The 56,963-nt window shown below is 69.8% G+C and carries 55 protein-coding genes and 1 tRNA gene (2 of these 56 cut by a window edge); 33 read left to right on the forward strand and 23 right to left on the reverse strand.

Translation table 11 applies throughout. The features are described 5' to 3' along the window. The 5 genes in view from rbfA to R8F63_03565 are tightly spaced (at most 14 nt apart) and all read left to right on the forward strand, a layout consistent with a single transcriptional unit that may run on beyond the window. On the forward strand, window positions 1–160 hold the final stretch of the coding sequence (gene rbfA, locus R8F63_03545; GenBank protein MDW3217665.1) for a 30S ribosome-binding factor RbfA. 272 nt of this gene lie to the left of the window's left edge; 160 of the gene's 432 nt are visible here — the last part of the coding sequence; the start codon falls outside the window, past its left edge; it ends in the stop codon at window positions 158–160. Next, a complete protein-coding gene (truB, locus tag R8F63_03550) occupies window positions 144–1,025 on the forward strand; it encodes a tRNA pseudouridine(55) synthase TruB (GenBank protein ID MDW3217666.1) in 882 nt (293 codons plus the stop codon). Before rbfA ends, truB begins: the two co-directional genes overlap by 17 nt. 9 nt (window positions 1,026–1,034) lie before the next feature. After that, entirely contained in the window at window positions 1,035–1,991 is a 957-nt protein-coding gene (locus R8F63_03555; GenBank protein MDW3217667.1) for a bifunctional riboflavin kinase/FAD synthetase, read from the forward strand. 14 nt (window positions 1,992–2,005) lie between these two features. Next, window positions 2,006–2,602: a riboflavin synthase gene (locus R8F63_03560; GenBank protein MDW3217668.1), complete on the forward strand. Its 597-nt coding sequence runs from the start codon at window positions 2,006–2,008 to the stop codon at window positions 2,600–2,602. Between the two features lie 13 nt (window positions 2,603–2,615). Beyond that, window positions 2,616–3,839 carry a bifunctional 3,4-dihydroxy-2-butanone-4-phosphate synthase/GTP cyclohydrolase II gene (locus tag R8F63_03565; protein MDW3217669.1) on the forward strand — a complete coding sequence of 408 codons (1,224 nt, stop codon included), beginning with the start codon at window positions 2,616–2,618 and terminating at the stop codon, window positions 3,837–3,839. 6 nt (window positions 3,840–3,845) lie between these two features. Here R8F63_03565 and R8F63_03570 read toward each other — a convergent pair whose 3' ends face one another. Both R8F63_03570 and R8F63_03575 read right to left on the reverse strand, forming a co-directional pair. Beyond that, window positions 3,846–5,027 carry a metallophosphoesterase gene (locus tag R8F63_03570; GenBank protein MDW3217670.1) on the reverse strand — a complete coding sequence of 394 codons (1,182 nt, stop codon included), beginning with the start codon at window positions 5,025–5,027 and terminating at the stop codon, window positions 3,846–3,848. 46 nt (window positions 5,028–5,073) lie between these two features. After that, the gene (locus R8F63_03575) at window positions 5,074–7,563 is read right to left on the reverse strand and encodes a M1 family metallopeptidase (protein MDW3217671.1); all 2,490 of its coding nucleotides are present in this window, start codon (window positions 7,561–7,563) and stop codon (window positions 5,074–5,076) included. A 102-nt stretch (window positions 7,564–7,665) separates the two neighbouring features. Between R8F63_03575 and R8F63_03580 the strand changes: the two genes are divergently transcribed. The 5 genes from R8F63_03580 to R8F63_03600 all read left to right on the forward strand — a co-directional run bounded on the left by R8F63_03580 (window position 7,666) and on the right by R8F63_03600 (window position 11,602). Then, complete coding sequence (locus tag R8F63_03580) at window positions 7,666–7,812, forward strand: hypothetical protein (GenBank protein MDW3217672.1); 147 nt, start codon at window positions 7,666–7,668, stop codon at window positions 7,810–7,812. Window positions 7,813–7,903: 91 nt separating this feature from the next. After that, a complete protein-coding gene (locus tag R8F63_03585; protein MDW3217673.1) occupies window positions 7,904–8,878 on the forward strand; it encodes an adenosine kinase in 975 nt (324 codons plus the stop codon). An 87-nt stretch (window positions 8,879–8,965) separates the two neighbouring features. Next, a complete protein-coding gene (locus tag R8F63_03590; GenBank protein MDW3217674.1) occupies window positions 8,966–9,619 on the forward strand; it encodes a TetR/AcrR family transcriptional regulator in 654 nt (217 codons plus the stop codon). Then, window positions 9,619–10,743: a ferritin-like domain-containing protein gene (locus tag R8F63_03595; protein ID MDW3217675.1), complete on the forward strand. Its 1,125-nt coding sequence runs from the start codon at window positions 9,619–9,621 to the stop codon at window positions 10,741–10,743. Before R8F63_03590 ends, R8F63_03595 begins: the two co-directional genes overlap by 1 nt. A 10-nt stretch (window positions 10,744–10,753) precedes the next feature. Continuing rightward, window positions 10,754–11,602 carry a crotonase/enoyl-CoA hydratase family protein gene (locus R8F63_03600; GenBank protein ID MDW3217676.1) on the forward strand — a complete coding sequence of 283 codons (849 nt, stop codon included), beginning with the start codon at window positions 10,754–10,756 and terminating at the stop codon, window positions 11,600–11,602. A gap of 5 nt (window positions 11,603–11,607) precedes the next feature. Here the strand turns inward: R8F63_03600 and R8F63_03605 are convergent, their stop codons facing one another. The 15 genes from R8F63_03605 to R8F63_03675 all read right to left on the reverse strand — a co-directional run bounded on the left by R8F63_03605 (window position 11,608) and on the right by R8F63_03675 (window position 28,008). After that, window positions 11,608–12,204 (reverse strand): hypothetical protein, encoded by a 597-nt coding sequence (locus R8F63_03605; GenBank protein MDW3217677.1) that lies wholly within the window; start codon window positions 12,202–12,204, stop codon window positions 11,608–11,610. Window positions 12,205–12,213: 9 nt separating this feature from the next. Next, complete coding sequence (locus tag R8F63_03610) at window positions 12,214–13,137, reverse strand: NAD(P)-dependent oxidoreductase (protein ID MDW3217678.1); 924 nt, start codon at window positions 13,135–13,137, stop codon at window positions 12,214–12,216. Beyond that, complete coding sequence (gene upp, locus R8F63_03615; GenBank protein MDW3217679.1) at window positions 13,137–13,769, reverse strand: uracil phosphoribosyltransferase; 633 nt, start codon at window positions 13,767–13,769, stop codon at window positions 13,137–13,139. The genes R8F63_03610 and upp overlap by 1 nt, the downstream gene beginning before the upstream one ends. A gap of 37 nt (window positions 13,770–13,806) precedes the next feature. Further along, window positions 13,807–16,764 (reverse strand): insulinase family protein, encoded by a 2,958-nt coding sequence (locus R8F63_03620; GenBank protein MDW3217680.1) that lies wholly within the window; start codon window positions 16,762–16,764, stop codon window positions 13,807–13,809. A 32-nt stretch (window positions 16,765–16,796) separates the two neighbouring features. Further along, window positions 16,797–17,918, reverse strand: coding sequence for an adenosine deaminase (locus tag R8F63_03625; protein ID MDW3217681.1), 1,122 nt, complete (start codon window positions 17,916–17,918; stop codon window positions 16,797–16,799). An 18-nt stretch (window positions 17,919–17,936) separates the two neighbouring features. Continuing rightward, entirely contained in the window at window positions 17,937–18,524 is a 588-nt protein-coding gene (locus R8F63_03630) for a GNAT family N-acetyltransferase (GenBank protein MDW3217682.1), read from the reverse strand. Then, window positions 18,521–19,360, reverse strand: a complete 840-nt coding sequence (locus tag R8F63_03635) for a phytanoyl-CoA dioxygenase family protein (protein MDW3217683.1) — start codon at window positions 19,358–19,360, stop codon at window positions 18,521–18,523. Before R8F63_03635 ends, R8F63_03630 begins: the two co-directional genes overlap by 4 nt. A gap of 1 nt (window position 19,361) precedes the next feature. Beyond that, the gene (locus R8F63_03640) at window positions 19,362–20,621 is read right to left on the reverse strand and encodes an ABC transporter permease (protein ID MDW3217684.1); all 1,260 of its coding nucleotides are present in this window, start codon (window positions 20,619–20,621) and stop codon (window positions 19,362–19,364) included. Then, window positions 20,618–21,766, reverse strand: coding sequence for an ABC transporter permease (locus R8F63_03645; GenBank protein MDW3217685.1), 1,149 nt, complete (start codon window positions 21,764–21,766; stop codon window positions 20,618–20,620). The genes R8F63_03640 and R8F63_03645 overlap by 4 nt, the downstream gene beginning before the upstream one ends. After that, window positions 21,763–23,274, reverse strand: a complete 1,512-nt coding sequence (locus R8F63_03650; protein MDW3217686.1) for an ABC transporter ATP-binding protein — start codon at window positions 23,272–23,274, stop codon at window positions 21,763–21,765. Before R8F63_03650 ends, R8F63_03645 begins: the two co-directional genes overlap by 4 nt. Before the next feature lie 87 nt (window positions 23,275–23,361). Continuing rightward, a complete protein-coding gene (locus R8F63_03655) occupies window positions 23,362–24,423 on the reverse strand; it encodes a BMP family ABC transporter substrate-binding protein (GenBank protein ID MDW3217687.1) in 1,062 nt (353 codons plus the stop codon). Window positions 24,424–24,574: 151 nt separating this feature from the next. Continuing rightward, window positions 24,575–25,528, reverse strand: coding sequence for a queuosine salvage family protein (locus tag R8F63_03660; protein MDW3217688.1), 954 nt, complete (start codon window positions 25,526–25,528; stop codon window positions 24,575–24,577). Continuing rightward, window positions 25,525–25,857 carry an antibiotic biosynthesis monooxygenase gene (locus R8F63_03665; protein ID MDW3217689.1) on the reverse strand — a complete coding sequence of 111 codons (333 nt, stop codon included), beginning with the start codon at window positions 25,855–25,857 and terminating at the stop codon, window positions 25,525–25,527. Before R8F63_03665 ends, R8F63_03660 begins: the two co-directional genes overlap by 4 nt. Window positions 25,858–25,873: 16 nt before the next feature. Beyond that, entirely contained in the window at window positions 25,874–27,334 is a 1,461-nt protein-coding gene (locus R8F63_03670) for a CoA-binding protein (protein MDW3217690.1), read from the reverse strand. Then, window positions 27,331–28,008 carry an acetate--CoA ligase family protein gene (locus R8F63_03675; protein ID MDW3217691.1) on the reverse strand — a complete coding sequence of 226 codons (678 nt, stop codon included), beginning with the start codon at window positions 28,006–28,008 and terminating at the stop codon, window positions 27,331–27,333. Before R8F63_03675 ends, R8F63_03670 begins: the two co-directional genes overlap by 4 nt. 80 nt (window positions 28,009–28,088) lie before the next feature. On the opposite strand from R8F63_03675, the gene R8F63_03680 reads away from it, so the two are divergent. Together R8F63_03680 and R8F63_03685 are read left to right on the forward strand one after the other, a co-directional pair. Next, on the forward strand, window positions 28,089–29,330 hold the full coding sequence (locus R8F63_03680; protein MDW3217692.1) for a hypothetical protein: 1,242 nt from the start codon (window positions 28,089–28,091) through the stop codon (window positions 29,328–29,330). 9 nt (window positions 29,331–29,339) lie between these two features. Next, complete coding sequence (locus tag R8F63_03685) at window positions 29,340–30,119, forward strand: enoyl-CoA hydratase/isomerase family protein (GenBank protein MDW3217693.1); 780 nt, start codon at window positions 29,340–29,342, stop codon at window positions 30,117–30,119. Window positions 30,120–30,123: 4 nt separating this feature from the next. On the opposite strand, the gene R8F63_03690 is transcribed toward R8F63_03685, so the two are convergent. Beyond that, the gene (locus tag R8F63_03690) at window positions 30,124–30,480 is read right to left on the reverse strand and encodes a DUF393 domain-containing protein (GenBank protein MDW3217694.1); all 357 of its coding nucleotides are present in this window, start codon (window positions 30,478–30,480) and stop codon (window positions 30,124–30,126) included. 46 nt (window positions 30,481–30,526) lie between these two features. Between R8F63_03690 and R8F63_03695 the strand changes: the two genes are divergently transcribed. Further along, the gene (locus R8F63_03695; protein ID MDW3217695.1) at window positions 30,527–32,239 is read left to right on the forward strand and encodes an amidohydrolase family protein; all 1,713 of its coding nucleotides are present in this window, start codon (window positions 30,527–30,529) and stop codon (window positions 32,237–32,239) included. Between the two features lie 15 nt (window positions 32,240–32,254). Here R8F63_03695 and R8F63_03700 read toward each other — a convergent pair whose 3' ends face one another. From R8F63_03700 to R8F63_03710, 3 genes are all read right to left on the reverse strand, one after another. Beyond that, window positions 32,255–33,727, reverse strand: coding sequence for an amidohydrolase family protein (locus R8F63_03700; GenBank protein ID MDW3217696.1), 1,473 nt, complete (start codon window positions 33,725–33,727; stop codon window positions 32,255–32,257). Window positions 33,728–33,910: 183 nt separating this feature from the next. After that, a complete protein-coding gene (locus tag R8F63_03705) occupies window positions 33,911–34,924 on the reverse strand; it encodes a PHP domain-containing protein (GenBank protein ID MDW3217697.1) in 1,014 nt (337 codons plus the stop codon). Window positions 34,925–34,974: 50 nt separating this feature from the next. Then, window positions 34,975–35,346, reverse strand: a complete 372-nt coding sequence (locus tag R8F63_03710; GenBank protein ID MDW3217698.1) for a hypothetical protein — start codon at window positions 35,344–35,346, stop codon at window positions 34,975–34,977. Window positions 35,347–35,388: 42 nt separating this feature from the next. Here R8F63_03710 and ychF point away from each other — a divergent pair, with 42 nt between their 5' ends. The 11 genes from ychF (at window position 35,389) to rsmA (ending at window position 47,756) form a co-directional block, all read left to right on the forward strand. Beyond that, window positions 35,389–36,462, forward strand: a complete 1,074-nt coding sequence (gene ychF / locus R8F63_03715) for a redox-regulated ATPase YchF (protein ID MDW3217699.1) — start codon at window positions 35,389–35,391, stop codon at window positions 36,460–36,462. A 181-nt stretch (window positions 36,463–36,643) separates the two neighbouring features. Beyond that, window positions 36,644–37,573, forward strand: coding sequence for an acyl-ACP desaturase (locus tag R8F63_03720; protein MDW3217700.1), 930 nt, complete (start codon window positions 36,644–36,646; stop codon window positions 37,571–37,573). Between the two features lie 33 nt (window positions 37,574–37,606). Beyond that, window positions 37,607–37,936: a DUF192 domain-containing protein gene (locus tag R8F63_03725; GenBank protein ID MDW3217701.1), complete on the forward strand. Its 330-nt coding sequence runs from the start codon at window positions 37,607–37,609 to the stop codon at window positions 37,934–37,936. Continuing rightward, a complete protein-coding gene (gene rsmI / locus R8F63_03730; GenBank protein MDW3217702.1) occupies window positions 37,933–38,781 on the forward strand; it encodes a 16S rRNA (cytidine(1402)-2'-O)-methyltransferase in 849 nt (282 codons plus the stop codon). Before R8F63_03725 ends, rsmI begins: the two co-directional genes overlap by 4 nt. Before the next feature lie 67 nt (window positions 38,782–38,848). Continuing rightward, a complete protein-coding gene (locus R8F63_03735; GenBank protein MDW3217703.1) occupies window positions 38,849–41,248 on the forward strand; it encodes an ATP-binding cassette domain-containing protein in 2,400 nt (799 codons plus the stop codon). Window positions 41,249–41,287: 39 nt separating this feature from the next. Next, on the forward strand, window positions 41,288–42,229 hold the full coding sequence (locus tag R8F63_03740; GenBank protein ID MDW3217704.1) for an adenylate/guanylate cyclase domain-containing protein: 942 nt from the start codon (window positions 41,288–41,290) through the stop codon (window positions 42,227–42,229). Between the two features lie 69 nt (window positions 42,230–42,298). Continuing rightward, complete coding sequence (locus R8F63_03745; protein ID MDW3217705.1) at window positions 42,299–43,645, forward strand: DNA recombination protein RmuC; 1,347 nt, start codon at window positions 42,299–42,301, stop codon at window positions 43,643–43,645. 57 nt (window positions 43,646–43,702) lie between these two features. Continuing rightward, window positions 43,703–45,355, forward strand: a complete 1,653-nt coding sequence (metG, locus tag R8F63_03750; GenBank protein MDW3217706.1) for a methionine--tRNA ligase — start codon at window positions 43,703–43,705, stop codon at window positions 45,353–45,355. 3 nt (window positions 45,356–45,358) lie between these two features. Then, on the forward strand, window positions 45,359–46,111 hold the full coding sequence (locus R8F63_03755) for a TatD family hydrolase (protein ID MDW3217707.1): 753 nt from the start codon (window positions 45,359–45,361) through the stop codon (window positions 46,109–46,111). 150 nt (window positions 46,112–46,261) lie between these two features. Next, entirely contained in the window at window positions 46,262–46,936 is a 675-nt protein-coding gene (locus tag R8F63_03760) for a transglycosylase family protein (GenBank protein MDW3217708.1), read from the forward strand. 4 nt (window positions 46,937–46,940) lie between these two features. After that, entirely contained in the window at window positions 46,941–47,756 is an 816-nt protein-coding gene (gene rsmA / locus R8F63_03765; protein MDW3217709.1) for a 16S rRNA (adenine(1518)-N(6)/adenine(1519)-N(6))-dimethyltransferase RsmA, read from the forward strand. Window positions 47,757–47,785: 29 nt separating this feature from the next. Here the strand turns inward: rsmA and R8F63_03770 are convergent, their stop codons facing one another. Continuing rightward, window positions 47,786–48,739 carry an MBL fold metallo-hydrolase gene (locus R8F63_03770; GenBank protein MDW3217710.1) on the reverse strand — a complete coding sequence of 318 codons (954 nt, stop codon included), beginning with the start codon at window positions 48,737–48,739 and terminating at the stop codon, window positions 47,786–47,788. Between the two features lie 22 nt (window positions 48,740–48,761). Between R8F63_03770 and R8F63_03775 the strand changes: the two genes are divergently transcribed. Continuing rightward, a complete protein-coding gene (locus R8F63_03775; protein ID MDW3217711.1) occupies window positions 48,762–49,505 on the forward strand; it encodes a 4-(cytidine 5'-diphospho)-2-C-methyl-D-erythritol kinase in 744 nt (247 codons plus the stop codon). A 26-nt stretch (window positions 49,506–49,531) separates the two neighbouring features. Here the strand turns inward: R8F63_03775 and R8F63_03780 are convergent, their stop codons facing one another. Then, window positions 49,532–49,624 carry an AURKAIP1/COX24 domain-containing protein gene (locus tag R8F63_03780; GenBank protein ID MDW3217712.1) on the reverse strand — a complete coding sequence of 31 codons (93 nt, stop codon included), beginning with the start codon at window positions 49,622–49,624 and terminating at the stop codon, window positions 49,532–49,534. 157 nt (window positions 49,625–49,781) lie between these two features. Between R8F63_03780 and R8F63_03785 the strand changes: the two genes are divergently transcribed. The 8 genes from R8F63_03785 to R8F63_03820 all read left to right on the forward strand — a co-directional run. Further along, complete coding sequence (locus R8F63_03785; protein ID MDW3217713.1) at window positions 49,782–50,741, forward strand: hypothetical protein; 960 nt, start codon at window positions 49,782–49,784, stop codon at window positions 50,739–50,741. Between the two features lie 96 nt (window positions 50,742–50,837). Continuing rightward, on the forward strand, window positions 50,838–51,413 hold the full coding sequence (locus R8F63_03790; GenBank protein ID MDW3217714.1) for a sigma-70 family RNA polymerase sigma factor: 576 nt from the start codon (window positions 50,838–50,840) through the stop codon (window positions 51,411–51,413). Further along, a complete protein-coding gene (locus R8F63_03795) occupies window positions 51,410–52,432 on the forward strand; it encodes a hypothetical protein (protein MDW3217715.1) in 1,023 nt (340 codons plus the stop codon). The genes R8F63_03790 and R8F63_03795 overlap by 4 nt, the downstream gene beginning before the upstream one ends. Window positions 52,433–52,482: 50 nt before the next feature. Beyond that, window positions 52,483–52,555: transfer RNA gene (locus R8F63_03800), tRNA-Gln, on the forward strand. A gap of 85 nt (window positions 52,556–52,640) precedes the next feature. Continuing rightward, a complete protein-coding gene (locus tag R8F63_03805; protein ID MDW3217716.1) occupies window positions 52,641–54,473 on the forward strand; it encodes a hypothetical protein in 1,833 nt (610 codons plus the stop codon). Window positions 54,474–54,594: 121 nt separating this feature from the next. Beyond that, on the forward strand, window positions 54,595–55,530 hold the full coding sequence (locus R8F63_03810) for an NTP transferase domain-containing protein (GenBank protein ID MDW3217717.1): 936 nt from the start codon (window positions 54,595–54,597) through the stop codon (window positions 55,528–55,530). Window positions 55,531–55,557: 27 nt separating this feature from the next. Then, the gene (locus tag R8F63_03815; GenBank protein MDW3217718.1) at window positions 55,558–56,541 is read left to right on the forward strand and encodes a ribose-phosphate diphosphokinase; all 984 of its coding nucleotides are present in this window, start codon (window positions 55,558–55,560) and stop codon (window positions 56,539–56,541) included. 96 nt (window positions 56,542–56,637) lie between these two features. Further along, window positions 56,638–56,963 carry the start of a 50S ribosomal protein L25 gene (locus R8F63_03820; protein MDW3217719.1) on the forward strand. It continues 361 nt past the right edge of the window, so only the first 326 of its 687 coding nucleotides appear in the window; it begins with the start codon at window positions 56,638–56,640; its stop codon lies beyond the right edge, outside the window.

A 56,963-nucleotide genomic window follows, 5' to 3' on the forward strand; every position in this document is an offset into this window, starting at 1 on the left:
GAGCTCGCAGGCCCGCCTCCGCCAGACCCCTCTGCTCGAGTTCCGCGCCGACACGACCCTGCGGGCCGCCCAGCGGATCGAGGAGCTGTTGGCGAACGACGACCGGCCGCCCGTGCCGGACCTCCCCGACGTGAGCGAGGACCGTGGCGAAGACGCTTGACCTCGGCCCGCACGGCGTCGTCGTCATCGACAAGCCGGCCGGATGGACGAGCCACGACGTCGTCGCCAAGAGCCGCGGCGTGCTCGGCACCCGCAAGGTCGGACACAGCGGCACGCTCGACCCGGATGCCACCGGCGTGCTGGTCCTGGGGGTGGGCAAGGCCACCCGGCTCCTGCGCTTCCTGACCGAACTGCCGAAGTCCTATGTCGGGGAGATCGTGCTCGGCACGGAGACCGACACGCTCGACGCCGCCGGGGAGATCACCGCCACCCACGACATGGCGGGCGTCACCGACGAGGCCGTTCGCGCGGCCGCCGCCGCGCTCACCGGTCCGATCGAGCAGATCCCGCCGATGGTGTCGGCGGTGAAGATCGACGGGAAGCGCCTCCACCAGCTCGCCCGGGAGGGCAAGGAGGTCGAGCGCGAGCCCCGGCCCGTCACGGTGTACCGCTACGACGTCGAGCCCGTCGAGGGTGAGCCCGGTGTCTGGCGCTGCGAGGTGGACTGCTCGTCGGGCACCTACGTACGCACCCTCGCCGCCGATCTGGGCACCGCCCTCGGCGGCGGTGCCCACCTGCGATCCCTGCGGCGCACGGCGGTGGGCGGCTACACGCTGGACGACGCGGGGACGATCGACGAACCGGTGGTGTTGCCGATCGCCGCCGCGGTGCGGCATCTTTCGTCCGTCGTGGCGGACGAGGCGATGGCGGTGGACGTCTCCCACGGCAAGCGCCTCGAACGCGAACGCCTCGGCGTCGGTGAGGCCGACGGGCCGTGGGCGGTGCTGGACGAAGCCGGCGATCTCCTCGCCGTCTACGAGGCGCACAAGGGCGCCACGAAACCCGCCGTCGTCATCCCCCGATAGCGTCTCGGGATGGAGATCCTGCACGATCGTGAGGACCGGCTGCCGGAATCGGTGTCGGTGGCGTCCACGATCGGCGTGTTCGACGGGGTCCACATCGGCCATCAGGCCGTGTTCCGCCAGGTGCGCGAGGTCGCGGACCGGCTCGACGTCGCCTCCGCGGTCGTCACCTTCGACACGCACCCGGCCTATGTCGTGCGGCCGGAGAGCGCACCGCGCCTGTTGACCACGCTCGACCAGAAGTTGGAACTCATCGAGGCGCAGGGGATCGACTACACCTACGTCATCCACTTCGATCCGGACCGGGCCGCCACCAACCCCGAGATCTTCGTGGAGCAGGTGTTCATCGACGCGCTGCACGCCCGCGCGATCGTGGTGGGGGAGGCCTTCCACTTCGGCAAGGGCCGCAGCGGAAATGTCGAGGGGTTGCGCGAGATCGGCGCGGAGTGGGACTTCGAGGTCCACGCCCTCGAGCTGATCCGCCACAGCGAGGAGGCCCGCGAGCCGGTGTCGTCCACGAAGATCCGGCGGGCCCTCGCCGGCGGCGATGTGGATCGGGCGGCCCAGATGCTCGGGCGGCCCTACTCGGTGCGGGGGATCGTGGAGGCCGGCGACAAGCGGGGGTCCGGCATCGGCTTCCCGACCGCGAACCTTCCGGTGCCCAAGCAGATGGCCTGGCCCGCCGATGCCGTCTACGCGGGCTGGTGCGATCGGGCCAACGGGGACCGGCACCCCTGCGCGATCAACATCGGGCGGCGGCCGACGTTCTACGAGCACACCGAACAATCGCTGCTCGAAGCCCATCTCATCGACTTCGAGGGCGATCTCTATGGTGAGCAGATCGACGTCTCGTTCGTGGAATTCCTGCGCAGCGAGCGGAAGTTCGACGGAATCGACCAGCTGAGCGCCCAGCTCCGGGCCGACATCGCGGAGGCCCGCACGCTCTTGACAGCTCCCCGCGATTACTAGAACATGTTCTAGTAATGTTCACCGGACTCGTGGAAGAGGTGGGCACGGTTCGCTCCGTGACCCCGGTCGCCGAGGGCGCCAAGGTGGTCATCGACGCGGCGGTCGTCCTCGAGGACGCCGTGATCGGTTCCTCGATCGCCGTGAACGGCTGCTGCCTCACCGTCGTCGAGATCGACGGCTCGGGATGGACCGCCGACGCCGTGCCGGAAACGCTCGATCGCACCACGATCGGGGCCCTGCGGGCCGGTGACCGGGTGAACCTCGAACGTCCCCTCGCCGCCAACGGCCGCTACGGGGGCCACGTGGTGCAGGGCCATGTCGACGCCACCACGGCGGTGCGGACGATCGACGAGTTGGCCGACGGTTCGTTCCGCTACACCTTCGATCTCCCGGCCGCGATGGCCGACTATGTCGTGGAGAAGGGCTCGATCGCCGTCGACGGCATCAGCCTCACCGTTGCCGCCGTGGACGCCGCCTCGTTCTCCATCGCCGTCATTCCCCACACCCATGAGGTCACGACGCTCGGAAGCCGTACCGTGGGGGACCGGGTCAACCTCGAAGCCGACGTGCTCGCCAAGTACGTCGAGCGACTGGTTCGCCCGTCGCTCTAGATCGGAGCTCACCATGACCATGCTCGACACCATCGACGACGCGATCGAAGCCTTCCGGCGCGGCGAGTTCCTCGTCGTGGTGGACGACGAGGACCGCGAGAACGAGGGCGACCTGATCATCGCGGCCGACGCGCTCAGCGAAGAGAAGATGGCGTGGATGGTCCGCCACACGAGCGGCGTGATCTGCGCCCCGATGACCGAGCAGCACGCGGATCGCCTCCAACTGCCGCTGATGGTCACCGAGAACACCGAAGCCCACCGCACCGCGTTCACCGTCACGATCGATCTCGTCGTCGGGAACTCCACCGGCATCTCGGCCGGCGACCGGGCCCGCACGGTCATGGCCCTCGCCGACCCGGACCGTTCACCCCGCGAGTTCAGCCGCCCCGGCCACATCTTCCCGTTGCGGGCCCGGCCCGGCGGCGTCCTCAAGCGGGCCGGCCACACCGAAGCCGCCGTCGACCTCTGTCGTCTGGCCGGCCGCCCCGAAGTCGCGGCGATCTGTGAGATGACGCACGACGACGGCACGATGATGCGACTCCCGGACTGTCGCGAGTTCGCCGACCACCACGGGCTCCGGCTGATCTCCATCGCCGATCTGATCCGGTTCCGCCGGCGCCGGGAGAAGCTCGTCGAGCACTTCGCCGCCGCCCGGGTGCCGACCAGCTACGGCGACTTCATGGCCCACGCGTATCGCTCGCTGCTCGACGACGAGGAGCATGTCGCCTACGTGATGGGCGACGTCGAAGGTGGGTCGCCGCCGCTCGTGCGTGTCCACTCGGAGTGTCTCACCGGCGACATCCTCGCGTCGCTGCGCTGTGACTGCGGTCCCCAGCTCCACAAGGCGTTGCAGACCATCGCCGAGGAAGGTCGCGGCGTGCTCGTGTACCTCCGGGGCCACGAGGGGCGCGGTATCGGCATCGGTCACAAGCTCCGGGCCTATGCGCTCCAGGACGACGGCATGGACACCATCGAGGCGAACGAGGCCCAGGGTCTGCCGATCGACTCACGGGAGTACGGCGTCGGCGCGAACATCCTCGCCGACCTCGGTGTCACGGCCATGCGCCTGATGACGAACAACCCGACGAAGCTGGGCGGCCTGGAGGGCTACGACCTCGAGATCACCGAGCGGGTGCCGATCGAGATCGACTCGAATCCCGAGAACGTCCGCTATCTGCAGACGAAGCGCGACCGCATGGGCCACACGCTGTCGAACGACGGCGCGTCCGAAGCCTGACCCGGCTCAGGCCTCGAGCGACGCGAGGTTCGGCGGAACGACCGCCGGTCGAACGGCGCGGCTCCAGCGCTGGGTGATGCACCGGTCCGCCATGCGGCCCGGCGACCACTGTCCCCAGATGCCGCCGACCGCGGCGTGGGTGCGGTCGGTCCAGGCGAGACAGTCCGGATCGGCGACCCGGCGCACGACCTGACGGACGCCGGCGGCGTGCACGACATAGCCGGCCCACACGCCGGGGAAGTCCTTGGTCGACCCGACCTCGGTGATGAGCGCCGTGTCGTGGTGGCGCACCCGATTGCGGTGCGTGTGGCCCGAGGAGATCAGGATGTCGGGGTTGGCGTCGAGCATCTGCGCCAGGGCACCGCGGGCCTCGCGCAGCGGCGTCCCGATCGGCCAGATGCGGGGGTAGTGGTGCGTCTCGAGATGGTGGTGCATGAAGACGAGCGCGGGCGTCGGGGTGTCGATGGCCGTGGCCACGTCGTCGATGCGGCGCCGGATGCGCCCCCACGTGCGCCCGGGGCAGGTCGTGTCGACGCCGACGATGCGGACGCCCTCGACATCGCGGTACTGGACCTCGGCCGGGAAGAGGCCGCGTCGTTGCAGCTCGGCCGTGGCGTCGAGCGACCGGGTGCGGCCGACGGTGTCGTGGTTGCCGGGGATCGCCATGACCGGGATGGGGATGTCGGCGAGCAGCTCGTCCACCAGCTCCCAGTGCTCGGGATAGCCGAGATCGGTGATGTCGCCCTTGAGGACGAGGAGGTCGGCGCCCCACTCGACGGCGGCGCGGGCCGCGGCCTTGGCGCAGCGAAGGGGGTACGCGTCGGCGGGCTGGGGGTGCTCGCGCATCTTGCGCACCAGGCCGAACCCCTCCTCACCCAGATGCAGATCACTGATGGTGGCGATGCGGAGGAGTTCGTCCCCCTCGATCGCCGGCTCGGTGTGGACGCCGCGACGACCGACCACGCGGCCGTCGACGGTGACGTCGATCGCGTGGGTCGTGGCGGGCCGGAGGCCGGTGATGTCCGCTGCGCCGGCGACGCCGCTCGCGCCGAGCACACGGTCCTCGCCGTCGATCACGACGCCGACCTCGCCGTCGGGCAGACCCCGCCAGATGAGCTGCGCGACGGTGTCCTCCACGGCGAAGACCTCGACGGTGTCGAGTCCGGTGAAAGGGAAGGTGGGGGCCACGCTCTGCTATCGGCGCGCCGCACGGGGATTCTGAGCGGTGGCGCCCTCAGAGTGTCGCGGACAATGGCGCCGATTCGCGGTCGCGTAGCGCGGCGTTGATCCGCTGCCGCTCCCGGTGCTGGGCGACCTGCTTGTCGCCCTGGGGAACCGGGTGGTCGTCGAGGAAGGCGGCGACGTCCGCGACCATCGCCGGTGTGTCGAGCGAGACGATGCCCTCCAGCAACCGGGCGATCGAGTTGCTCGGGAACGCGTCCTTGAGGTGGTCCCAGTGCTCGCACACGAACGACCACACGGCTTCGCCGGCCACGGGATTCGTGAGGGCGCGGCGCAGCACGAAGGGCCCGTCCTGGGAGCGCACATCGCCCCGGAGAATGTCGTCGAGCACGGAGAGCTCGGTGGTCGGCAGGTCGGCGAGAGCGCGGAGGTTGCGCTGCTCGGTCTGCGGATCGCCTGCGCCCTGCCAGGCCGCGCGGATCATCTCCTCGCTGCCTGCGTCGGTTCGGGCGACGACGTCGAGAGCGGCGGCCGCGAGGGTGGGGTCGGGATGGTCGAGCCGGGTGCGGCAGGCGGCCACGACGTCGGGGTCCCGGGCGACGGCGCCGAGCAGTCGGACCAGCGTGGCCCGGAGCTCGCGGGTGCGGTCGTCGTCGCCGTCGGTCGGGTCGAGCGCGATCCGGTCGAGCGCCGGGGTGGCGAGGTCCTGGATCCGGCGGGCCAGACGGTCTCGGGCGTCGCCCTCGACGAGCTCGTCGAGATGGGCGAAGCCGGCACTCAACGCCTGCCAGACCGTCAGGTCGCTCTCGCCCGCCATCGACTCGGCGAGTTCGATCCACGACACCGCGTCGCGTTCGCCGGCCACCACGAGCGCCCAGGCGTCGTCGACGAGTCCGTGTCGCTCCTCGGCGGTCCGCGCGCCGGGCCCGGTGATCGACGAGGCGACCCGGTAGAAGCCGGAGCCGTCCGCGTTGGCCGTGACCAGCTCACCGGGCACGGTGAGCAACACCGAATCCCGGTCGAGGAGCACGCGGTGTTCGGCGACGTCGCCGCCGTGGGCGACGCGCAGGCCGACGGGCACCACCCACGACCGCTCGTCGGCCGCCGCAGGATCGAGGGTGAACTGTCGCTGCCGCAGCTCGATGCCGTGCTCGCCGACCGCGGCGTCGATGACCGGATACCCGCCCTGGTAGATCCAGCCGTTCATCAGCGACCGGACGGGCTGCCCGCTCGTGTGTTCGAGCGCGTCCCAGAGGTCACTGGTCTCCGTGTTCGCGTAGGCGTGGGTGGCGAGATAGTGGCGCACGCCGTCGCGGAACGTGTCGGCGCCGAGGTGCTGTTCGAGCATGCGCACGACCGACGCACCCTTCTCGTAGGTCAGGACGTCGAACATCCCCTCCGCCTCCTCGGGCGTGACCACGGGGAACTCGATCGGTCGTGTGGTGGCGAGGGCATCGGTGTCGAAGGCGGCGGCCCGGGCGCGGCCGAAGGTGGTCCACACGTTCCAGTCCGGCCGATAGGCGTGGCTGCAGGAGGTCTCCATGAACGTGGCGAACGCCTCGTTGAGCCAGATGCCCTCCCACCACTGCATGGTCACGAGGTCGCCGAACCACATGTGGGCGAGTTCGTGGTTGATGACGTCGGCCGCCCGTTGCAGCTCCGGCTGGCTGGCGGTGGCCGGGTCGATGAGGAGCAGGACTTCGCGGAACGTGATGCAGCCGAGGTTCTCCATCGCCCCGAAGGCGAAGTCGGGGATCGCGAGGAGGTCGACCTTGTCGCCGGGGTAGGGGATCGCGTAGTAGTCGGCGAACCACTGGAGCGCGTGGACGGCCACATCGAGGGCGAAGTCGGTCAGGTGGCCCTGACCGGGACGATGGACGACCCGGACGGGGACGCCGCCGGCGTCGACGGCCTCGGTGACCTCGAGCGGGCCCACGACGAAGGCCACGAGGTAGGTCGACATGCGCATCGTCTCGGCGAAGGTGATCCGTCGGCGGCCGTCGGGATCGATGGTGTCGGCGACCTCGGCGCTGTTGGCGACGGCGAGGTGGTCCGGATCGACCACGAGGGTCGTGGCGAAGGTCGCCTTCCACGCCGGTTCGTCCCAACACGGGAAACAGCGGCGGGCATCGGTCGACTGGAACTGGGTGGTGGCGATCGTGTGCTCGGTGCCGTCGTCACTCGTGAACGTCGAGCGGTAGAAGCCACGGAGCCGGTCGTTGAGCGTGCCGCGGAACGCCACCACGACGCGGGCCGGCCCGGGCGACAGGTCCGCCGGCAGGGTCAGGTGGAGGCGCTCGGCCACGGCGTCGAGGCGGACATCCGGCGTGTGCTCCACGGCGGCGGCGCCCTCGCCGACGATCACCGATGCGCTGTCGATCTCCAGGTCGGCCGCATGGCAGACCAGTTCGTCCGTGCGCTCCATCAGTTCGACGTCGATGGTGACCGAACCCCGGAACGTGGCGGTGTCGATGTCCGGTTCGAGCACGAGGTCGTAGCGCTGGGGGACGACGTGGGTGGGCAGGCGCGGATCCGAGGACATCAACGAAATCTACATCGGACCGTAAAGCGAAATACACCCTTGTAATACGCAGATTCGCTTTGATGGAGGAAGCAGGTAGTCGACCGAAGGAGGAGTTCGGACATGCGGAGCCGAGATCGTCGTGAGGACGTGCAGCAATCGCTCGAACCCTTCCAGGACATCGAGTGGCCGGAGGCGGAGCTCGAGGTGGACGACGATGCGTTCGCCCGTGCCATCGCGCAGGGCCGAGGCGAAGAACTCGCCGCCTGACGGCGCGCACATGGGTCTCCCGGATCATCCCGGCGCGGGGTGAGACCGGTACAGTCGACGGGTTCCGGACCGCATTCCCCTTGGAGCCCCCGTGGAACCCACCCTGGACGTCGTCGGCGTCGGCAACGCCATCGTCGACGTGATCTCGACGGTCGACGACGACTTCATCACGACCCACTCGCTCAACAAGGGAGCGATGACGCTGATCGACGCCGACCGGGCCACGTCGCTGTATGCGGCGATGCCGCCCGGCATCGAAGCATCGGGTGGGTCGGCAGCGAACACGATGGCCGGCCTGGCGAGCCTCGGGAGCCGCGCGGCCTACCTGGGCAAGGTGCGTGACGACCAGCTCGGCGAGGTGTTCATCCACGATCTGCGCGCCGCCGGGGTCGGGTTCGACGTCGAGGCCGGCGGGGACGGCCCTCCGACGGCCCGCTGTCTGATCCAGGTGACACCGGACGCCGAACGGACGATGAACACGTTCCTCGGGATCTCCGCGTTCCTCAGCCCGGCCGACATCGACGACTCGCTGGTGGCGTCGGCCGCCATCACCTACTGCGAGGGCTATCTGTGGGACATGGACATCGCCAAGGAGGCGATCCGCGGCGCGATGGCGGTCGCCGCGGAGGCGGGTCGCACGGTCTCGCTCACGCTTTCCGACTCGTTCTGCGTGGATCGCCATCGTGACGAGTGGCTCGATCTACTCTCGGACAAGGTCGATCTCCTCTTCGCGAACGAGGCCGAGATCTGCTCACTGTTCGAGACCGACGACTTCGATGCCGCGGCCGACCAGATCGCACGGCTCGTCGACGTCTCGGCGCTGACCCGCTCCGCCGCAGGCTCTGTGGTGGTCGAGGGTGATGACCGCATCGTCGTTCCCGCCGCCTCGGTCGACAAGGTGGTCGACGCGACCGGGGCCGGCGACCTCTACGCGTCGGGTTTCCTCCACGGCCTCGCCAACGGCGCCGATCTGGCCCGCTGTGCGGAGCTCGGTGGCATCGCCGCCGCGGAGATCATCTCCCACATCGGGGCCCGGCCCCACGTGGCCCTGACGTCGCTCATCTGACGGCGCCGGTCACGGCGAGGTGAAGCGGGGGTCAGACCCCGGTGACGCGCGCTTGACGGGGCGATAATAACCGTTATCATGACAGCCGTGAACGCCGTGGCTCCTTCTGCACCGATCGCCGTCGTCGACCCCCCGGCCCACGACCCGCTGACGGACCGGCTGCTCGCGGCCGCCGTCGACCTGTTCATCGAGAAGGGGTTCGACAAGGCCGGAGTCGCCGCGATCGCCCGCCGCGCCGGTGTCACGACCGGTGCGATCTACTCCCGCTGGACCGGCAAGCAGGAGATGATGCTCGACGCGATCGGGCTCGTCATGCACGAACAGCTCGATCGGCTCCTCTCGGCCGGCACCAGCAGTCTCACGGACGTGCTGAGCGCCCTCGGGGCCGAACTCGTCGTGCGATCCGACACCGCCGACATCCTTCTCGCCGAAGCGCTCGTGATCGCCCGCCGTGACCCCGAGTTCCACACCATGCTGTCCCGCCGCCTGCTCGACCAGGAGCAGCGGCTCGCCGAGCTCTTCGAGGCGGGCAAACGCACCGGGGAGATCGACCCGGCGCTCCCGACCGACGCGATGGTGGCGTTGTGCCATGCCATAGCGATCGGGTTTGCGATGTTCGGATCCATTGATCGGGAGTTCCCTGCTGCCGATGGATGGAATGCCGTCATCGAACGGCTGATCACCGCCGCGCGACCACATCCCACACCAACGAATCCCACACGAACGAATGAGGACAACTGATGGCTGTCACCGACGCCAACGACATCGACCGGATCATGGAGATCTCGCAGGCCAACACCGATGCCTCCGAGCTCATCCACGCGGTGGAGGACAACGCCGACGCGATCTTCACCTGGGGCTACGACAAGGGCGAGCGGGCCAAGCTCGACAAGCTCTACGAGAAGGCGAAGACCTCCCAGTGGAACGGCCAGACCGATCTCGACTGGTCGATCGAGGTCGACCCCTACACTGCCCTCGATCTGAACCTCGAGCGCGGCCTGATGGGCGACTTCGACGATGACCCCTCCAGCCCCGTCTACCACTGGGGCGACAAGGAGTGGGAGGAGTTCGGCCTCCAGTCGATCAAGTGGCGCCTCAGCCAGTTCATGCACGGCGAGCAGGGTGCCCTGCTGTGCACGGCCAAGATCGTCGAGACGGTGCCGTGGATCGACGCGAAGTACTACGCCGCCACCCAGGTGGTCGACGAGGCCCGCCATGTCGAGGTCTTCGCCAAGTACCTCGACGAGAAGCTCGACGGCGGGTATCCGGTCAACCCGCACCTCGGCCTGCTGCTCGACGACATCATCAACGACAGCCGTTGGGACATGACCTATCTCGGCATGCAGATCATGGTCGAGGGTCTCGCCCTCGCCGCGTTCGGCTTCATGCACGACGTCACGACCGAGCCCCTGCTCAAGAAGCTGCTTCGCTACGTCATGAGCGACGAGGCCCGCCACGTCGCGTTCGGCGTCCTCAGCCTCCAGGAGGTCTACGCCGAGATGGACGCGGCGGACATCCGCGAGCGCCAGGAGTTCGCCTTCGAGGCGGCCCTGCGCATGCGGGACCGCTTCCTCCAGCAGGAGGTGTGGGAACACATGGGCGTCGACACCCGCAAGATGGTGGAGCAGCTGCTCAATGCCCCCGAGGAGTCGAAGGTCTTCCAGCGGATGCTGTTCTCGAAGATCGTGCCGAACTGTCGCAAGCTGGGGCTGCTCGACGCGGGTGACGCGTGGCTGCGGGACCGTTTCACCGAGATCGGGGTGATCGAGTTCGAGCACTTCGAGGACACCGGCGCGGAGTTCCTCGACTACGACCTCAACGACGGCTCCTACGGCGAGTCTGACGAGGCGGCTGTCGTCTCCTAGCCTCCCCGGCATGGGATACACCTGTTTCGAGATCGAGGAGAGCGACGGCGTCGCCCACGTACGCCTGTCGCGCCCCGACGCCTACAACACCATGATTCCGGCCTTCTGGTCGGAGCTGCCCGAGATCGTGGACGAGCTGTCCGATTCCGGTCGGGTCCGCGCCGTCGTCCTGTCGTCAACCGGCAAGCACTTCTGTGCCGGCATGGATCTCTCGGTCTTCGCCGGTGGTTCGGACGCCGTCGGCGGGGGCTCCGAACGCCGTGAGCTCGGACGGGAGCGGGCGGCGCTGCGGCTCAACGTGTTGCACCTCCAGCGGGCGTTCACCTCGTTCGAGGAGGCGCGCATGCCGGTGCTCGCCGCGATCCAGGGCGGATGCATCGGCGGTGGCGTCGACATGGTCACCGCGGCCGACTGCCGGTACGCGACCGAGGACGCCTTCTTCTGCATCCAGGAGATCAACATCGGCATGACCGCCGATGTCGGCACGCTCCAGCGGCTGCCCAAGCTCATCCCGGACGGGGTCGTCCGCGAACTCGCCTACACCGGCCGGCGCATGCCCGCGGCCGAAGCGCTGCAGCACGGCCTGGTCAACCAGGTGTTCGCCGACCAGGACGCGATGCTGTCCGGCGTGCACGAGATCGCCGCGGAGATCGCGTCGAAGTCGCCGTTGGCCATCCACGGCACGAAGGAGACGATCCTCTACACCCGCGACCACACGGTCGAGGACTCGCTGAAGTACATCGCCGCGTGGCAGACGGGGATGTTCCAGCCCACCGACATGGCCGAGTCGTTCACGGCGAAGGCCGAGGGACGTGACACCGACTTCGAGGACCTCGGCGCCATCCGGCGAGGTCTCTGATCGCCTCAGTCCTGGAGGGGCGGTCCGAACGTCAGGTCGAGATCGCCCAGCCTGACCAGCGTCGACGCGATCCATCCGCCGAGGGCGTTGAAGTCCTCGTCGAGCGCGGACCCGTCGACGAGGGCGCTCTCGTCGAGCTCGTAGACCCCCTCGTACGAGACCTCGATCGCGTACTCCGCTTCGTCGGGATCGCCGCCGTAGATCGACTCGACCGTCGGCCCGCTCCGGGTGAGTCGCTCGCCCCCCACATCGGGGCTCGTGACCGGTAGCACGGCGAGGACCGCCCGCGGTTCGGGTGACTCGAGGAGTCGTTGGACCCGGTAGGTGATCTCGACGTCGATGCGGGGTGGCTCCGTCAGCTCCTCGTCGACGTACCAGCTGCGGTACGCCGTCTGGGACCAGGTCGGCCAGCTACAGCCGACGTCGGCCTGGACGCGGGGTGGCAGCCCTTCGCCCGGCAGCCCGTAGCTCGTCGCCCAGGAGACATCGCCGAGCAGCACGTCGACCTGGAAGCGTTCCTCGAAGGCCTGCCGCTCGAGGCGGGAGAACTCGAACGCGTCTCGCAACGCCCCGATGGCGTCGGTGAAGACGTGGTCGAGCATGGGCGCACACTAGTAGCCGGCGTCGACGTCAACGGGCCCGAGCAGGTCGTCGCCCGCGATCCACCGCCGCACGTTCGCCTCGACCCGCGTCGCGAGCAGCGGCAGGCCCATCTCGGGCGTGTTGCCCACGTGCGGCGTGATCACGACATTGTCGTAGCCCCACAACGGATGCCCATCGGGCAACGGCTCGGGGTCGGTCACGTCGAGGACGGCGCCGCCGATCGTGCCCGCGTCCAGCGCGGCGAGCAGGTCGTCGTTGACCACGTGGGGACCGCGGCCGACGTTCAGCAGCCAGGCGTCGTCGGGCATGGCGGCGAGCAGTTCGGCGTCGACGATCCCGGTCGTCTCCGGGGTGAGCGCGAGGCACACGATCACGGCGTCCGCGTCCGCCACCGCATCGAACCGGTCGGCGGTGCGCACCGTGCGGGCCGCGCCGGGCACGGGATCGCCGGAGCGGCGTACGACCGTGGTCGTGCAGCCCCAGGGCTCGACCAGGCGCAGGAAGGCTTCCGCGAGGCCCCCGCCGCCGAGCAGGGTGATCCGGGCACCGAGGAGGTTCCGGCCCTTCTGCTCCGGCCAGCGCTCGGCCCGCACGTAGTCCGGGACGTTGCGGAAGGCCGTGAGGAGCGCCGCGAACATCCACTCCGCGCAGGCGTCGGCGTAGACGCCCTTGCCGCACGTCCACAGATGGTCGTGGTCGAGCTGGTCGACCATCGTCTCGATCCCGGCGTAGGGGAGCTGGATCCACCGGGCGTGGGGCGCCCGGTCGACATGGTCACGCAGCTCGGCACCGGCGGCCGGGTCCGCCCAGATGATCGCCTCCGCCTCCTCCGGGTCGACGACGGTGCCGCCACCGGATTCGACCGCGGCGACGAGGACGGCGTGCATTTCCGGCCGCGACGCCGGCACGACCGCGATGTGCTCGCGGGCCATCAGTCCACGCCGAATTGGCGGTCGCCCGCATCCCCGAGGCCGGGCACGATGAAGCCGACCTCGTTCAGGTGGCTGTCGATCGAGGCGGTCACATGGGCGTCGGCCGTTCCGGACTCGCGAAGCGCCTCGATCCCTTCCGGCGCGGAGAGCACGCACACCACCGTGATCCGGCCCGCGTTGGCGGCTCGGAGCGATGAACAGGCATGGATCGCCGATCCCGCGGTGGCGAGCATCGGGTCGAGGACCATGACCGGCTGACCCTGGAGATCCTCCGGAACGGTGTCGAGATAGACGTCCGGGAGCAGGGTCTCCTCGTTGCGCTTCAGGCCGATGAAGCCGGTCTGGGCCTCGGGGAGGACCTCCAGGGCCGCATCGAGCATGCCGAGCCCGGCCCGCAGCACGGGCACGAGGCGGGGCAGCGAGGTCTCGCTCTCGAGCTCGGTGCCGGTGGCCGGTCCCATCGGGGTGGTGATGTCCACCGATCGAACCGGGAGATCACGCGTTGCCTCGTAGGTGAGGTGGCGGCTGAGTTCGCGCAGCGCGGCCCGGAAGGCGGGCCGGTCCGTGCGCTCGTCGCGGAGGCGAGTGAGCGCCACGGCGGCGAGCGGATGGTCGACGACATGGACGTGCACGGCGTCGACTATGCCACGTCCTCGCCGCAGCGACGATCTAGGCGAGCACCCTGCGGACCTCGACCGAGGCCGCGTCCGCGTAGAGCGACTCGGCCAGGAGACGCACGTCGGTCGGGGTGGTCGAGAACAGGATGTCGAACTGGTCGTCCGGCAGCAGGATGTCGGCGTCCGGGAAGCGCACGCGGTTGAGGTTGACGTCGAGGAACAGACCGTTGTTCACGAAGCTGTACTCGTTCTCCAACACGGTGAACGCCCGTTCGAACTCGTCGGTCGTCGGGCCCGTCGTGGCGAGCTCCAGCAGCATCGCGTCCAGCGCGGCGTCGATCTCCTCGAGCCGCGCGGGGTCGCCGTCGACCTGGATGAAGGAGCCGACGCCACCCGGCCCGCCGTGCTCGACGAACAGTGACGCGTTGCCGCCATAGCTCGCCCCGAGTTCCTCCCGGATCACGTCGGTGATCCGGTTGGTGATGATGGTGGACAGCAGGGTGGCGGCCACCTGCGTCTCGGCGTCGAAGCGTCCCTCGACGAAGTCGAACCGGGTGATGCCGCCGTTGGCGGTGCCGTCGTTCAGCTCGATCTCGTCGTAGGCCGCCCCGGTGGGTGCCTCGATGCCGAGGTCGACCCACTGGTCCGCCGCGCCGGCGGGCAGGGTGCCGACATAGCGGGTGGCCAGGTCACGCGCCGCGGCCGCGTCGATGTCGCCGACGATGGAGACGCCGAGGTCGTCGACGGTGCCGAAGCGTGCCATGAAGACGTCCAGCAGTTGGTCGGCATCGAGCGCGTCGATCTCGCTCTGGGTGAGGAACGTGCTGACCCGGGGATCCTCGTCGCTGGCGAGGGCGATGAGGCGTTCGTTGGCCTGCACGTCGGGATTCGTGGCGAGGAACTCCAGCGCGGTCTCGCCCTGACGGCCGACCGAGCGGAGGGCGACGTCGTCGATGCGCGGCTCGGTCATCGTCAGGTGGATGAGGGCGAACAATTCCTCCGCGTCGCTCGTGGCCGCCGACCCGTAGGCGCCCTCGTAGATGTCCTCGATGGCGAAGCTGACCCCCAGGTCCAGGGGTTCGAGATAGCGGGCGAGCGTGGACGGATCGTGGGGCCCGACGCCGCTCTGGGCGATCGCGTTCACGGCGGCGGCGGCAATCGACGCGTCGGGATCGTCCAACGTGCTCCACCCACCGTCCGACTCCATCCAGACACTGAACTGGCCGGCCGAGATCTGGGTCTCCTGATGGGCGACCTGGGCACCGTTGGCGAACGTCCAGACGGTCACATCGCCGTTGAGCGTGCGGATGACGTCCTCGTCGACGATCTCGGCCGGGTCGGGTCGGTCCATCAGCTCGTCGATCGATTCGGTTTCCCCGGCCGCGGCGGCGGGTTGGGCATCCTCGAGAATCGTCCGCAGCTCGTCGGCGGTCGGGACCGATGCCTCGTCCGCCGCAACGGCGATCACGATCGGGCCGGATGCGCCGAGGATCCAGCGCCAGAAGTCCGTCAGTTCCTCGGCGGTCAGGGACTCGACCACGTCGCGCTGGCGCCGGATCCGGTTGTCGGCGTCGTCGAGGCTGCCGCCCTCCAGGAAGGCCACCATGAGCTCGGTCGCGAACTGGGCGTCCTGGGTCGACTCGAGGGTCGCGAGCTCGTCGTCGAGCCCGGCGACGAGCTGGGCCCGGGCCCGCGCGACATCGTCCTCGCTGAAGCCGGTGAGCGCGGCGGTCAGCAGCTGCGACTGGAACTGGTCGAGCAGAACGGCGAGGTCCGGGCCCTGCAGGTTCGTGCCGTAGTAGCGCAGGCCGCGGTTGATGGCGAAGGTGTCGAGGAAGGGCTCGAAGTCGGCGTCGATCTCGCCCCGCTGGAACGCCTCCTCGAGCCGGGTGCCGAGCATGAGCGCCACCGCCCGTTCGATCAAGGCCATGCGCTCGCCGCCGACCGTGTCGAGATCCCAGACGGGGAGCGGGATGTCGTAGGACAGATTGTCGTTGGCGTTGTCCGGGTGGGTGATGACATCGGTGACCGGCTCGGGGGAGAGCGCGACCTCGACATCGGCTCGCGTCGGGGAGTTGCCGCGGGCGGTGAGGCCCTCGAAACGCTCACGGACCTCCTCCTCGAGTCGGTCGAGCGACAGATCGCCGACGACGATGACCGCCATGTTGTCCGGCCGGTACCAGGCGTCGTAGAAGGCGCGCAGCGTGTCGGCCGTGGTTGCCTCCACCAGCGTGGGATCGCCCACCACGATGTGGCCTTCGTAGTCCGTGCCGGCGGTGTAGATCTCCTCGAAGCGGGTGAAGACGATGCCGTCGACGGACTCGCGGCCCTGACGCAGCTCGTCGCGGACGACACCGATCTCGGAGTCCACCTGCGACGGATCGATCGTCGCCTTGTCCGCCCACTCGGCCAGCACGTCGAGCGCGATCTCGGGCGCCTGAGGATCGAACAGGCTCGCGCCGAGGAAGTACACCGTCTCGTCGTAGCTCGTGTAGGCGTTGACATCCGCGCCGAAGCTGATGCCGAGGCGCTGGAGTTGTGCGGTCAACTCGTTGGCGGGGAACTGTTCGGTGCCGTTGAACAGCATGTGTTCGAGGAAGTGGGCGCTGCCGTCGTTGCCTACCGGCTGCTGCACCGAGCCGGCGTTGACCACGAGGCGCAGGTGCAGCGATCCGCCCGGGCTGTCGTTGCTGCGCAGCATCACCGTGAGCCCGTTGTCGAGCGTGATGATGCGATAGTCGCGGTCGACCGGCAGCGGGGTGTCGTCGGGATCCGGCGCGTCGGCCTCGGGAATGGTGACCGGGCCCGGCGGGACGTCCACCGGTTCGTCGGGTGGGTCGTCGGTGCCGGTCGGGTCCGGATCGCCGTCGTCGCCACCGTCGTCGCTCAGGAGGTCGTCGACGAGCTCCTCCGCCGCCGGATCGTCGGAGCACGCCGCCGCCACGAGGGCGAGGGCGAGGAGAACGGCAAGGGTGCGAGCAAAGGTGTGAGCAAGGAGAGGGATCCGCATTCGAGCGACCCTAGTGCGCGGCCCCGGGATGCTCAGACCCGCGGCTCGAGGGCCCAGGCCTCCAACGGCGCATAGCGGGGCTTGATGACCTGCTCGATGATCTGGAGACGCTCGCGGAACGGCAGGAAGCTGGATTTCATGCCGTTGACGGTCAGCCAGCGGAGCCGGTCCCAGCCGTAGCCGAACGCGCCGACGAGCGCGTCCATCTCGGAGGACATCGAGACGCCGGACATCAGCCGGTTGTCGGTGTTGAGCGTGACGCGAAAGCGCAGGTCGATGAGTTCGGCGATCGGGTGATCGGCGATTTCGTCCACGACGCCGGTGTTGACGTTCGAGGTGGGGCACACCTCCAACGGGATCCGCCGGTCGCGGATGTAGTGGGCGAGCCGCCCGAGCTCACGATCGCCGTCGGCGCCGCGGGTCATGTCCTCCATGATGCGGATGCCGTGCCCCAGGCGTTCGGCTCCGCACCATTGGAGGGCCTTCCAGATCGACGCGGGGCCGTAGGCCTCGCCGGCGTGGATGGTGATGTGGAAGTTCTCCCGCTGACAGAACTGGAAGGCGAGGAGGTGGTCGTCCGGCGGGAAGCCGTCCTCGGGCCCGGCGATGTCGAACGCGGCCACGCCGTGGTCACGATGGCGGATCGCGGCCTGGGCGACCTCGAGGGAGTTCTGCTGGTGGCGCATGGCCGAACAGATCGCCCGGATGGTGAGTTCGGTGCCCGCCGCGCCGGCGGCGAACCCGGTGAGGACCGCCTCGATGGCGTCGTCGAGGGTCAGGCCCTGCTCGGTGTGGAGCTCCGGCGCGAAACGCACCTCGGCGTAGACGACACCGTCGGCGGCGAGATCCTCTGCGCATTCCCGGGCGACGCGCTCGATCCCCTCGCGGGTCTGCATGACGGCGACGGTGTGGGCGAACGTCTCGAGATAGAGGGTGAGGTCCTTGCGGTTCGCGCCGCGGAGCATCCAGGTGGTGAGCTCGTCGGCATCCGTCGTCGGGAGGTCCGTGTAGCCGACCTGATCGGCGATCTCGATGATCGTCTCGGGGCGCAGTCCGCCGTCGAGATGGTCGTGCAGCACGACCTTCGGCGCCTGGCGAATCCGGTCGAGCGTCGGGGGGCCGACGTCGAGAATGGGGCTGACTTGCGTGGCCATACCCCAGGCTAGGCCGGGTCAGCGGGGAGACCGCAGCATCGGCCGCAGGGCGACGCCCGGCGCGAAGTCGACCGTGGCGAGGCGCTCGTAGCCGTGGCGCTCGTAGAGCACGGCGCTGCGCTCGCTGGACGCCTCGAGGTAGGCGGGGAGCCCCTCGGCGTCGCAGACGGCGTGGATGCGGTCGAGGAGCAGCGAGCCGAGCCCCTGGCCGCGGGCGCTGTCCCGGGCGCCGATGAGGTGCAGGTAGAAGTGGGGCTCGTCCGGCTCGTATTCGGCCATGAGCATGAACTGCTCGGCGGCCGTGGCCGCCCGGTCGGGGTCGGCGAGAGACGAGAACACCTCGATGAACTCGGTGAGGTCGGGTCGGTGGCCGGGCGGCGCCCAGAGGGCGGCGGCCTTGCCGGGAATCGTGTAGCTGTGACCGCACGGCTGGTAGGTGCGCCGTTCGACGTCCATGATCCGGGCGAGGTCGTCCGGACGGCAGTGCCCCTCACGGTCCGGATCCTCGATCATGAACGCCATCATCGGGTCGGCCAGGAACGCTTCGCGCAGCGTCGTCTCGAGATCCTCGGCATCGGCGGGAAGGGCGTGGCGGACCTCGTTCATGTGAATCCTCGCAGGGGCATGTCGGGGGCGCGGCGCAGCCAGTTGTCGTCGGGATAGTCGGCCGTGCCGTCGATCACGTGCAGCGTGTAGGCATGGCGGCTCGTGGCGGACGTGTTGGGGGCGCTCCAGTGGGGGAGCGAGCCGTGCAGCACGAGCATCGTCCCCTTGGTGGCTTCGATCGGGACGAGCTCGTCGGTGGGCCAGGGTGTGGTGTCGAGGACGTCCATCGTGGTGCCGTCGCCCTCGCGCCGGAGCCGGGTGCGTACCGGATCGCGGTGCCGCCCCGGGGCGACGTAGAGGCACCCGTTCTCGACGGTCGCGTCCTCGATGGCGAACCAGTAGCCGATCACGGACTGGGGCTCGGTCCACAGGAACGTGTGGTCGCAATGACAGCTCACCTCCCCGCCGATCGAGGGCTGCTTGAAGATGTACATCGACTGGAGCAGCTTCGGATCGACGACGCCCAGATCCGCGGCGATCTCCGCCATCAGCGGCGTGCGGCTGAACCGGTCGAACACGGGATCCAGATCGTGCATGGCGTGGGCCAGCTTGTTCACCGCGAGGGGGAGCGGGCGGGTCAACTGCCCGTCGGACACCGCGCCGTCCTCCAGGAACCAGCGCACCTTGTCGCCGGACGTGAGGAAGTACTCCTGCTGGGCGTGGCCCTGCTCGGTCGTGTCGAACACCGTGAGTCCGCCGTCGACGGTGGGGTCGGCCGCGGCCAGCTGGGCGATGACGTGCTCTCGGAGTTCGTCGCAGGTCGCCGAATCGACGGCGTCCTCGAAGACGAGGTACCCGTCGCGGTCCCAGGCGGCGAGTTGATCCGCCGTGAGCACGCTACGACTCGCCCTTGCGGTAGGGGAGGCCGGCGGTGGCGGGCATGCGGAGGCGCTGCGAGAAGAACGTGAGGACGAGCAGCACGGTGACGAAGGGAAGGATGTCGACGAACCAGTCCGCCACCGAGTCCGACGTGAAGTACCAGATCAGACTCCCGAGCCCGATGCCGCCGGCGAGGATCGTGTCGGTCCAGTTCCGCTTGGCGGCGTTGTTCGCGGCGACGGCCACGAGGATCAGCCCGGCCACGAGGAGCAGGAGATGCGTGGAGTTGGCGTCGCCGACCTCGCGCAGCCCGAGGGCCCGTGGAAACCCGAACAGGAGGGCGCCGGCCATCACCCCGGCCGGGCGCCAGTTGCCGACGATGAGCGCGGACAGGCCGATGAAGCCCATCGAGTTCGTCGATCCCTCCTGGTAGATGCCGCCCAGCTCCGGCGTGGCGATGAAGGCACCGCCGAAGCCGGCGAGGGCACCCGAGAGGATGACGGCCGCGTACTTGTAGGCGTAGATGTTGATGCCCTGGGTCTCGCCGGCGGTCGGATGCTCGCCACAGATGCGAACCCGCAGCCCGAACCGCGTGCGCCAGATCACGAAACTGATGACGGGCACCAACGCATAGGCGACGACCGTGAAGATGCTCAGGTTGAACGTCAGCCCGCGCGCGACCTCCGTGAGGTCGGAGATCGCGAACCAGTTCCGTTCGTTGAACCACCCGAGTATGTCGGGGGTCGTCCAGCCGAAGAGATCACCGCCCGACAGGAACGGGAAGGTGAACTTGCCCGCCGAATCGAGCCGCGGTGACTGGGTGATCGATCCGCCCTCGTAGTCGTCGAAGATCTCCAGGGACAGGTAGCGGGTGACCGCCGGCGCCGCGATGAGCACGGCCACACCGCTGATGATCTGGTCGACACCGAACGACACCGTGGCGATGGCGTGGACGAGCGCGGCCAGGGCGCCGCCGAGGATGCCGATGGCGAGTCCGGCCCAGGGTCCGTAGTTCACGGTGCCCCAGGCGCCGAACCACATGCCGATGATCATCATGCCGTCGAGACCGATGTTGACGACGCCCGCTCGCTCGGCGAACAGGCCGCCGAGGCCCGCCAGCATGATCGGCGCCGCCCATCGCAGCATGGCCCCGACCTGACCTTCGGTGGTGAGGCCGTGGTTGTCCGTGACGAACTCGAGCAGCGACAGGGCGAGCACGCCGACGGCGGCGAGGATCATCCACCGGACGGGGGTGCGGAGTTGGTGCCAGGAGCTCATGCCTCGACCTCCACGAGCCGAGCAGCGGCTCTGGCGGCCTCGTCCCGGCGGCGGATCCGGTGCACGACCTCGTAGCCGATCACCACCGTGAGGAGGATGACGCCCCGCATGATGTCGATGATCTCCTTGGGGGCTGCCGCGGTGATCTGGAGGATGTCGGACGACGCCTCGAGGAAGGCCCAGAGCAGGGCGCCCACCGCGATTCCCGCCGGATGGTTCCGCCCCAGAAGGGCGATGCCGATGCCGTTGAAGCCGAGGCCACCGACGAAGTTCGGGTTGTAGCGACCCTTGTCCATGATCTCGGCGATGCCGACCAGACCGGCGATGCCGCCCGACAGCAGCATCGCCGTGAGCGCCATCCGCCGCGGCGGCACCCCACCGGCTCGGGCGGCGAACGGGTTGGCGCCGCTGGCCTGGAGCTCGAAACCGAAGATCGTGCGGTTCAGGAGCACGTGGTAGAAGACGCCGACCGCGATCGCGATGAGCAGGACACCGGTGAGCTCGTTGGTGCCGCGGAGGTCGACGAAGAGCTCCGGGAACCAGGTGAGGGTGGGCAGGATTCCGGTGCTCTCGATCGGCTCCGTGCCGACACCGACGACCGGGATCTCGCCTTCGGCCTGCCAGGTACGCACCAGCCAGGCGATGAGCCCGAGCGCCACACCGTTGAGCATGATGGTGCCGATGACCTCGTTGACCCCGCGGTGGGTGTAGAGCACGCCGGCGAGACCCGACCAAGCGGCGCCGACGAGCATGGCGACGACGATGATCACGGCGATGTGGAGGAACCCGGGCAGCGCGATGGCGCCGCCGACGTAGGCGGCGAAGATCGCGGCCATGCGGTACTGGCCCTCCACGCCGATGTTGAACAGGTTCATCTTGAAGCCGATGGCTGCCGCGACCCCGGAGATGTAGAGCGGTGTCGCCCGGTTGAACATCGAGACGATGGTCTCCGGTTTCGAGGCGTGCTCGAACATGTCCGCGTACGCCGCGAACGGGTCGCTGCCCGCGATGAACAGCATGAGCGTGGCGGCGACCACGGAGAAGACGACGGCGCCGAGCGGCGCGGCGAGCGCCATCGTGAGCCGGCGCCGGGTGGAGTCCTCCACCGCGACGACGGCAGCCGGTTGGTGGGCGACGTCGGTCATACTGCGGCTCCCGTCATGTAGCTGCCGAGATCTCGGGGCGTGATGGAGGCGGGGTCCAGTTCGGCGACGAGACGACCCTTGTACATGACCAGGATCGTGTCGGACAGCCCGATCAGTTCGTCGAGGTCGGCGGAGATCAGAAGGGTGGCCATGCCCTGGGCCCGGGCCGCCCGGATGTGGTCCCACACGGCCGCCTGGGCGCCGACGTCGATGCCCCGGGTCGGGTGCGAGGCGATGAGCACGTCGGGTTCGGCGGTCATCTCCCGGCCCACGATCAGCTTTTGCTGATTGCCGCCGGAGAGCGCCAGCGCGGCGACGTGGATGTCGGGGGTGCGCACGTCGAAGCGCTCCCGGATCTGTTCCGTGGTGCTCTGGGCGCCCTGCCGGTTGAACCAGATGCCCTGGGCGTAGGGCGGCTTCATCTGGTGTCCCAGGGCGGCGTTGGTCCACAGCGGCGCCTCGAGGAGCAGTCCCTCCTCGTGGCGGTCCTGGGGGATGTAGCCGATCCCGTTGCCGCGCCGGTGACGGACCGATTCGTGCGAGATGTCGTTGCCCATCAACTCGATGGAGCCGGTCTCGGGACGCTCCGTGCCGATGATGGCCTCGACGAGTTCGGTCTGGCCGTTGCCCTCGACCCCGGCGATGCCGACGACCTCGCCACGATGGATCCGGAGGCTGACATCGTCGACGACCGCCCGATCGTCCGCGTCGCGGACCGTGAGGCCGGTGACCGCGAGGGCGACCTCGCCGGTCACGGTCGACTGGGTGGTCTCCGGCGTCGGGAGCTCGGAACCGACCATGAGCTCCGCGAGGTCACCGGTGGTCACCTCGTCGGGCTTCACCGTTGCGACGGTTCGCCCTTGGCGGAGCACGGTGATCGTGTCGGCGATCTCGAGCACTTCCTCGAGCTTGTGGTCGATGAACAGGATCGTGGCGCCGTCGGCCTTCAGTTCACGCATGTTGCGGAACAGTTCGTCGACCTCCTGTGGGACGAGCACCGCGGTGGGCTCGTCGAGGATCAGGATCTTCGCGCCGCGGTAGAGCACCTTGATGATCTCGACCCGCTGACGTTCGCCGACCTCGAGCTCTTCGACGAACTCGTCGGGGTCGATCTCGAGGCCGTAGGCGGACCCGACCTCCGTCAGGTGCCGTTTGGCGTCGGCCCGGTCGATGATGCCGCCACTCACGGTCGGCTCGGCCCCGAGGATCACGTTCTCGAGCACGCTGAGGTTGCCGGCCAGCATGAAGTGCTGATGGACCATGCCGATGCCGGCTTCGATGGCGTCGGCCGGCGAGGTGAAGTTCACCTCGGTGCCGTTCACGGCCATCGTGCCTTCGTCGGCCGGCTGCATGCCGTAGAGGATCTTCATCAGCGTGGACTTGCCGGCGCCGTTCTCGCCGCAGATCGCGTGGATCTCGCCCTGCTCGACGGCGAGGTTCACGTCGTCGTTGGCGACCACGCCGGGAAAGCGCTTCGTGATGCCCTTGAGTTCGATGGCGAGCGCCACCCGGTCCTCCTTCGCGTCCCGTGCCAAAACCACAACGGGGCCGGGAATGTATCCCGGCCCCGCTGCTACGTCATCTGGATCGACGGATCAGGCGTCGGCCGGATCGGTCGGAACGACGATGTCGCCATCGATGATCTGCTGCTTGAAGTCCTCGAGCGTGGCGATCACGTCCTCCGGCAGGAAGTCGCCGGAGGTGGAGTAGCCCACGCCGTCGACCGAGAGGTCGTAGCGCTGCTCGCCCGGACCGAAGTCGCCGTCGAGGTGGGCCTTGATGATCTCGTAGACGGCCACGTCGACACGCTTCAGCATCGAGGTGAGGACGAACTCCTGCACCTCGGCACCCACGGTGTTGTACTGATCGGAGTCGACGCCGATGCCCCAGACCTTCGAGCCGGACGCCTCGGTGTGCTCCTTGGCGGCGGCGAACATGCCGGCGCCGGTGCCACCGGCGGCGTGGTAGATGACGTCAGCGCCACCTTCGTAGATCGCCAGGGCGGTCTCGCGGCCGGCAGCCGGGTCGTTGAAGCCGTCGAAGTTCGGGAACTCGGTGATGTACTCCGAGATGATCTCGATGTCCGGGTTCACGGCCTTCGCGCCGGCGATGTACCCGGCCTCGAACTTCTCGATGAGGCCGAAGCAGCACACGCCGCCGATGAAGCCGATCGTGCCCGTCTCGCTCATGGAGGCCGCAGCGGCGCCCACGAGATAGGAGCCCTGCTCCTCGGAGAAGACGAGTCCGGCGATGTTGTCGGCGTAGGGAGCCGGCGCGTCGCCCGAGAAGTCGAGCATCGAGGAGTCGATGACGCCGAAGTTGGTCTCCGGGTTCGCCCCGCCCACCGCGGCGGCGTCGGCCTCGAAGAGGAAGCCGACGGCGATCACGATGTCGCTGGCGTCCGCCTGCAACTGGAGCAGCTCGGCTCGGTTGGAGCCGTCGTCGTTGGGCGAGACCTTCGAGATCTCGACGTTGAGCTCCTCAGCCGCACGGTTGAGGCCGGCCGCAGCCGAGTCGTTGAACGACTGGTCGCCCTCGCCACCGATGTCGAACACGAGGCCAACAGAGCCTGCCGGTCCGTCGTCATCGCCACACGCGGCGGCGATGAGCGAGAAAGCCATCATCACGCTCAGAAGCAGTAGAAGTCGCTTGCGCATTTTCCCTCCAGTTACCGCTCGACGGCGGTGGTGTACGTATCGCAGGAACCGCGCAGCTCCTCCGATGGTGGATGAACCGTATCCCGCGCGATCGTGCGCTGCCTCGTTCTTCGATCCCGATTCCGGGATTCCCCGGAATTCCGCGGTGCATTCAGTAGAAGACGCAGCGGCAACGATGGCGGGGAACGGCCTTGTACCGGGGGCCGGCGCCGAGGTTCCAGAGGACGTTGTCGAGGTCGCCACTGGTGATCCGCGTGCCTTCCGCGGCGAGTTCGTCGCGGAGCAGTTCGACCGCGTGGAGTCCGCAGGCCCGGATCTCGACCTCCTCGGGCGACCCGACGGCGATGTCCTCGACCGCTTCGATCCGGGCGACGAGCTCGTCGTCCAAGTGCAGCACCCCTTCGACCCGCAGCACGTGGGGAACGAGATTGTCGGGGAACATGGTCAGCTCGGACCGATCCGTGAACCGGCCGGGCCCGTCGCCGTCGAACGCGACGGCGAGATCCTGCACCGTGATCTGGGCCCGCTTGTAGAGGAGTACCTCGCCCGCCGCGGGGTGCGTGTGCACGTCGTGGAAGAACGGCATCTCGTCGAGCATCGTGACGAGCGTGGCCGCCGACCCGTCGGCCTTGGCGACCGCCGCGGCGAACGAACCGTCGCCGTGGCGCTCGACCCACGCGGCGAGGTCGTGCCAGGCGGTGATGAACAGCTGCATCAGCTCGTGGGCCGGACCGCCGTCGAGCGTCTGTTGGAACGTGGCCGCAGCGTCGTCGATCGTCCAGCGGGCGAGCCGGTCCGCGGTGAGTGCCCCGGTGTCGGCCACGAGATCGCGCAGCGACGTCGCGATGGTGTGGTAGCCGGACATCCCCGGTCGCTTGTGGAGGTGGGGGAAGTAGCCGCTCCCGAAGTTGATGGCGTCGAGCGCAAGGACGAACGCGGTGGCGGACTCCTCGGATCCCATCCGCGCCTGACCGGGGTCGTTCTGCGGCCCGTCGAGGTCGATCTCCGCGGCGAACCCCGCCACCCGCCCACGATCTATGGTCACGAAACGGGCGTGTTCGGCGACCGCCGCGCACGACGAGCGGATGTCATCGAAGATCGTCACGGGAACGAACGCGCCCGCTCGACGCGGCCGACCCGCAGCTCGTACCACTCGTACCAGTCGCTTCGGCCGTGGGCCTGCACGTCGAGGTGCTCGGGGTGGCGACGCCATTCGGCGATGGCGTCCTCGGACGCCCAGTAGGAGACCGTGATGCCGGTGCCGTCCCCCGAGCGGGCCGACTCGATGCCCAGGTACCCGGGAATAGTCGAGGCGAGGTCCTCCATCCGCGCCGCCGCGGCGTTGTAGGCCGCGTCCACGCCCTCGTCGCCCCATCCGGCCCGCCGGTTCGTGAACACGACGGCGTAGTAGGGGGGTTCGGGCGTGGTGGTCATGGCGCGACCGTAGAGGTCACAGGCCCCGCGCTCGGCGCCAATTCGCGTAGCGGGCCATCAGGTCGAGCGAGCGGATCGCCCGCCCGGCCGACGCGTGGCACATGCGCCCGGCGGCCCGCACGGCGGCGGGGCCGGCGTTGTCGGGCCGGGCGTTCGCGAGTTCGGTGGCGATGAGCACGGGTGTGCCGGTGCGGGCCGCGATCTCGGCCGCGGCCTCGGCGTAGCGGGCGTCCTGGCGTTCGTGGAAACCGACGATGCGCTCCAGGCCGTGGTCCGGGTAGAACCCGCCCTCGCGCAGCATGGACGCGGTGTTCGACTGGATCCCGAGGCCGAGGAAGAGCACGCCGTCCACGTCGGGGTGCGCCGCCGCGAGCTCGAGGATCTCGGGCACCGTGTCGCGGGTCTCGCCGCCGGCCATGTCGATCGGATTGTTCTTCGACCAGCGGGGCGGGAGTTTCTCGTCGATCGCGGCGTAGAGGTCGTCGGGGAGCGCGACCGCGGTCAGGCGGGTGTCGGCCATGGCATCCACGGCGGCAACACCCCAGCCGCCGACGGTCGTGACGACCACCACGCGGTTGCCCTGCGGGAGCGGCTGGGTGGCGAGGGTGGCCGCGGCTTCGAACCCCTCCTCGACGTCGCGAGCCCGGATCAGGCCGGCCTGGCGGCACATGCCGTCGAACACGGCATCATCGGAGGCGAGTGCGCCGGTGTGGGAGGCCGCGGCCCGCGCGCCCGCATCGGAGGCGCCGCCCTTCACGACCACCACCGGCTTGCGTTCGGCGACGGCCCGGAGGCGCTCGAACATCTCGCGGCCGTCGTCGACAGACTCCATGTAGACGAGGCAGACGTCCGTCTCGGGGTCGTCGGCGAACCATTCGACATAGTCGGCGATGCCGAGTGCCGCCGCGTTGCCGGCGGCAACCGCACGACTGACGCCCACGCCCGTGTGGTGGGCCAGGTTGAGGAATGACGAGACGAAGTTGCCCGACTGACTCGCCACCGCGATGCGGCCGGCGGGCGCGTACGGAGCGACGATCTGGGCGCACATCTGTGACGGGGTGGACACGACGCCCTGGCCGTTCGGGCCGGCCAACGCCACGCCGAGCTCGTCGGCCAGCGCGACGAGTCGCCGTTCGGCCTCGACTCCCTCCGGACCCGCCTCCCGGTATCCGGCGGCGGCGAAGAACGCGGCGCGCACGCCCCGCGCGGCCGCGGCCCGGAGGAGTTCCTCGTTGACGGCCTGTGGCGTGCAGATGAACACCATGTCCGCGGCGCCGTCCGGCACCTCGTCGATCGAACCGAGCACCGACCGACCCAGCACCTCGCCGGGCTCGCGGCCGACCGGGAAGATCTCGCCCTGGTACCCGGAGGCGATCAGGTTGTGCAGCGTGACGAAGCCGAACTTTCCGGGATGGTTGGAGACGCCGGTGATGATGACGCCCTTCGGGTCGAACAGGGCGCCGAGGTCGTGACTCATCGCGAGACCTCCGCTGCCGCCTCATCCAGCTCGACGAGCGCGTCCACGGCGACGGGCTTCCCCTCGACGATGATCAGTGGGTTCAGGTCGATGGACCTGACGCCGGCTTCCTGCTCGCCCACCGCGGCCAGCGCCACCAGCGCCTCGATCAACGCCGCCCGATCGACCGCGGGCTCGCCGCGGAACTCGTCGAGCAGCCGCTGCGTGCCGAGATCGTCGATCATCTCCGCGGCGTCCACCTCCGAGATCGGCACGAGCCGGAAGGTCACGTCACGGATCGCCTCGGCCAGGATCCCGCCGACGCCGACCATGATCGTCAGGCCGAACTGGGGGTCGTCGTTGAGTCCGGCGATGAGCTCCCGGTTGCCGTCGACCATGGTCGACACGAGGACCTCGACGTCCCCGTCGTCGGGTCGGGCCGCGGCCAGGAGGTCGTCGCAGGCCTGGCGGAGCGCGTCCTCGTCGCCGAGGCGGAGCCGGACCAGCCCCCGCTCGGTCTTGTGGGCGATCGCCCGGCCGCACAGCTTCGCGACGACGGGGTAGGCGACGGTGTCGTCGGTTGCGACGGCCGCGATGACCTCGTCGGTGGAGGTGCCGGTGACGAAGGGTGACACCGGCACGCCGTGACCGGCCACGACCCGTCGGGATTCTGCTTCGGAGAGGGTGATGGACACGGCAGTGGGTCTACCACGCCGCCCGCCGCCGGGAGACCGTGGGATGGGCCGCGTCCGCGACGGTGTGTCACCATCGCCGGATGCATCGACTGCTCCCGCTGGCCCTGGCTGTTCTCCTCGTTGCGGCGGCCTGCGGCGACGACGCTGACTCCGCGTCCGACCCGACGACCACGACCACCACGAGCGGGATCACCACGACGACCACGGCCGGATCGACGACGACCGTCGCCGCCGAGACCACGACCACGACCACGACGGAAGCACCGAAGGACGAGCTGGTCGACGTGGGCCGCGGCGAGTACGACGTGGGCGTCGCGACCATCACTGTCACGGACGCTGTGCGCGAACGCCCGCTCACGGTCGATGTCTGGTTCCCGCTCGCTCCCGATACGACCGGTGATCCCCATCGCTACACCCTCACCCCCAACGACTACTACGAGTCGCCGCTGGCGATCGGGGCGGACGCCGCGTCGCTCGCCCCCGACGGGCCGTTCCCCCTCGTCATCTACTCGCACGGCTCCGGAGGTATTCGGTTCGTGGACTCGGACTACACCGAGACCATCGCCAGCCACGGCTACATCGTCGCCGCCGCCGATCACACGGGGAACACGGCCGTCGAACGCATCACCGGCAGTTCCGATCCCGGCACCGTGATCGCCCTGAACCGCGTGCAGGACGTCTCCCTCCTGATCGACGCGATGGTGGATCCGACACACGAGACGGCCGGCGTCTTCGCGGCGTCCGTCGACGGCGAGCACATCGCCGTCACCGGCCACTCGTTCGGCGGCTTCACCACCTACGCCGTCGTGTCCGGCTACGAGAACGTCGAGGGGACGGCACCGGCCGACGAGCGGGTGGACGCCATCATCCCGCTCGCCCCCGCGACCGGCTCGGGTGAGCCGGACGCGACGCTGCTCACCGACGACGATCTCGCTCGGGTCGACGTGCCGGCCCTGGTGATCGTGGGCACCGACGACAAGACCACGCCGGTCGACCCCAACGTGGAACGGGCCTGGGACCTGACGGCGAGCGCGCCGAGCTACCGACTCGAGCTGGTCGCCGCCGAGCACCAGTCGTTCACCGACCTCTGCGACTATCTCGACTTCTTCGACGAACTCACCCAACCGACCGCGATCGTCGTGGAGACCGTCGAGACCCTCGCCGAGGAGGGGTGTTCCGAGGGCGACATGGCGCTCGACCGTGTCCAGGAACTCACCAACACGTTCGCGATCACGTTCCTCGAGTCCGTGTTCGCCGGCTCGCCGATGATCCTGCCCGAGACCCACGAGATCCCGGCCGACGTGCTCTACCAGGTCAAGTAGGAGGCAGACATGGACAACGGAGACGTGATCGACCTCGGGTCGCCGTGCGTGCACGCCCACTACGACGAGCATGCGTTGCGGGTCCGCATCGACCGGGTCGAGAAGCGCAACGCGATGACCCAGGACATGTACCGGGCGGTGAAGCGCGCCGCGATCCTCGCCGACCGGGAGCCCGACATCGACGTGCTCGTCCTGACCGGCACGGACGACGTGTTCTGCGTCGGCGGCGACATGGGCGGCAATGCGATCGACGACCCGACACTGGCCGCCGAGTGGGACCCGACCGATCACTTCCCGTTCCGTCACCTCGAGCGCTGTGGCGCGGCCGTGATCGCGGCCATCAACGGCCTCTGCTATGCGGGCGGACTCGACATCGCCCTGCACTGCGACTTCGTGATCGCCGCGGAGTCGGCTCGCTTTCGGGCGCCCGAGATCATGCGGGGGGCGCCGGACGTGTTCATGGCGACGCGCCTCGCGGACTGGGTCGGTGTCGGCAACGCCAAGTGGATCATGTTCGCGATGGAACCCTTCGACGCGGCGCGGGCCCGGGAGATGGGGCTCGTGCAGCAGCTGGTGCCGGACGACGACTTCGCCGACGCGGTCGACGCCGTCGTCGCGTCGGTCGCCCGCGGCGGCCCGGGATCACGGCGGGCGATCAAGGACGACATCAACCGCCAACTGCGCCCCCACGACTTCCGGGTGTTCCAGCGCTCCATCATGAACCCCGAGATGCGCGAGGGGATGACCGCCTTTCTCGAGAAGCGCGATCCCGTCTGGCCCCGCGACTGAGCCGTCAGGTCGGGAGTCGGCAGGCGTCCGTGGCGCCGGGGAGCTTGTAGCGGTACTTCGCGACGACGTAGTAGCCGAGCCGGGCGAACCAGGAGATGGGCGGAAGGATCAGCGCCCAGCCGACGACCTTCCAGGCACCACCGGCCGCGATGAGGGACCGCCCGATGCCGCGGTGGCCGCGGTGCACGCGGCCGTCGTCGCCCACCCAGTACGCGGCCATCTGGACGTCGTCCTCGGTCAGGCCGATCTCGCTCAGGTCGAGGGACTGCCACGGTTCGACGCGCGCGTCGGCCGGGAGCCGCCGCTCGATCCATCGAGCCGACGAGGTGCAGAAACCGCAGTCACCGTCGAACACCAACATGGCTCCAGTGTCGCACGGGTCCGGCCATCTGCGACACACTGAGCAGATGCATGATCTCGTGATCCGTGGGGGAACGGTCGTCGACGGCACCGGGGCGCCCCCGGCCACCGCCGACGTCGCGATCGACGGTGACACGATCGTCGCCGTGGGCCGCGTCGACGCCGCCGGTCGGCGCGAGATCGACGCCGACGGCGCGCTGGTGACGCCGGGGTTCGTGGACGTCCACACCCACTACGACGGCCAGGCGAGCTGGGACGACGTGATGATGCCGTCCGTCAACCACGGCGTCACGACCGCCGTCATGGGCAACTGTGGGGTCGGTTTCGCGCCGGTGCGGCCCGGCGGCCAGGCGTTCCTGATCGAGCTGATGGAGGCCATCGAGGACATCCCGGGTACCGCGCTGGCCGAAGGGATCCGCTGGGACTGGGAGACGTTCGGCGAGTACATCGACTCGCTCGCCGGACTCCATCGCACGATCGACGTCGGCACCACCGTCCCGCACGCAGCCGTGCGGGCGTACGTAATGGGGGAGCGCGCCCACGAGTACGACGTGACGGCCGAGGAGATCTCCCGGATCGCCGAGGTGATGGCCGCCGGCGTGCGCGAGGGCGGGCTCGGCGTGTCCACCAGCCGGACGATCCAACACCGCTCGCGCCACGGCTACGAGCCGGGCACCTTCTCGCCCGACGAGGAGCTCATGGCGATCGGCGACGAGCTGGCGAGCGTCGGCCGCGGCCTGTTCCAGTTCGTCAGCGACCGCGCCTACGACAAGCACGAATGGTCGTGGCTCCGGCACCTGGTGGAGGCCGGCGTCCCGGTCACCTACACGATGGCGCAGGACCCCGGCAGCCCCGAGGCGTATCTGCGGATGCTCGACGACGACGCCGCCCAGAGCGCCGACGGGCCCCTGATCGTGCCCCAGGTGCCGACCCGTCCGACCGGTCTGCTCTACGGCCTGGAGTCGTCGTTCCATCCGTTCCGTGCCCATCCGTCGTACCGGGAGGTCTGGGACCGGCCCCACGCCGAACGGGTCGCGATGTGGCGCGACCCCGAGTTCAAGGCCCGGCTGCTGAGCGAGGAGGTGGCGACCAAGGACGGCTTCATCAACTATCTCGCCCACAACTTCGACATGATGTACCCGCTCGGCGACGTGCCGGACTACGAGCCGCCGCCGGAGGCGTCCGCCGCGGCCGTGGCGGCCCGCACCGGCACCACGCCCCAGGAGGTCGTCTACGACTGGATGGGCGAGGACGACGGCACGGCCATGGTCTTCATGCCGCTCGGCAGCTATGTCGAACGGGATCACGAGGCGATCCGGAAGATGATCAGCCACCCGGCCTCGATCATGGGGCTGTCGGACGGGGGCGCCCACTGCGGCCTGATCTGCGACGCCTCGATGCCCACCTACATGCTCACCCACTGGACCCGGGACCGCACCCGGGGCCAACAGCTGCCGGTGGAGCTGGTCGTCCACAAGCAGACCCAGGCGACGGCGCGGACCTACGGGATCCACGACCGCGGTGTGCTCGCGCCCGGGATGCTGGCCGACGTCAACGTGATCGACCACGCCGGGCTCACCCTCCATGCGCCCCACATGGTCCACGATCTGCCGGCCGGTGGCCGCCGCCTGCTCCAGGACGTGGAGGGCTACGAGGCCACGGTCAAGGCGGGCGAGGTGATCGTGGAGAAGGACCGGGTGACCGAAGCCCGTCCGGGTCGGACGCTCAAGGCCACCGACGCCGGGGTCATCCGCATCTGACGCCCGCCGACCCGCTCACCAGGCGCCGTGCGAGGCCAGATGGGTGACGATCTCGGCCCGTTCGGTGGGACCGAGGGTGATGTGTCGGGTGGGCACCGTCTCCCGAGCGGCCCGCAGCTCCTCTGAGGTGAAGGCACACTCGATCCCGCCGAGATCGATGCCGTGGAGGCGGGCGGCGTTGGCGCCCAGGATCTTCGCCTTGGTCTCGGCGGTGAGCGCCGGGTAGCCGTGCCGTTCCTGGAACGCCTCGGTGATCTCGAAGGCCCGGAACGCCTCGATCTGGTCCTGGGGCGAGCCGTACCAGATGGAGTCGGTGCCCCACAGGATGTTGTCGGGCCCGCAGGCCACCAGCAGCTTGCCGAGCACGTGGGCAGCCTGGTCGGGGCGGCTCATCAGGAAGCGCCACGTGGACCCGAGCTCGGCGTAGACGTTGGCGCCGGGCTCCACGCCGGCGTCGCGCAGCGACGCGACGAGACGGTCGACGCCCTCGTTCGGTGCCTCCGGATCGAACGGTCCCTCGGCGACGTTGGTCTCCAGGCCGGAGTGGTAGACGAGGAAGCTGCAGTCCGGGTGCCGGACCGCAGCGGGCCCGATGTCGATCGGGGACGCGGCGGGATGGTTCCCCGACAGGCCCTTGTGGACGGCGACGACCGGCACCCCGCCGTCCACGGCCCGACGGATGAAGTCGGTGCCGAGCGGCGGACGATCGGGGTCGTGGTCGTCGAGGAAGAAGCCGTCGGGATTGTGGGTGTAGACCTTCCAGGCGACGAGGTCGGGATGGTCGGCCATCGCCACGTCCATCGCGGCGAGGGCGGCGTCGACATCGCCCACGTGGGGCGCCCCCTGCCCCTGGAGGAAGACCCGCTCGTCGCCACACAACGCCGTGACCAGCGCCCGCGTCTGCACCATGTGTTCGAGGGTCAGAGGGTTGGCCGCGCCGTACGCCGGCAGCGCCGACAAGACGATGGCGCTCGTGTCGGAGCGGATGAAGAGGTCCTCGAGGAAGCGTTCGGCCATGAAGCACTCGCGGGCGTCGTCGAGCCCACAGTCGACCTGCGGAAAGCTCGACCCGAAGAACCGACTCGGTTCGGCCGTCGAAAGGTCGAAGTCGAGCACGTGGGTCTGGACGTCGATGATCGGATCGGTCCCGGTGAGCACCTCGGCTGCCGCGTCCGGCTCGGTCGTGGACGACGGCGGGAGCGAGAACGTGCCCCCGGGCTCGGAGGTGGACGTGGTGGACCCGGGACGGGCCGCCTGTTCCTCCTTCGAGCAGGCGGCGAGCACGGTCAACGACAGCGCGCTGCCGCAGACCGTGGAGAGGAACTGGCGCCGGGTGGTGCCGAGGCGACGGGCCAGCCCGTCGGCCTCCGCGAGGATCCGTCGGTGGGCTTCACGCTGTAGTGGCGTGGACGGGGGTACGAGGATCTCCCCGTTCGACGCGGGCCCGAACTTGATCGGGATCTCGTCTGACCAGCGGTCGCGTGCCATCCCTCAGGACTAGCACCGAGGTGTGATCAGTGTGTGGGCAGGTGCCGCGCGTGGCGCGGCACGGCCTCAGCTGTTGCGACCGACGTTCGGCTTGCGCCCGTGGTTCGCCTTGCTGCGGCGAGCCTTCGCCTTCTTCTTCTGGGTGCGCTTCGACATGGCGTCGAGGATACCGGGAGAACCGGGTCAGGCGGCGTGGCCGGCCGTCCAGGCGAGGACGTCGTCGGCGGACCAGGTGTTGACGATGTCCTCGACGGGAACGCCGCAGCGCACGGCCTTGTCGGCGCCGTAGGGCTGCCACTCGAGCTGGCCCGTCGCGTGGGCGTCGGTGTTGATGGCGACCTTGCACTCCCAGTCGATCGCGAGCTCGAGGAGGTCCTCGGGCGGATCCTGGCGCTCGGGTCGGCAGTTGATCTCGACCGCGGTGTCGAACTGGGCGCACGCGGCGAACACGATCTCGGCGTCGAACTCCGATGGCGGACGGCCCCGGCCGACGAGCTTGCGGTTCGTGCAGTGTCCGAGGATGTCGGTGTGGGGGCTGGCGATGGCGGTGACCATGCGCTTGGTCATCTCCGGCTTCGGCAGCTTCATCTTCGAGTGGACGCTGGCGACGACGACATCGAGCCGCTCGAGCATCTCGTCGGCCAGGTCGAGCGAGCCGTCCTCGAAGATGTCGACCTCCATGCCCGTCAGGATGCGAAACGGAGCGAGTTCCGCGTTGAGCGCCTCGATCTCGTCGAGTTGCCACACGAGGCGTTGCTCGTTCAGGCCGTGGGCGATGGTGAGACGGGCGCTGTGGTCGGTGATGACGATCCACTCGTGGCCGACCGCCATCGCCGTCTCGGCCATCGACCGCAGCGGGGCGCCGCCGTCGGACCAGGTCGTGTGGGCGTGGGCGTCGCCGCGCAGCGCCGCCAACACGGCTTCGCCCTCGCCGAGCGGAATGCGGCTGCGCTCGTCCAGTCGGGAGAGGTAGCCGTCGGGGTTGTCGTTCAGCGCGTCGACGATCACCTCGGCGGTCGACTTGCCGATGCCGTCGAGGTCCGTGAGGGTTCCCGCCTCGGCCCGGGCGGCGATCTCGGCCGGCCCGACCTCGACCACGACGTCGATCGCCTTCTGGAACGCGCGGACCTTCTGGCCGGGCGCGAGCTCCCGGTCGAGATAGTGGATCGCCTGTTGCAACGCGAGGACCGGCTCCATGACCTCCACGGTACCCCTCCGGTGCGATCTCGGCGGAGCGAGCGGGCGGATCAGAGGTTGGTGAGGTCGACCACGACCAGCACGACCAACAGGCCGATGATGCCGACGTTGATGGCGCTCATGGGCCACTTCCACTTGTGGTCGGCGCGATGGAAGCGGCGGATGCTCACGACGTTGGCCACGATGGCGGCCAGACCGATCGGCACGCCGATCCAGGGGCCGACGCCGGTACCGAACCCGATGATCGGGAACACGAACGGGATCAACACGTAGGTGAGCGTGCAGCGGACCGCGGACACGAGGATCGACTTCGAGAACGCGCGCTCCGCGCCCTGCATGTCGCCGACGCCGCCGGCGTCGGACCGCGTCGCCTCGGCGAGGTCTGGCTGCTCACCCCTCGCGGTGCGCGTCACGTCCGTCATCGGCCCCACGGTACTCGCAGGTCGCGTCGATAGCGTTGCCGGATGGAGCGATTCGGATTCGTCGGCCTGCCCAACGCGGGCAAGAGCTCGCTGTACAACGCGTTGGCCGGAGGCGGAGCCCACGCCGCTCCCTACGCGTTCGCGACCACCGACCCGAACATCGGCGTGGCGAAGGTGCCGGACCACCGCCTCGACCGGCTCGCGGTGATGAGCGAGAGCAAGAACGTGGTCCACGCCGCCGTGCAGTTCACCGACATCGGCGGACTCGTGGAGGGGGCGAGCCAGGGCGAGGGCCTCGGCAACGCGTTCCTGTCACACATCCGGGAGGTCGACGCGATCGTCTTCGTGCTCCGGGCGTTCCCCGACTCCGACGTGCCGGGCCCGTCCGACCCGCTCGAACACCTCCGCGTCGTCGAGATCGAGCTGGCGCTCGCCGACCTCGCCAGCGCCGAGAAGGCGCTCGACAAGACCAGCCGCATGCTCAAGGGCGACAGCTCGCTCAAGCCGACCGTCGCCCTGCTCCAGACCTGCGTCGATCATCTCTCCGACGGCACGCCGCTCTATCGCGCCGGCATGAAAGCGGATGATCGGGCCGAGCTGAAGGAGTTCTTCTTCCTCACCAACAAGCCGGTCATGGCCGTGCTCAACATCGGTGAGGACCAGATCGGTGACGAGGACGCGATCGCCGCGCCGGTGCGGGCCGAGCTCGACGGCGCCGAAGTCGTGCCGCTGAGCGTGCAGCTCGAGGCCGAGGCCGCGCTGATGGACGCCGACGAGCGCGAGGAGATGCTCGAAGCGCTCGGTCTCGGTGAGGGAGCGGTGCCGCGATTCCTCACGTCCGCCTACCACATGCTGGGTCTGCGGACGTTCCTCACGACGGGGGAGAAGGAGAGCCGCGCCTGGACCTTCCGCGCCGGCTCGACCGCGCCGGAGTGTGCCGGCGTGATCCACACCGACTTCCAGCGCGGCTTCATCCGGGCCGAGACCATCCAGTGGGACGAACTGCTCGAGGCCGGCTCGTGGGCGGCGGCACGCGACGTCGGCAAGGTCCGCTCCGAAGGCAAGGACTACATCGCCCAGGACGGCGACGTGATGGAGTTCCGCTTCAATGTTTGAGCCGGCATGCGCCGGACCGCGTACCTACCCGGGGCGCGGACGAACCCGAGACGCGCACGGGGCCGGGGCAGTCGCGTAACGCTTTCCCCGCGGGCCGGGTCATAGCCATGTGCCGCGTTTCACGAACCTCGTTTTCGCCCGATCACCTCAGCCTGCCTACCGGCAGGTAGGCTGACCGATCATGGCGACCACCACCGACCAGGACATCCTCGAGTCGCTCGAGGCCACCGCGCAACAGTTGCTCGACCGTCACCTCTCGGCGACGAAGGAGTGGTTCCCCCACACCCTCGTGCCGTGGACCCAGGCCGAGGACTACGAACCCGACTACGAGTGGGAGCCGAACGATGCGGCGATCCCGCCGGCGGTGCGCAGTGCCCTGTTCGTCAACGTGCTCACCGAGGACAACCTGCCCTACTACTTCCGCGACATCGAGCGGATGTTCGGGCGCGACGGCGCCTGGGGTGAGTGGGTCCGCCGCTGGACCGCGGAGGAGGGCCGCCACGGCATGGTGATCAACACCTACCTCCAGGCGACCCGCGCCCTCGACCCGGTCGAGCTCGAACGGGCCCGGATGATCCAGGTCCAGACCGGCGCCGTGCCCGAACCGCCCACGATGGCCGAAGGCCTGGCCTACGTGTCGCTGCAGGAACTCGCCACCCGGATCTCCCACTTCAACACCGGTTCGATGCTGACAGACGAGGTCGGCAAGAAGATCATGCGCCGCGTCGCGTCGGACGAGAACCACCACTTCCTCTTCTACCGTGACGCCCTCACCGCCGTCATGGAGATCGACCCGTCGTCCGCCGTGATCGCGATGGAGAAGCAGACGACGGACTTCGCCATGCCCGGTGTCGGCATCCCGGGATTCAACAGTCACGCGAAGGCGATCGCCGATGCGGGGATCTACGACCTCGCGATCCACCACGACCAGATCCTCCAGCCGGTCATCATGCGCGATTGGGCGCTCGAGTCGATCGAGGGACTCAACGCGGAGGCCGAGGAGTCCCGAGCCCGCCTCGTGAAGTACATCGGACGGGTCGGCAAGGTCGGCCGGCGACTCGCGGCCCGCCGCGAGGAGAAGGCCGCGCAGCTCGAACCGGCACCGGCCTGAGCCTTCGCCCCGCCGTCACCTGAGGTCTCGGCCGTGGGATGGCTCGTCGTCGACGGCACTGCGGTCGCCCCGCTCGAAATGGCCGAGACGCGCGCCGAGCGGCGGCGAGGGCTCCTGGGGCGCGAGGGGATCGAGGGTGCGATGCTCCTGCGCCCCGCCCGTTCGGTCCACACGATCGGGATGCGGTTCGCGATCGACGTCGCCCATCTCGACGCGGACATGGTCGTGATCTCGCTCGTCACGATGGTGCCGTGGCGCGTCGGACGCTGGCGGCGGCATGCTCATCAGGTGATCGAAGCCGACGCAGGGGCGATGCAACGCTGGGGCATCGCGCCGGGTGTGCGGGTGGAGGTGACCGCGTGAGCGGGGCGCTCGTGCTCGTGGCCACGCCGATCGGCAACCTCGGCGACCTCGCCCCGCGGGCCGTGGAGGCGTTGCGTTCCGCCGCGTTGATCTGTTGTGAGGACACCCGACGGACGGGTCGACTGCTCGCCCACGCCGGGGTCTCGGGGGTGCGGCTGCGGCGGGTGGACGAACACACCGAGGCCGGTGCCGTCGACGAGGTGGTCGCCCTGCTGGCCGGTGGGGACGACGTGGCCCTCGTGTCGGACGCGGGAACCCCCGGTGTCTCCGACCCCGGGGCCCGACTCGTGAGCGCCGTGCTCGCGGCCGGCCACGAGGTCACGACGGTGCCAGGCCCGGTTGCCGGCATCGCCGCCCTCGTGGCGAGCGGATTCGCGACCGACCGTTTCGTGTTCGAAGGATTCCTGCCCCGCAAGGGCGGCGAACGGGCGCGGCGCCTCGACGAGATCGTGGCGGAGGAGCGCACGGTCGTCCTCTACGAGTCGCCGAAGCGTCTGGGCGCGACGCTGCGCGATCTGGCCGTCGCGGCTGGGGTAGCTCGGCGGGCGGTCGTCGCCCGGGAGATCACGAAGCTCCACGAGGAGTTCGTGCGGGGCACCCTCGGCGAACTGCGGGACCGCTACGACACCGCCCCCAAGGGCGAGGTCGTGATCGTCATCGAGGGGGCCGCCCCGGCGGCCCCGGCGTCGGACGACGAGATCGTCGAGGCGCTGACGGCCCGACTCGACGCCGGTGCGACCGTGCGCGACGCCGTCGACGAGGTCGCGGCGCGGTTGGCCGTTTCCCGCCGCCGCACCTACGACCTGGCGTTGGCCGTGCGCGACGGCACCGACCCGCCGCGGTAACGGCGCGCCAACGGGGCGCCCGTCGACCGTGCGTCGTGGACCGCCCGGTGGCTACCGTCGCGGGGACGTGATCCGGGAGGTCGGTGTGTCAGCGGAGCAGACGGTGTCGGTCGCGACCGACCGGGACATCCGCGACTTCGGCCCGACGCATCGCGTGGTCACGATCGGGCGCGGCGAGCCCAACGACGTGCAGGTGGACCACGATCTCGTGTCCCGGTTCCATTGCGAACTCCGCTTCACGCCCGAGGAGGGGTGGCGGCTGGTCGACGTGGGCAGCCGGAACGGCACCCTCGCGGCGGGTCGCCCACTCGACAGCGTGCTGATCCGGGACCGGACCGTGGTCGCCCTCGGTGGGGGTGACGGGCCGAAGATCACGATCGATCTCACGGACGCGGCGCCGGAACGCGTTGACGAGGTCGGCGCGAAGTTGGGGACCCATCTCGTCGCCGACGAGGAGGTCGTGACCATCGGCCGCGACCCCGCGAACCGGATCGTGGTCGACGACCTCATGGTGTCGCGGCGCCATGCGGAGTTGCGGACCGGCTCCGACGGCAGTCGCGTGCTCGTCGACCTCGCGAGCCACAACGGCACCTATGTCAACGGGGCGCGGATCACCCGGGCGGCCGTGCGGGACCACGACTTGCTGACCGTCGGGAGCCATCTCTTCCGGGTGACGACGAGCGGTCTCGAGGAGTACGTCGACGACGGCGCGGTCGTGTTCCACGCATCCGACATCGTCGTGCGGCGGGGGCGGAAGACGATCGTGGACCGTGTGTCGATCTCACTGGACGAACGGTCGTTCATGGCGATCGTCGGTCCGTCCGGCGCCGGCAAGTCGACCTTCGCCACGGCGCTCGCCGGGCTGCGTCGTCCGGCCGGCGGCACCGTGCTCTACGGCGGTCTGGACCTCCACGACAACTATGACGCGCTGAAGCACCGGATCGGCTTCGTTCCCCAGGACGACATCCTCCATCCCGAGCTGACCGTGGAGCGGGCGCTGTCCTACGCCGCCCGGCTGCGGTTCCCCCCGGACGTGCGGCGCCGGGAGCGGCGCCAGCGCGTCGAGGAGGTGATGGCCGAACTCGATCTCGGGGCCCGCCGCAACCTGCGCGTGTCGCAGCTCTCGGGCGGTCAGCGCAAGCGGGTGAGTGTGGCGCTCGAGCTGCTCACCAAACCGTCCCTGCTCATCCTCGACGAGCCGACGTCCGGGCTCGATCCCGGCACCGAGCGCCAGGTCATGCGCCTGTTGCGCGAGCTCGCCGACAGTGGCCACACGATCATGGTCGTCACCCACCATCTCGAGTCGTTGACCGAGTGCGACCGGGTGCTCTACCTGGCGCCGGGTGGGCGCCAGGCGTACTTCGGTCCGCCCCAGCTCGCCCTGGCCTACTTCGGCGAGCCGGATCAGCCCGAGGTGTTCCAGCTCCTCAGCAGCGACGACGAGGCGGACTGGCCGACCCGCTACGCGTCGCATCCCGACGGCCGCCGGTTCCTCGACCAGGTCGACGCGGTCGAGCAGATGGCCGGCGTCGGCACCATCCGCGCGCCGCGGGGCCGGCTGCGCCAGCTGGCGGTCCTCACCTCCCGCAACGCCCGGGTGCTGTTCGCCGACTGGCGAACCGCGTTGCTCGTCCTGCTCCAGGGACCCCTGCTGGGGCTCCTCCTGTACCTGGCGATGGAGGCCGATCAGCTCGACGCCGCCGCGCCCCTGCGCCTGTCCTCGGCGATGGTCACCGTGCTGCTCCTCGTCGTCGGGGCCACGTGGATCGGACTGTCGAACTCGATACGGGAGATCGTCAAGGAGCGGGCGGTCTACAGCCGCGAGGTGGCGGTCGGCCTGTCGCCCACCGCGTACCTGGCGTCGAAGGTCGTGCTCCTCGCGGTGATCACCGCGGTGCAGACCGCGGCCATGGCGACGATCGCGATCCAGGGCCAGGGCGGACCGGCCGAAGGCCAGGTGCTCGCGAACGGACGGCTCGAACTCGTCCTGGTCGCGATCGCCGCCGGGGTGGCGTCGCTCTCGTTCGGCCTGCTCTGCAGCGCCCTGGTGCGGTCGAGTGACCAGGCGGTGCTGCTGCTACCGGCCCTGCTGGTCCCCCTGCTCGTCCTCGCCATACCCGACGTCAACGACGAGCCCGGCTTGTCGCAGGCGCGGGTCGTGGCGCCGTCGAACTGGGCGTTCCAGTCCGCGGCCGTGACCGTCGACCTGAACCGGCTCCAGATCCTCAACGAGATCGCCCGCGACTTCGACGATCCCGTGGTGCGCCGGGCCGGCGAGGACATCCTCGCCGGCGACATCGATCGGCTGTCGCGGCGCGTCGACACGTACCTCGAGTCGAACGGCGACGACCGCTTCCGGTCGACGGACGCGAACTTCTGGACCGGCATCGCCGGGTTGGGTGCGATCACCGTGGTCGCGCTCCTGGGCGCGCGGGCTGCGCTCAGCCCCCGGCGCCACCGCAGCTGAGCGGCGTGTGGCGGCGGTGGGTGGCCTACGGTGGGAGCGATGCAGGATCCCGTCGTCGAGATCACCCGGAACGGGCGACGGCCGCTGCGGCTGGTCGTCACCGAGGAACTGACGATCGGTCGCGACTGCGACGGCCTGCTCCTCGACGACCCGGGGATCAGTCGTGTCCACCTCCGGCTCGAACCGTGCCCCGACGGGGTGCGCGTCACCGACCTCGACTCGACGAACGGGACGTTCCACGGCGAGGCCCGTATCGCCGAACCGGTCGTGCTCGGCGAGGGCGACGAGGTGCACTTCGGTGACTGTCGGGCCGCGGTGGTGACCGTTCCGTCACCGGCTCCGGGCCCACCGCTCGTGGGCGGCCGCACCCAAACGGCCGTCGCCCACCTGTTCCGCCCCCGCGCCGAGAGCACCATCGACGTGGTTGCGTCATCGGTGCTGGCCGATCCGATGGAGGCCCGACGCGAGCATCGCCAAGGCACGATCACGATCGTGTTCTCCGACATCGAGGACTCCACCGCTCAGCTGACCGCGCTCGGCGACGAGCGGTGGTACGCCGACCTCCGGGCCCACAACGCGATCGTGGAGGGCGCCGTGGCCCGCCACCGGGGCAGCGTCGTCAAGCACCAGGGGGACGGGTTCATGCTGACGTTCCCGTCGGCGTGGATGGCGGTCCAGGCGGCGTTCGAGGTGAACGAGCGCCTGGAGGGCGTACGGGCCGCCGGCGAGCAGCCGTTGCGGGTACGGATGGGCATGCACACCGGTGAGGTCATCGTCGACGACTCGGGGGATCTCTTCGGCCGACACGTCAACATCGCCGCCCGTATCGCCAACGAGGCGTCCGCCGCCGAGGTGTTGGTCTCCACCGTGACCCGGGCCGTCCTCGAGGGCCGCGACGACGTCGCGTTCGGGCCGGGTCGCAGCACGGACCTGAAGGGGCTCGACGGCTCGTTCGAGGTCTGGCCCGTGGTGGGCGTCTGACGACAGGGTTTCGCCTGTGGGGACAGGCCATCCCCGGCGCTGTCACACCCCCTTCGTAGCATTCGGTTCATGGAACCTCTGCTCGTGATCTCGCTGATCGCCGCGCTCTTCGTCGCCGCCGGCCTCGGTGTCGCCGTCGGCCTTCGGCTCGTCCGCACCCGCCAGAACGCCCACGACGAGGTCGTCGCCCAGCTCGCCGCCGAGCTCGACGCCCGCCAGGCCGCCCAGGTCGAGGGCGTCGTGCAGAAGGTCGTCGCGGTGGCGGGGGAGAGCTTCGACAGTCGGCTCCAGACCGGCACCGCCGAGCTCGATGTCCGTCGGGAGGCGATCGACCTGCGCATGGCCGGCGCCCAGCAGCGGCTGGACGAGCAGCTCGGCACGGTGGTTGCGTCCCTCCAGGCGAAGATCGCCGAGGTCGACAAGCTCGTGTCCGAGAAGGTCGGCGGCCTGTCCGACACGGTCGACGCCCGGGTGGGGGGCATGTCGAAGAACCTGGGCCAGCAGGTCACCTCGATGTCCACCGAGCTCACCCAGGTGCGCCAGCTCGTCGCCCAGCTCCAGAAGGAGCGGGCCCAGCAACACGGTCAGTTCGTCGAGAGCCTCGAGGCGGCCACCCGCCAGCAGAAGGTGCTGGCCGAGACCACCCAGCACCTCCGCGAGGCGTTGGCCAGTCCGCAGGCCCGCGGCCAGTGGGGCGAGCGGATGGCCGAGGACGTGCTGCGCTCCGCCGGCATGCGCGAGGGCGTGAACTATCGCAAGCAGAAGATGATCGAGGGCGGCACCAAGCCCGACTTCACCTTCCTGTTGCCCGACGACCGCCAGCTCCACATGGACGTGAAGTTCCCGGTCACCAACTACCTCCGTCATCTCGAGGCACCGAGCGACGCCGAGGCGTCGGCCCTGCGGGACCGTTTCCTGCGTGACGTGCGCGACCGGGTCAAGGAGCTGAGCGGTCGCGGTTACGCGGAGGCCGACACCACGGTCGGCTACCTGCTCCTGTTCATCCCCAACGAGAGCGTCTACGGCTTCATCCACGAGAACGACGTCACGCTGCTCGACGACGCGCTGGCCCAGAAGGTCGTCCTGTGCTCGCCGACCACCCTGTTCGCCGTCCTCGGCGTGATTCGCCAGGCGATGGACACCTTCGCCGTCGAGCGGGCCACCGAGGAGATCCTCGAGTGCCTCGCCGGCTTCGGTCAGCAGTGGGAGAAGTTCTCCGGCCACATCGACAAGGTCGATCGCCACATGGAGACCCTCACCCGGAGCTTCGGCGAGCTGTCCACCACCCGGCGTCGCGCCCTCGAGCGCCAGCTGGACCGCATCGAGGACGTGCGGTCGCGCGCCGGCGTCGCCGACGACGCCCCGGTGCTCGGCCCCACCACGGCGCCGATGCTGCGCGACGTCACCGCCAGCTGAGCCTGCGGCGGGAAATGGCCCTCGGCCGGCCCGAGCGCGCCGGTAGCCTCGGGGGTCATGTCCACCCCTGTCCTCGTCGCCGTCGCGTGGCCCTACGCGTCCGGCTCGCGTCATCTCGGGCACCTGGCCGGCGCCTACCTGCCCGCTGACGTGTTCGCCCGTCATCAGCGCCGTGTCGGGAACGAGGTGCTGATGGTGTCGGGCAGCGACGTGCACGGCACCCCGATCACGGTGCGCGCCGATGCCGAGGGGGTCACGCCGCACGACATCGTCGATCGCTACCACAACGAGTTCGTCGAGCAATGGAACCAGATCGGCGTGTCGTGGGACAACTACACGACCACCGGCACGCCGCACCACGCCCGGGTCACGCAGGAGATGTTCCTGCAGCAACTCGAGAACGGCCACATCGACAAGCGCACCTCCGAGCAGTTCTTCGATCCCGAAGCCGAGCGGTTCCTGCCGGATCGCTATGTCGAGGGCGTCTGTCCGCACTGCGAGTACCCCGAGGCGCGCGGCGATCAGTGCGACAACTGTGGCCGCACCCTCGACGCCACCGAGCTCGGGTCACCCCGGTCCAAGATCAGTGGTGCCACCCCGGTGCTGCGTGAGACCGAGCACTTCTACTACCGCTACTCGGACTTCACCGAGCGCGTCGCGTCCTGGCTGCGGGGCAAGCAGGGGTGGCGCCCCCACGTCCTCAACTTCGCCCTCGCCTGGGCCGAGGAGGACGGACTCTTCGATCGCGCCATCACCCGCGATCTCGACTGGGGTGTCGAGCTGCCGGTCGACGACCTCGGGCCGGGCAAGCGCATCTATGTCTGGTACGACGCGGTCATCGGCTACCTGTCGGCGTCGCAGGAGTGGGCCGCGCAACGGGGGGACGACGACCGCTGGCGGCACTGGTGGGAGAACGACGACGCCCGCCACGTGTACTTCATCGGGAAGGACAACATCCCGTTCCACTGTCTGTTCTGGCCGGCTCAGCTGATGGGCGCCGGTGACCTGCACCTGCCCGACGACGTGCCGGCGAACCAGTACGTCACCTTCAAGGGGGGCAAGGCGTCCGCCAGTCGGGGCGTCGGCCTGACGATCGCGGAGGGACTCGACCTCTTCCAGCCGGACGGGCTGCGCTACGCCCTCGCCGCGAACTTCCCGGAGCAGGCCGACACCGACATCTCGGTGGAGGAGATCGCCCGTCGGATCAATGAGGAGCTCGTCGCGACGTGGGGGAACCTGGTCAACCGGGTGCTGTCGATGGTGCACAAGAACCACGGCGAACAGCCGGCGAGCGACGGCCGCACCGACGAGGACGAGGCGGTGCTGGCCGCGGTCGACGCCAGCCTCGCCACGGCGGGCGAGCAGATCGAGCGGGTCGAGCTGCGCAGTGCGTTGCGCACCGCGATGGACGGCGCCCAGGCGATCAACGCCTATCTGAACGCGACCGAGCCCTGGAAGCTCGCGAAGTCGGATCCCGAGCGCAGCGCGGTCGTGCTCGCCACCGCCCTCGACGGCATCAACGGCGTGCGGATCGCACTCAGCCCGTTCCTGCCCTTCAGCAGCGCCATCCTCGACGATGCCCTCGGCCCGGTCGACGGCTGGACGCGGGTGCCGGTGGCGCCGGGCACGCCGATCGCCAAGCCGGTGCCGCTGTTCGTCAAGGTCGATGTCGACGAACTGCTCGCCGACCCCGACAACGCCGACGGCTGAGCGATGCCCTGGATCGACCAGCACTGCCACCTCCCGCCCGGTGAGGTCGGGGCCGGCCAGGTCGCCGATGCCCGGGCGGCGGGGGTCACCCGCATGGTGACGGTCGGCTGCACGCTCGAGCAGAGCCGCCAGATGGTCGAGATCGCCCGCGAGCACGACGGCGTGTTCGCCACCGCCGGCATCCACCCGCACAACGCGAAGGACGGGCTGGACGGCATCGAGGACCTGCTCGACGATCCCGTCGTGGTCGCGGTGGGGGAGGCGGGGCTCGACTACCACTACGACCACTCGCCCCGTGACGTGCAGGCGGAGGTCTTCCGCCGTCAGATCGCCATCGCCAACCAGCGCGACATTCCGCTCGTGATCCACACCCGCACGGCGTGGGACGACACGTTCGCGATCCTCGATGACGAAGGCACGCCGCGCCGCACGGTGTTCCACTGTTTCACCGGGGGTGGGCCCGAGGCACAGGAGTGTCTCGATCGCGGCGCGTTGCTGTCCTTCTCGGGAATCATCACCTTCCCGAGCGGCCAGGACCTCCGCGACGCCGCCGCGATCTGTCCCCTCGACCGGCTCCTCGTCGAGACCGACAGCCCCTATCTGGCGCCGGTTCCGCACCGCGGCAAGCCGAACCGGCCGGCGCTGGTGCCCCTGGTCGGCGCGGCCGTGGCGGCCGCGAAGGACGTGCCGGTTGCCGACGTCGAGGCCGCGACCTGGGCGACGGCCGCGGCGTTCTACGCCCTCGACGACACCTGAGCCGATCCCGAGCGGGCGGCGAAAGGTTGCAATTGTGTTACGACACTCCTACCGTCGCGCGTCGTAGTCAGTCCGCTGTCGCACCCGCGACACTCGGCCAGAGGGAAGGACGGAGCTCTGGACCGCACCCGCCGGACGCTACGTCGGTCTGTGCTGTGTGCCCTGGCCGTCGTGGCGTCGATCGCCACCGTGACATCGCCGGTGAGCGCCGCGACGCCCCTCGCCGAGGTGAACGTCGCCGCGTTCTCGTCGCGCGCCGAGGCGTGGACGGCGGCGCGCGAGGAGCACCGCGACGAGTCGCAGGAACGGGCGGTGGCGCTCGCCGAAGAGGTCCGACAGGCCGAGATCGACCGGATCGCGGCGGAGGAGGCCGCCCGGCAGGCGGAACTGGACCGTCAGCGAGCCGCGGAGGAAGCCGCCCGCACGACGACCACGACCCAGCCGCCGACGACCACCCAGGCGCCGACCACCACGGCGGCGCCGTCCACCACGGCGCCCGCCGACGACGGAGCCGACGGCACGACCACGACGACCACCGCTGCGCCCGGGCCCGGGTCACCGACGGCGGCCCAGTGGGAGGTGCTGCGGCAGTGCGAATCGAGTGGCAACTACTCGATCGTGAGCGCCAACGGGCGCTATCGCGGCGCCTACCAGTTCTCCCAGGCCACCTGGGACTGGGTCGCCGCTATGGACCGACCGGATCTCGTCGGTGTCGATCCGGCCTCGGCGACGCCCGCCGACCAGGACGCGCTGGCGCTCTCGCTCTGGACCCGCCAGGGATGGCGCCCGTGGCCCATCTGCGGCCAGCAGGCAGCCGCGGCCTGACCCGGTGACCCATTCGCCCCAGGCGATCCGCGCGCTGCTGGACGAACACGGCCTCGAACCCCGCCGGGCGCTCGGCCAGAACTTCGTCGTCGACCCGAACACCGTGCGACGCATCGCCCGTCTCGCCGCGATCGCGGAGGGCGACGCCGTCGTGGAGATCGGACCGGGGCTCGGATCGCTGACGCTCGCCCTCGTCGAGACGGGCGCCGAGGTGACGGCGGTGGAGAAGGACCGGGACCTCGTCCCGGTCCTGCGCTCGGTCGTCGAACCGCTCGGCGTGCGGGTCGTCGAGGCGGATGCGCTGACGATGGACTGGGATGCCGTGCTCGCCGGCCACGACACCTGGACGCTCGTCGCCAACCTTCCCTACAACGTCGCCACCACCCTCGTCCTGGACCTGCTCGCCGACGTGCCCGCGATCACGGCGATGCTCGTGATGGTGCAGCGAGAAGCGGGGGAGCGGCTCGCCGCCGGTGCGGGGGACAAGGCCGTCGGGATTCCGTCGATGATCGTCGGCTATCACGGCACCGCGGAGGTCGTCGGCCGTGTGCCGGCGACCGTGTTCCACCCCCAGCCAAAGGTCGAGTCCGTGCTCGTGCGCATCGAGCGCCACGCCGAGCCACCCGTCGATGTGCCGTTGGCCGCCATCGACCCGTTGTTGCGGGCCGCCTACGGCCAACGGCGCAAGATGCTGCGCCGCTCGCTCAGCGGGCTGCTCGACGAAGCGGCGATCGCCGCGGCCGGTGTCGATCCGACGGCGCGCCCCGAGACCCTCGACCTCGCCGCCTGGTCCCGCCTCGCCTCCCAGCACCGCAGGTGAAGCAGGGAAGCAGGGGTCAGACCCCCGCTTCACCCCTGCTGGTCGGTCCAGAGGTCGGCCATTGCTGCCAGGAGATCGGGGACCGAGGTCTTCTCGCCCGCCCCGAACTCCCGATAGCAGGTGTCCACGAGGGTCACGATCCGCTCCGGCTCGCCCCAGTCGCTCCAGCGGTCGAACGACAGGTCCCGTGCCGCCTCCGCGATCGGCATGCCCCGGTCGAAGCGGTCACGGCACTCGGCCCGGCAGTACTCGAGATAGCTGCGGATCTCCGCCAGGCCGGCGAGGTCGGTGATCGGCCCGTGCCCGGGCACGATCGTCTCCGGCTGCCACGCCTCGATCACGTCGAGGGCGCGCAGCAGATCGGGGATGGTGCCGGCCCACAGGATCGGGTGGCCCTCCACGAACAGGATGTCGCCGGTGTAGACGGTCGATCGGCCGGGCACGTGGACGAGCACGTCGCCTTCGGTGTGAGCCGGTCCGACGTCGACGAGTTCGACGAGCGTGTCGCCGACCGTGCGTTCCATCCGGCCGTCGAAGGTGGTGGACGGCCCGACCCGGGTGATCCCTGCGAACTGGAAGGGCCCGAAGCAGTGGAGGAAGAACTCGCCGAGCGTGCCCATGTCGGGCGCGGACTCCAGCATCGCGGCCATGACCTCCGGCCGCTCGTGCTGCATCTCCTCGGCGGCCGCGTTCGACGCGATGATCTCGCAGTCCAGGAGCTCGTTGCCGTTGCAGTGGTCGCCGTTCGAGTGGGTGTTGACCAGCCCGGTGATGGTCGCGTCGGGCACCGCGTCGGCGATCGCGTCGAGCATGGTCTGCGTCATCGGGAGGTCGAAGAGGGTGTCGACGAGGAGGGACTCCTCGCCGTCGACGATCAGACCGGCGTTGCTCCAGCCCCAGCCACCGTCGGGTTGGATCCACGCCCAGTTGCCATCGCCGAGATCGTGGAGGCCGCAGGTGAACGGGTGGGTTCCGAGCGTCATGGCCGGAGAGTACTGTCCGCTCGTGCCCACCGTCCTCGCCCCGGCCAAGCTCACCGTCTCCCTGCGGGTGACCGGCGTGCGAAACGACGGGTATCACCTGATCGACGCCGAGATGGTCAGCCTCGAGCTCCACGACGCATTGGAGATCGACGAGGGCGGCTCGGGTCTGGAGATCGTCGGCCCGGCGGGTCACCAGCATCTCGGCCCCGACGACGACAATCTGGTGACCCGGGCACTCGCCCTGTGCGGTCGCCGGGCTCATGTCCGGCTCCACAAGGCGATTCCCGCCGGCGCCGGTCTCGGTGGTGGGTCCTCGGATGCCGCGGCCGTGTTGCGCTGGGCCGGATTCGACGACGCCGTGGCCGCCGCGACCATCGGGGCCGACGTCGCCTTCTGCCTGCGGGGCGGACGGGCCCGGGTGCGCGGCGTCGGCGAGATCGTCGAGCCGCTGCCGTTCGTCGCCCGCACCTACACACTGCTCACGCCGCCGATCATGTGCTCCACCCCGGCGGTCTACGCCGCGTGGGACCGGCTCGGTGGTCCGCAGGGCGAGCACGGCAACGATCTCGAACCGGCGGCGCTCGATGTCGCCCCTGACCTGGTGCGGTGGCGCGACGAACTGGCCGACGTGTCGGGGCAACGACCACGACTCGCGGGCAGCGGGAGTACATGGTTCGTCGAAGGTGCTTATCCGGGGGACGGGCGGGTGGTCGTAGCAACGGTGCCCGCCGAGACCATGCCCGCCGAGACCATGCCCGCCGAGTAGCGGCGCGGCGTCAGGGCCGCGCCGAGCTACTTACGACGCTGGTGGCGCGTCCTTCGGAGCATCTTCTTGTGCTTCTTCTTCCGCATACGCTTGCGGCGCTTCTTGACGAGTGAACCCACGGGAGCCGACGCTACCGGGCTCGACCCCGTGGACCACCCTCCGGACGGGATTCGCGGGAGATCGTGGGGAATTCCCGGACCGGGTGTAATCGGCGTCGCCGGTCGGCGTTGGAAGGGGTGCCGGCTCTCGTCGGCCCGATCCCCCAAGGAGACCCCCATGCGAGCATCCATCCCGCAACGGTTGTGGGCCACGGTCATCGCCGTGATCGCCCTCGCCGCCGTCCTCGCCGTGCCCGCTGCGGCCGCGACCCTCGACGGTGGCGCCATCACCAGCCCGGAGCGCCATCGCCGCCTCCACACGGCTCTGGCGCCCGACGCGATGCGCCTTCCCCCTGTCGACGCCGCCATCGCGCTCGACTGCGTCCCCCGCGTCGCCGGCGACGAGGTCACCGACCGTGTCGACGGCGCCGTGCACTGCGAATGGCGTTCCGAGGTGGACGTGCGTTCCTGGCAGCTCTGGAACGTCGAGCTCCGTCCGACCCACGGACACCGCAACCTCGTCGCCGAGTTGGGGGCCGATCGCCAGTCGTACACCGACGTGGACGTCGAGGTCCCCGGCGCCTACCTGTATGCCGTCCTGGGTCTGGACGGCGACGGCGAGGTCATCGCCCGCAGCCGGATCGTCCCGGTCAAACTCCAGCACCACGACATCGCAGTGGAGCCGATGCGGCTCACCTGCGAACCGCATCGCACCGACACCGCCACCGATGTGGTCGCCGATCGGCCGCCGTCGTTCGCGGTCGGCTGCAACTGGAGTGAGATCACCAACGACGCAGCTGTCGGCTACGTCGTGTTCAAGGCCGTGGACGGTGGCGAACGCTCGGTGTTCGCCCGGGTCGGGCTCGACGTCACCAGCATTCGCGACGACGACGTGGTGGCCGGCCACCGGTACACCTACGTGGTGACCGCCGTGGACGGTGAGGGCCACGTGGTGGGTCGGAGCCGAGCCGAGACCGTCGGCGTGCCGATCCCGGAGCGGGACCGCCCCGAACGCGAGCCCGTGCGCCCCGACGCCGTGCGGGACGAACCGGTCCGGGACCGACCGGCCGATGTCGTCACCGATGTCGTCACCGATGTCGCCACCGACCGGGTGAGCGACCGGGCCGTGCGGGACTGATCGAGCGTCCCGACGTCACGGACGGTGTCCCATGCCGGGTCCCCAGAGCCTTCGCTGCCACCGGCGGGGCCTCGGCATGGGTCACCCTGGAGGGTGGTGGATTCCGATGACGATCGCGACCGGCGCGACGAGCAGCTCCTCGTGGAGCGGGCCCGTTCCGATGCCGATGCCTTCGCCGAGCTCTACCGTCGTCACGTCGATGCGATCCACCGCTTCATCTACCGCCGCTGTGGCGATCGCGAACTCGCCGAGGACCTCACGGCGGCCACGTTCGAGCGGGCCCTCGAGCGTCTCGACCGGTTTCGCTGGCATCCGAGCGGGATCGCACCCTGGCTCTTCCGCATCGCCGGGAACCTGCTCACCGACCACCACCGCCGTCAGGGTCGACGACGGGGCGACCGGGCCCGACGGGCGGCGGATCGACTCCACGACCATGTCGCGGTCGACGACGTCGACCGCATCGACGATGCCGACCAGCTGGCCGAACTCCGAGCGGCCCTGGACCGTCTCAACCCGCGCTACGAACGGGCGCTCACGCTCCGCCATCTGTCCGGTCTCTCCCACGAGGAGGCGGCGCGGGCCATGGGGGTCGCGCCGTCGCTCATGGCCGTCCTGGTGCATCGGGCAACCGCCGCGCTGCGCCGGGAACTCGGGGGAGGCGGCGAGCGATGAGTGAACATGACGACCAGCGCCGTCATCCGCTGGACGCACTGGCCGAGAGTCGTGTGCCCGAGCTGGATCCGACGAGTCGGGACCGCATCGAGGCCGGTCTTCGCGTGCAGCACGCCGGCCAGCGGACCGCGTCCGCCGCCCGGTCGCCGCGGCGCTGGCTCGTGGCGGTGCCGGCGCTCGCGATCGCCCTCGTGATCGCCACGGCCGTCCTGGTCGTGCGGGACACCGCACCGGTGGCCGCCCTGGAGGTCCGTGATGCGCAGGGCGTCGTCGTGACCCTGCCGGACGGGTCCGTCGTGCGTGATCCGGTCGACGGCTTCGAGCTCCGGGACGGCGCCGTGGTCGCCGTCGAGATCGGCGGATCGATCACGATCGACGACGTCACGCTCACCGGCGGCACGACAGTGACGGTGCGCGACGGTCGCCTCGTCACCGATGTCGTCGCCACGACCACCACCGACGCCGTCGATGATCGGCCCGGCGACGCGCCGCCCGGCGACGATCCACCGACGGACACCCGCGCCACCACAACGACCAGCACCACCACCGAACCGGTCGATCGACCCGCCGATCGCCCGACCACCACGACCACCAGTGCGCCGCCGGACCGGCCCGGTGACGAGCCCCGACCGGAGCCGCCCCGCGACGGTGGCGACGATCCGCCGCCGGTCGATGCCGGCGACGGCACGGATGACGGCGAGGCGAAGGACGGCGTCGATGTCGCCGTCGCGTTGCGCGTCCGGGCCGGCGATGGCGCGATCCGTGTCGCGTGGAACGCCGAGGGCATCGGCGACGAGCCCTGGCGCGTCGTGGTCGTGCGGACGACGGACGGCTCCGTGCCGGCCGCGTCGGGCGACGGTGTCGTCGTCGGGTCGGGCCGCCATGGCGAGCTCCTCGAGCAGCGCGCCGACTTCCCGGAGGATCTCGGCGAGATCGTGTATCGGGTGCTCGTGCTGGACGAGGCCGACGGTGTCGTCGCCCGCAGCGCACCGCAGACCCTGCGCCCGCCGGATTCCTGAATCGGACCCGGCCGGAGGCGCGGTACGGTGACCCCGTCACCTCGTGACGGTGGCCCGTAGTTCAGTTGGTAGAACGCCGGCCTTTGGAGCCGGATGTCGCAGGTTCGATCCCTGCCGGGCCAGCGGCAGTGTTCCCGTGCGCGCGGGACCGACCGCGTGGCACGATCGCGGGATGCCGCGCGGCCGCCGCCGATGCCGGTTTCTCTGCGTGACGGTGATCGCCCTGCTGTTCGCCGCCTCGTGTGGAGGGGCCGACGACACCGGATCGTCGGACCGCGACCCGCCGGCCGACGCGTCGACGTCGTCTTCGACGTCGACGTCCACGACCGCCGCGGCGACCACCACGGTGGCCCCGCCGTCGACGGGCGAACCCGGACCCGAGGGGGATACCGGGGGTCCGCTCTTCGCCGAGCTGCCGGATCTGCCGGCCGTGGAGCTCGCCTCGGCTGTCGACCACGCCGACCTCGTCGGATCGCTGGTGACCGAGGGTGACCTGCCGCCCTCGCTCGGGCGGGCGCCCGTTTGGCGGGAGTCGGGAGTCTGGGTGGAGCCCGAGCTGGCCGAGCGCAGTGAGGAACAGCTCGTCAACCCGTGTGGCGAGGCGATCGTGTCGAACCCGACCGTCCCGGCTGCGCTCCGGGTGGCCATGACGCCAGAGGACGACGCCACCGAGGTGTTCACGAGTGTGGCGTTCGACGCGGATCTGGACCTGACCGCGGCGCTCGACGCGGCCATGGAGGCATGCGACGGCGATTGGCAGGACGATGCGGTGTTCGGCTTCCTTCCCGGGATCGCGAGCCTCCGCGCCTCCGGCGATGCCGAGCAACTCGTCGACGGCGACCTCGGGGACGGCGATGTCGTCGACGCGACGCTCTGGCACTTCGAGATCCGTCCCGACCCGGGCCGGGATCACATCACGGCCGACGCGTATCTCGGCGCGGCGGACGCCGCCGAACGCAGCCAGCTCGTCATGATCGTCCTGCGCCGGGGAACGCTCTTCGCTCGCGAGGCGGGCGGTGTCCGCCCGATACCGGACGTGATGACCGATGTCGTGGCGGAGACGAGCCGTCGACTCGCGTCACCCGGTGCGCCCCTCTTCGCCCACGGAGTCGACGTCGTCCCGATCGGCGAGCTGACCGACCCGGCGGGCGCCGTGATGGGGGAGCGACCGTTCGTTCCGCAGGACCCGACTCGCTTCCGGGCCTATGCGTTCGTCGAAGGCCCCCGGCCTGACGGGGGTCCCGGTCCGGAGCGATCGGCGATCGAGGCCGAGCTGACGCGCATGGCGAACTCGATCGCGGACGGCGACGCGATCCTGGCCGCTTACGAGGAGCTCCGGGACGCCGAGGTGCTGCCCCACCCCACTCTCGAGGCCGCCACCGCGCTGCTCGTCGGCACGAGGGCCGAGTCCCTCGTCGACTTCGTGCTCACGGGCGGGCAGGAGCACCATGTGGGCCTGGAGGGGCAGAGTGCCAACGTCGCGAACCCGACGGCGATCGCGTTCGGCAACGAGGTGCGCTGGTCCGAGGATCTCCTCGCCGATCACTTCGCCTTCGTCGCCCCGATCGTGGCTCACGAAGTCCTCCACTCCGGCGCAGCCGTTGTCACGGAGGACGAGGAGGTGTTCAACAACGTCTTCGACGCCTTCCTCTTCGCGGAGCTCTTCGTGCGTCATCCCGAGCTCGCCGACCTCGAGACGGCCTATGCCCCGCGGGCGCGCGCGGTCGCGTTGTGGATCGCCAACACCGTCGGCGAGGGCGGCTCGGGCGTGCGAGCCGAGTCGGGGCGCCCGATCCTCGGCGGCTGGAGCGCGCCGAGCATCGAGGCAGCCGTACGCGATGCGTACAACGACACGACACCGCGAGGACGCGACTCCGATCTCTTCGCCTCGGTCATGGCGTCACTCGGCACCGACATCGGCGACGTTCAGATCGGCACGCCAGAGGCGGTGGACCTGCTCGCCGAGGCGCTCGGCGCCGTCGAGGTCGACTTCGTCGTCCGCCTGGCCGATGCCGTCGGCCTCGGCGTGCCCGCCGGGTGATGGTTGCGCGACCCATTGTCGCACGATCGTGTTCGTGCGCGTCCGCAAGCCGCGCTAGAAACGAGCCGTGCAGCCGGTAGCTCCGTCCGTGGTCATTGTCGGGACCGGCTCCGATGCGCACATGCGGTCGGCCACGCCGCGGGCGCTTCATCCGATCTGTGGTCGGGCGCTCGTGCGTCACGTGATGGATGCGGTCGACGCGCTCCGCCCGCGCCGTCAGTCCGTGGTGATCGGCCCGAGCGACGACGACGTCGACAAGGAGATCGACGGCGCGGTCGAGGTGGTCCGGGTCGGGAGCAACGTGCGCTACGACCCGTGTGCGGCCGCACTCACCGCGCTCGGCGGGTGGGCGGACGACGATCTCGATCTCGACGTCGACCCCGACGATGACGACGTCCTCGTCGTTGCTGCGTCGTTGCCCTTGCTGACGGGCGACACGCTGCGCACGCTGCACCGCCGTCATCGCCGCTCGGATGCGGCCGCAACGGCGCTGGTGAGCGACGGTGTCGATCGTGACCGTTCCGCCGTCTGGATCGTGCGCCGCTCGCTGCTCGCTCCCGCGCTGCGCCGCACCGAACGACCGGCGATCTCGGCCCTCGGCGTGGTGTTGGAAGAGACCGGCCACGACGTCGCGACGATGAGCGTGGGCGACGACGAACTGATCGACGTCCGCGATCGGGCCGACCTCGCCGCCGCAGAGGCCGTCATGCGCCGTCGGGTCAACCAGGCGTGGATGGGCAAGGGCGTCACGATGCGCGACCCCGAGCACACCTACATCGACGCCTCCGTCGTGATCGAGCCCGACGTGAGCCTCGCCGCAGGAGTCACCCTGGCCGGCGCGACCAGCATCGGCGCGGGCACCGAGGTCGGCTCCGGGTGTCATCTCGTGGACACGACCGTCGGCGATCGGTGTGTGCTCGAGCACACGTCGGCGAAGCTCGCATCCATCGGCGATCACGCCCGCGTCGGGCCCTACGCGGTGCTCGATCCGGGATCGGAGATCGCGGCCGCGACTGTCACAGGGCCGTTCTACACTGCGGGTCCGGACGCTCGCTGACCCGGCTCGCCTACACCTCAGGTCCTCATGCAACTGCTGAACCACAAGAAGCTCCATGTCGTGGCCGGACGGGCCACCCAGGAGCTGGCCACCGACATCTGTCACGAGCTCGGCGTGCCGCTCGGGTCGCCCAACATCGCGGAGTTCGCCAACGGCGAGATCCACGTGAAGTACGGCGAGTCGATCCGCGGCTCCGACGTCTTCATCATCCAGACCCACACCGCGTGGGACGACGGCTCCATCAACGATGCGATCATGGAGCACGTGATCATGGTCGACGCGGCCAAGCGGGCCTCGGCCAAACGCATCACCGTGGTCGCGCCGTTCTACGGCTACAGCCGTCAGGACCGCAAGGCCTCGGGTCGTGAGCCCATCACCGCCCGCCTGCTCGCCGACCTCTTCACCGCGGCCGGCGCCGATCGCCTGATGTCGGTCGATCTCCACTCCGGTCAGATCCAGGGCTTCTTCGACGGGCCGGTCGATCATCTGGTGGCCATGCCCGTCCTCGTCGACTATCTGGCCGACATGGGCGACGACGAGCTCGTGATCGTCTCCCCGGATGCCGGGCGCATGAAGGTCGCCGAGCGCTACACCAACCTGCTCAACGCCGACCTGGCCTATGTGCACAAGCGCCGGTCCACCGAGGAGCTCAACGCGGTCGAGGCCAAGGAGATCATCGGCCACGTGGAAGGCCGCACCTGTGTGCTGATCGACGACATGATCGACACCGGCGGCACGATCTGCGCCGCCGCCGACCTGCTGGCCGAGAACGGTGCGGGCAAGGTCATCGTGGCGACCACCCACGGCGTCTTCTCCGGCCCGGCGATCGACCGGCTGAAGAACGCGGCGATCGAGCGGGTGCTGGTCACCGACACCATCCCGCAGGGGCCGGAGCGCCGGTTCGACAAGATGGAGGTCCTGAGCGTGGCGCCGATCATCGCCCGGGCGATCTCGGCCGTCTTCGAGGACACCTCCGTCAGCGAGATCTTCGGCGGCAACCACCTCGCCTGAGGCCCGTGGCGATGCCCGCGGTCCCCGCTAGCCTGATCCGTCGGTCCGCTGCGGACCCACTTTCGATCGCGTGCTTTGCCCAGGAGCCGAAGAACCATGTCAGACCAGCTGCTTTTGAGCGCCGAAACCGGCCGTGACGAGGGCACGCGCTCGTCGCGTCGCCTCCGTCGAGAGGGCCGTGTGCCGGCCGTCGTCTACGGGCTCGACGCCGACCCCGTGAACGTGTCGGTCGCCTGGCCCGACCTGCGTGCCGCGCTCACCACCGATGCGGGTGTCAACGCCATCATCACCCTGAACATCGACGGTCAGGAACAGCTCTCCGTCGTGAAGGATCTCCAGCGTCACCCCGTGCGCCGTGACGTCATCCACGTCGACTTCCTGCGGGTCACCGCCGACCAGCAGATCGAGGCCGACGTGCCGGT

The organism is Acidimicrobiales bacterium (assembly GCA_033344915.1).
Lineage (GTDB): Bacteria > Actinomycetota > Acidimicrobiia > Acidimicrobiales > Aldehydirespiratoraceae > JAJRXC01.

What these genes read in the sequence shown, in the direction of transcription:
- R8F63_03555 (MDW3217667.1), top strand. Translation starts at nt 1,035, where the DNA reads ATGGAGATCCTGCACGATCGTGAGGACCGGCTGCCGGAATCGGTGTCG.
- R8F63_03560 (MDW3217668.1), top strand. Translation starts at nt 2,006, where the DNA reads ATGTTCACCGGACTCGTGGAAGAGGTGGGCACGGTTCGCTCCGTGACC.
- R8F63_03565 (MDW3217669.1), top strand. Translation starts at nt 2,616, where the DNA reads ATGACCATGCTCGACACCATCGACGACGCGATCGAAGCCTTCCGGCGC.
- R8F63_03575 (MDW3217671.1), bottom strand. Translation starts at nt 7,563, where the DNA reads ATGTCCTCGGATCCGCGCCTGCCCACCCACGTCGTCCCCCAGCGCTAC.
- R8F63_03580 (MDW3217672.1), top strand. Translation starts at nt 7,666, where the DNA reads ATGCGGAGCCGAGATCGTCGTGAGGACGTGCAGCAATCGCTCGAACCC.
- R8F63_03595 (MDW3217675.1), top strand. Translation starts at nt 9,619, where the DNA reads ATGGCTGTCACCGACGCCAACGACATCGACCGGATCATGGAGATCTCG.
- R8F63_03600 (MDW3217676.1), top strand. Translation starts at nt 10,754, where the DNA reads ATGGGATACACCTGTTTCGAGATCGAGGAGAGCGACGGCGTCGCCCAC.
- R8F63_03605 (MDW3217677.1), bottom strand. Translation starts at nt 12,204, where the DNA reads ATGCTCGACCACGTCTTCACCGACGCCATCGGGGCGTTGCGAGACGCG.
- R8F63_03610 (MDW3217678.1), bottom strand. Translation starts at nt 13,137, where the DNA reads ATGGCCCGCGAGCACATCGCGGTCGTGCCGGCGTCGCGGCCGGAAATG.
- R8F63_03620 (MDW3217680.1), bottom strand. Translation starts at nt 16,764, where the DNA reads ATGCGGATCCCTCTCCTTGCTCACACCTTTGCTCGCACCCTTGCCGTT.
- R8F63_03625 (MDW3217681.1), bottom strand. Translation starts at nt 17,918, where the DNA reads ATGGCCACGCAAGTCAGCCCCATTCTCGACGTCGGCCCCCCGACGCTC.
- R8F63_03630 (MDW3217682.1), bottom strand. Translation starts at nt 18,524, where the DNA reads ATGAACGAGGTCCGCCACGCCCTTCCCGCCGATGCCGAGGATCTCGAG.
- R8F63_03640 (MDW3217684.1), bottom strand. Translation starts at nt 20,621, where the DNA reads ATGAGCTCCTGGCACCAACTCCGCACCCCCGTCCGGTGGATGATCCTC.
- R8F63_03645 (MDW3217685.1), bottom strand. Translation starts at nt 21,766, where the DNA reads ATGACCGACGTCGCCCACCAACCGGCTGCCGTCGTCGCGGTGGAGGAC.
- R8F63_03655 (MDW3217687.1), bottom strand. Translation starts at nt 24,423, where the DNA reads ATGCGCAAGCGACTTCTACTGCTTCTGAGCGTGATGATGGCTTTCTCG.
- R8F63_03665 (MDW3217689.1), bottom strand. Translation starts at nt 25,857, where the DNA reads ATGACCACCACGCCCGAACCCCCCTACTACGCCGTCGTGTTCACGAAC.
- R8F63_03670 (MDW3217690.1), bottom strand. Translation starts at nt 27,334, where the DNA reads ATGAGTCACGACCTCGGCGCCCTGTTCGACCCGAAGGGCGTCATCATC.
- R8F63_03680 (MDW3217692.1), top strand. Translation starts at nt 28,089, where the DNA reads ATGCATCGACTGCTCCCGCTGGCCCTGGCTGTTCTCCTCGTTGCGGCG.
- R8F63_03685 (MDW3217693.1), top strand. Translation starts at nt 29,340, where the DNA reads ATGGACAACGGAGACGTGATCGACCTCGGGTCGCCGTGCGTGCACGCC.
- R8F63_03690 (MDW3217694.1), bottom strand. Translation starts at nt 30,480, where the DNA reads ATGTTGGTGTTCGACGGTGACTGCGGTTTCTGCACCTCGTCGGCTCGA.
- R8F63_03695 (MDW3217695.1), top strand. Translation starts at nt 30,527, where the DNA reads ATGCATGATCTCGTGATCCGTGGGGGAACGGTCGTCGACGGCACCGGG.
- R8F63_03700 (MDW3217696.1), bottom strand. Translation starts at nt 33,727, where the DNA reads ATGGCACGCGACCGCTGGTCAGACGAGATCCCGATCAAGTTCGGGCCC.
- R8F63_03705 (MDW3217697.1), bottom strand. Translation starts at nt 34,924, where the DNA reads ATGGAGCCGGTCCTCGCGTTGCAACAGGCGATCCACTATCTCGACCGG.
- R8F63_03710 (MDW3217698.1), bottom strand. Translation starts at nt 35,346, where the DNA reads ATGACGGACGTGACGCGCACCGCGAGGGGTGAGCAGCCAGACCTCGCC.
- ychF (MDW3217699.1), top strand. Translation starts at nt 35,389, where the DNA reads ATGGAGCGATTCGGATTCGTCGGCCTGCCCAACGCGGGCAAGAGCTCG.
- R8F63_03720 (MDW3217700.1), top strand. Translation starts at nt 36,644, where the DNA reads ATGGCGACCACCACCGACCAGGACATCCTCGAGTCGCTCGAGGCCACC.
- R8F63_03740 (MDW3217704.1), top strand. Translation starts at nt 41,288, where the DNA reads ATGCAGGATCCCGTCGTCGAGATCACCCGGAACGGGCGACGGCCGCTG.
- R8F63_03745 (MDW3217705.1), top strand. Translation starts at nt 42,299, where the DNA reads ATGGAACCTCTGCTCGTGATCTCGCTGATCGCCGCGCTCTTCGTCGCC.
- metG (MDW3217706.1), top strand. Translation starts at nt 43,703, where the DNA reads ATGTCCACCCCTGTCCTCGTCGCCGTCGCGTGGCCCTACGCGTCCGGC.
- R8F63_03755 (MDW3217707.1), top strand. Translation starts at nt 45,359, where the DNA reads ATGCCCTGGATCGACCAGCACTGCCACCTCCCGCCCGGTGAGGTCGGG.
- R8F63_03770 (MDW3217710.1), bottom strand. Translation starts at nt 48,739, where the DNA reads ATGACGCTCGGAACCCACCCGTTCACCTGCGGCCTCCACGATCTCGGC.
- R8F63_03785 (MDW3217713.1), top strand. Translation starts at nt 49,782, where the DNA reads ATGCGAGCATCCATCCCGCAACGGTTGTGGGCCACGGTCATCGCCGTG.
- R8F63_03795 (MDW3217715.1), top strand. Translation starts at nt 51,410, where the DNA reads ATGAGTGAACATGACGACCAGCGCCGTCATCCGCTGGACGCACTGGCC.
- R8F63_03810 (MDW3217717.1), top strand. Translation starts at nt 54,595, where the DNA reads ATGCGGTCGGCCACGCCGCGGGCGCTTCATCCGATCTGTGGTCGGGCG.
- R8F63_03815 (MDW3217718.1), top strand. Translation starts at nt 55,558, where the DNA reads ATGCAACTGCTGAACCACAAGAAGCTCCATGTCGTGGCCGGACGGGCC.